Source organism: Sphingobium sp. CCH11-B1 (genome assembly GCF_001556865.1).
Classification (GTDB): domain Bacteria; phylum Pseudomonadota; class Alphaproteobacteria; order Sphingomonadales; family Sphingomonadaceae; genus Sphingobium.
In genome coordinates this window covers 1-57671 of the sequence record NZ_LSJY01000028.1, presented here as the reverse complement: position 1 = coordinate 57671, position 57671 = coordinate 1, and the positions used below count along the sequence as shown (strand labels likewise).

Here is a 57671-nt window from a genome sequence, read left to right as displayed (position 1 = left end):
GGCGTGGTGGCGGAACTGAACGCGGCCGAAGGCGGGCAGGTCAGCGAAGGCGCGCTGCTGGCGAAGATCGAGAAGGTGGACTAGCCTGTCCTATCGAGCGGCGGCGGAAATATTATCACCGTGCCGGCCGCAGAGAGATAGGAACGAAAATGTCGCTTCCCCGACATGAAATGTCAAATTCTGCGGGAAATATGCGAAGTTAAGAGGACAGGACAGTGGCAGGCAGATATTTCGACCAGTGGCGGATCGGCGACACGATCGCCCACGACATCCGCCGCACCGTGACGGAGACGGACAATCTCCTCTTCTCGACCATGACCCACAATCCCCAGCCGCTGCACATCGACGCGGAAGCGGCGCGGGCGAGCGAGTTCGGGCAAATCCTCGTCAACGGCACTTTCACCTTCGCGTTGATGGTCGGCCTGTCGGTCGGTGACACCACCCTGGGCACGCTCGTCGCCAATCTCGGCTATGACAAACTGGTCATGCCGGCGCCCGTCTTCATCGGTGACACGCTCCGCTGCGAAACCGAAGTCACCGATCTCAAGCCCAGCAAGTCGCGGCCCACCGCCGGCATCGTCACCTTCATGCATCGGCTGCTCAACCAGCGTGACCAGATCGTCTGCCAATGCCTGCGCACCGCGCTGCTCAAGCGGTCCGACGCATGAGCCTGCGCTCGCTGCTTTTTGTCCCCGCCGACCGGCCCGACCGTTTCGCGAAGGCGGCGGCCAGCGGCGCGGACGCGCTGATCCTCGACCTGGAAGACAGCGTTGCGCCCGACCGCAAGGCAGAGGGTCGCGCGGCGATCGCCGACTGGCTGGCGCAGGAGCGCGCTGTCCCCGCCTTCGTCCGTGTCAATCCGCTCGACAGCGGCCTTGTCGAGGCCGATCTCGCCGCTATCCTGTCCGCCAGGCCCGACGGCCTCGTCCTTCCCAAGGCGCAAGGCGCGGCGAGCGTCCGCGCGCTCCTTGCCCTGTGCGGCGGCGACCCGCCACCCATCCTGCCCATCGCCACCGAAACCCCTGCCGCGATCTTCCAGCTTGGCAGCTATGGCGAAGTCGCCGCCCATCTCGCCGGCCTCACCTGGGGAGCGGAGGATTTGCCCGCCGCCATCGGCGCGACGGCATCGCGGGAACAGGACGGCCGCTACACCCCGCCCTATGAGATGGTGCGCAGCCTGACCCTCTTCGCGGCCCATGCGGCAAGTGCGCCTGCGATCGAAACCGTCTTCCCCGGCATCGACGACGCGCAAGCGCTCACGGCCTATGTCGCCCGCGCCCGCCGAGACGCCTTTACCGCGATGATGGCCATCCACCCGGCGCAGGTGGCGATCATCAATGCAGGCTTCACGCCCACCGACATCGAAGTCGCCCATGCCCGTGCCGTGATTGATGCCTTCGCCGCCCACCCCGAAGCCGGCGCGCTGAAGCTCGATGGCCGCATGATCGACCGCCCCCATCTGCTGCAGGCCCAGCGCGTCGTCGCGCAGGCGGCACGAAGCAGGTGATCTTGGCGCCATCCCTGTGCTACCGGCATGGGCGATGAGCAACGCCGCCAGACCGCAAGCCGATGACGGTTCCAGCCGCCGCCGTGAGATATTGGAGATCGCCGCCCGCCTGTTCGCGCGCAAGGGCTATGGCGGCACGTCGATGCGCGACATCGGTGAACAGGCGGGCGTGCTTGGCGGCTCGCTCTATCACCATATCAAGTCGAAGGACGCCTTGTTCGTGGAATTGCACGACGCGGCGCTCGACGCGGCGCAGGTGCGGATCGAAACGGCCGTCGCCGCGCACGCTGAGCCATGGGCACGCCTGGAAGCGGCCTGCGCCACCCTGCTCGACATTCAGCTTGCGCCGGATTCGCTGACCATGCCGATGATGAACGATTTCCGCGCGGTGTCGGACCCTGTGCGCGTGCAACTGATCGCCCGCCGCGACCGATTCGAGGATATGTTCCGCGCCCTGGTCGATGCATTGCCTCTGCCATCGCACATCGACCGGTCGATCTATCGCACGCTGCTCCTGTCCCAGCTTAATTCGGCGGTGGACTGGTATCGGCCCGGCCGGCTGTCCGTCCCGCAGATCGCCGCGCAGATCGTCTCTATCTTCCGCCACGGCTGAGGCTATCCCAGCACCTCCGCCGCCCGGGCGCGGAGCATGGCGGATACCGCGGCGATCCGCGCGAGCTTGATCAGGTCGCTGTGCGTCACCAGCCAGAAGCTCCGGCGGATTTCGACCTGTTCCGGCAGGATGCGCACCAGCTCATCGCCTCCGCCGGCAATGAAGTCGGGCAGCACGCCGATGCCGGCGCCCTCCGCCACCATCCGGCGCTGGATACCGATGCTGCTCGACCGGAGCGAGGCTTCCAGTCCGGCATGCACTTCGTCGAGATAGTCGAGTTCCGGGGAGAAGAGGAATTCGGGCACATAGCCGACCAGCGCGTGACGGCGGAGATTTTCCGCATCCGCGGGCGCGCCGCGCGCCTCCACATAGGCGTGGCTGGCATAAAGATGCAGCCGATAATCGGCGAGCTTCTGGACGTGCAGGTCGCCGCGCTGCGGACGCGCCAGCATGACGGCCATGTCCGCCTCGCGCTTGGAAGGGTTGAGGAAGCCGGAGGCCGTGATGAGATCCAGCCTTATGCCGGGATGGTCGGCATGGAAGCGGCCCAGGGCCGGCGCAAGAATCCAGGTTCCAAAGCCTTCCGCGACGGACAGCCGCACATGGCCGTTCAGGCTGTGCCTTTCTCCGCGCACTTCCGCCATCGCCGCCATCGCCGCCCCTTCGGCCTGTTCGGCATGTTCCATCAGCGCCAGGCCATGCTGGGTCAGGATGCGCTCGCCGCCGACCTGCTCGAACAACTGCGCGTCCAGCGCGTCGCTCAGCCGATTGAGCCGGCGCGCGATGGTGGTTGCGTCGATCCCCAGCGACCGCGCCGCGGGGGCCACTCTTCGTGTTCGCGCCACGGTGAGGAATATGCGCAGATCGTCCCAGTCGAACATCGCCATGGCCCTGCAGAATTGCATAGCGTTCATGCACAAATGAGCAGTTGAATGCAATTACGCGGTGGCTAAAGGTGGATGAAAGTATCGGAGAGGCCTCAATCTATGCGCGACATTTCTCACAAGCTCGCTTTCCCGTACGACGGATCGGCCTCCCGCCATGCCGATGTGTTCGATCCCAACAGCGGGGCGGTGCAGGCACGCGTGGCGCTGGGCGACGCCGCTCTTCTCGACCGCGCGGTGGACGCCGCGAAGAAGGCGCAGCCCGCCTGGGCCGCCGTCAATCCGCAGCGCCGCGCCCGCGTGATGTTCGCCTTCAAGGCGCTGGTCGAGAAGAATATGGACGAGCTGGCGCATTTGCTCAGCTCCGAACATGGCAAGGTGATCGCTGACGCGAAGGGCGACATCCAGCGGGGCCTTGAGGTCATCGAATTCTGCTGCGGCATCCCCCATGTGCTGAAGGGCGAATATACGCAGGGCGCCGGGCCGGGCATCGACGTCTATTCCTTCCGCCAGCCGATCGGCATTGGCGCGGGCATCACCCCCTTCAACTTCCCCGGCATGATCCCGCTGTGGATGTCGGGCGTGGCGATCGCGACCGGCAACGCCTTCATCATGAAGCCGTCGGAACGCGACCCCTCCGTCCCCGTCCGCCTGTGCGAACTGTTCCTGGAAGCCGGCCTGCCCGAAGGTATCCTGCAGGTGGTGCAGGGCGACAAGGAAATGGTCGACGCCATCCTCGACCATCCGGACATCGGCGCGATCAGCTTCGTCGGCTCCTCCGATATCGCCCATTATGTCTACAAGCGCGGCGTCGATAACGGCAAGCGCGTGCAGGCGATGGGCGGCGCGAAGAATCACGGCATCGTCATGCCCGATGCCGATCTCGACCAGGTGGTCAACGACCTGTCGGGCGCGGCCTTCGGCTCGGCGGGCGAGCGCTGCATGGCGTTGCCGGTCGTGACGCCGGTCGGTGAAAAGACCGCCGTCGCCCTGCGCGAAAAGCTCATCCCGGCGATCCAGGCCCTGCGCGTCGGCGTCTCCACCGATCCCGACGCCCATTATGGCCCGGTCGTCACCGCCGCGCATAAGGCCAAGATCGAAAACTATATCCAGATGGGCGTCGACGAGGGCGCGGAACTGGTGGTCGACGGCCGCGGCTTCACGCTCCAGGGGCATGAGGAAGGCTTCTTCGTGGGCCCGACGCTGTTCGACCATGTGAAGCCGAGCATGCGCACCTATCAGGAAGAGATATTCGGCCCCGTGCTCCAGATGGTGCGCGCGGACAGCTTTGAAGAAGCGCTCGCGCTGCCAAGCCAGCACCAATATGGCAATGGCGTCGCCATCTTCACCCGCAACGGTCACGCCGCCCGCGAATTCGCCGCCCGCGTCAATGTCGGCATGGTCGGCATCAACGTGCCGATCCCGGTGCCGGTCGCCTACCACACATTTGGCGGCTGGAAGCGTTCGGCTTTCGGCGACACCAACCAGCATGGCATGGAGGGCGTGAAGTTCTGGACGAAGGTCAAGACAATCACCCAGCGCTGGCCGGACGGCGGAGTGGGTGACGCGGCCAACGCCTTCGTCATTCCGACCATGGGCTAAGCGGCCAAATAGGCCTATTCGTGGTCGCCATGCCGGGCAGGGTCCGGCATGGCGACAACTCGTAAATGGACAAGCCATGACCCAGTTCGACCTGACCGAAGACCAGCGCGCCATTCAGGAGATGGCGCAGCGCTTCACCGCCGACGCCATCACGCCCTTCGCCGCCGAATGGGACGAAAAGCATATCTTCCCCCGCGACACGATCCGCGCGGCGGCCGAACTGGGTTTTGGCGGCATCTATGTGTCGGAGGCGTCCGGCGGCATTGGCCTGGGCCGGCTGGAAGCCGCGCTCATCATGGAAGCAATGGCCTATGGCTGCCCTTCCACCAGCGCCTTCATCTCCATTCACAACATGGCCGCCTGGATGATCGACCGTTTCGGTGATCAGGCGCTCAAGGACAAATATCTCCCTTCCATGATCTCGATGGAGCGGATCGGCAGCTATTGCCTGACCGAAGCCGGATCGGGCTCCGACGCGGCAGCGCTCAAGACGCGGGCGGTTCGCGATGGCGACCAGTATGTCGTCACCGGCTCCAAGCAATTCATCTCGGGCGGCGGCGAGAATGAAATCTATGTCGTGATGGTCCGCACCGGGGAAGACGGGCCCAAGGGCATCAGCTGCCTCGTCATTGAAAAGGACATGCCCGGCGTCAGCTTCGGCGCGCAGGAACGCAAGCTCGGCTGGCACAGCCAGCCTACCGCGCAGGTGAATTTCGATGCCGTGCGCGTCCCGGTCTCCAACCGGGTTGGCGGGGAAGGCGAAGGCTTCCGCATCGCCATGATGGGCCTTGATGGCGGCCGGCTCAATATTGGTGCCTGCTCGCTCGGCGGCGCCCAGCGCTGCATCGACGAAACGGTCGCATATACCAAGGACCGCAAACAGTTCGGTCAGGCCATCGCCGATTTCCAGAACACCCAGTTCATGCTCGCCGACATGCAGACCGAATTGGAGGCGGCGCGGATCCTGCTCTATGCCGCCGCGGTCAAGGTCACGGAAAACGCGCCCGACAAGACCCGCTTCGCCGCCATGGCCAAGCGTCTGGCCACCGACACCGGATCGTCGGTGGTGGACCGCGCGCTGCAACTGCATGGCGGCTACGGCTATCTGATGGATTATCCCATCGAACGTTTCTGGCGCGATCTGCGCGTCCATTCGATCCTGGAAGGAACCAATCAGGTCATGCGCATGATCATCGCACGGGACATGTTGCGCCAATGAGCGGGGATGTCCTTACATTCGTGGAGAACGGCGTCGGCCGCATCCGCCTCAACCGTCCCAAGGCGCTCCACGCGCTGACCTTGCCGATGTGCGAGGCGATCGTAGCTGCGCTGCTGGCCTGGGCCGATGACGACGCCGTCGTCGCGGTCATGATCGACCATGCGGAAGGAAGAGGTTTCTGCGCCGGCGGCGACATTGCCATGATTGCCGCCAGCGCGAAAACCGACTGCGTCGAGGCCGAAGCCTTCTTCCACGCCGAATATCGGATGAACCATCTTCTGTTCGTCTATGCAAAGCCGATCGTCGCGTTCATCGACGGCATCGTCATGGGGGGCGGCGTGGGCCTTTCCATGCCGGCGCGCTTCCGGGTTGCGACGGATCGGACGATCTTCGCCATGCCCGAAACCGGTATCGGCCTTTTCCCCGATGTCGGCGGTGGCTGGTTCCTGCCAAGGCTGCCCGGCCGGGTGGGTGCATGGCTGGCCGCCACCGGCGCGCGCATCGACGGCGCGGACTGCGTGGCGGCGGGCATCGCGACCCAATATCTTCCGTCCGAACGGCTGGATGCGGTAAAGGCCCGCATCCTTGCCGATCCGCTGGGCATCGGTGACATATTGGATGAAAATGCGGTGCCGCCCCCGGCCTCCAAATTGGCCGATCACCGCGACGACATCGACCGGCTGTTCGCCTCCGACCGGGCGGAGGAGATCGTCGCCGCCCTCGACGCGGATGCCGGCCCATGGGCGCGGCAGCAACTCGAAACGCTCGCCGCCAAATCCCCCCAGACCGTCAAGGTGTCCCTGCGGCAACTGGCTCTCGGTGCCGGCTTGACCAGCTTTGCCGACGATATGGCGATGGAATATGATCTGGCTCGCGCCGTCATCCGCCGTCCCGATTTCGTGGAAGGTGTCCGTGCCGTCATCATGGACAAGGATAATAGCCCGAAATGGCAGCCCGCGACGCTGGAGGCGGTGAGCGACGCGATGCTTGACGCCCTCTTCGCGCCGCGGCCGGATCGCTGGACGCCGCTGCCGGAATTGTCGGGCGCTGGCTGATCCTGTCCTATCGGGCGGGCGTTGACGATAATGGGCGCGCTGCTTTTCGATAAGATCAGCGGTGAGCAACAAAATGTCAAAATCTACGGGAAATATGCGAAGCTAAGCGGAAGAGGACCCCTGACATGTCATCCACCATCGGTTTCATCGGTCTCGGCAATATGGGAGGCGGGATGGCCGCCAACCTGCTCAAAAACGGGTATGCCGTCCGGGCCTTCGATCTGTCGGCCGATGCGCTGCGCCAGGCGGCGTCGGCGGGGGCGACCGCCTGCACCAGCGCTGCGGACGCGGTAGTCGGCGCCGATGCCGTCGTGACGATGTTGCCGGCCGGGACGCATGTCGAATCCGTCTATCGCGACGCCGTCTTCGGTGCGGCGGCGGCCGGCACGCTCTTCCTCGATTGCTCCACCATCGATGTCGCTACCGCCCGGCGCGTGATCGAGGCGGCCGAAGAGAAGGGCTTTGCCATGGTCGATGCGCCCGTCTCCGGCGGCATCGCGGCCGCCGCCGGCGGTACGCTCACCTTCATGGCCGGTGGGTCCGAGCAGGCGTTCGCGCGCGCCAGGCCGATCCTGTCCGCCATGGGCAAGGCGGTGATCCATGCCGGCGCGGCCGGCAACGGGCAGGCGGCGAAGATCTGCAACAACATGCTGCTCGGCGCGACCATGGTCGCCACCTGCGAAGCCTTTGCCATGGCGGATAAGCTTGGCCTCGATCCGCAGACCTTCTACGATATTTCCAGCGTCTCCTCGGGCCAGAGCTGGTCCATGACCAGTTACTGCCCGGTTCCGGGCGTCGGTCCGCAAAGCCCGTCCGACAATGACTATCAGGGCGGGTTCGCCGTCGCGTTGATGCTCAAGGACTTGAAACTCGCGACCCAGGCCGCCGCGCAGGCCGGCGCCAGCGTGCCCATGGGCAATGCCGCCGAGGCGCTCTACCAACTGCTTGCCAACCGGGGCGAAGGCGGACGCGACTTTTCCCTGATGATAAAGCTGCTTCAGGGGGCCTGATCCTCCCTTGCAAGGAACTTCCGCCCGCGCCGGACGCTGAACCGGGCGGAGGTTCCCATGGCTGCTCGCGCATATTGGCAAGGCCAGATCCGGCTGGCGCTCGTGTCCATCCCGGTCGAAATCTACCCCGCGACGCGGTCGGGGGCGGCGATTTCCTTTCATCAGATCCATGAACCCAGCGGTCAGCGCATCCGGTACGAAAAAGTCGCGCCTGGCGTCGGCCCGGTCGATCGCGACGACATCCTCAAGGGCTTTGAAATCTCCAAGGGCAATTATGTCCTGCTGGAGGATGAGGAGATCGAGGCCGTCAAGATCGAGAGCCGCAAGACGCTCGATCTCGTCCAGTTCGTCGAAGCGGACGCGATCGATGTCCTTTATTATGAGAAGCCCTACTTCGTGCTCCCGGCAGACGATCTGGCGGAGGAAGCCTATGCCGTGTTGCGCGACGCGTTGCGCGCCACGCGCAAGGTGGGCCTTGGCCAATTGTCGGTGCGCGGGCGAGAGCAACTGGTATCCTTAAAGCCCTGTGGGCGCGGCCTCATCCTCGAAGTATTGCGCTACGCCGATGAAGTCACGCGCGCGCAGAAATATTTCAGCACCATCCCCGACCAGAAGGCCGACCCCGACCTGCTCGACCTTGCCACCGCCATCATCGACAAGAAGACGGCGCCCTTTCATCCCGAGGAATTTCACGACCGCTATGTCGATGCGCTCCAGCGGCTTATCGAAAAGAAGAAGAAGGCGAAGGGCAAGCGCATCATCGAGGATGTCGAGGAACCCGCCGCCCGGGGCAGCAACGTCATCGACCTCATGGCGGCGCTGAAAAAGTCTGTGGGGGAGGGGAGCAAGTCCGCGCCGGCCAGGAAGCCCGCGCGCAAGGCAGCTGCAAAATCCCCAGCCAAGTCCTCCGCCAAGCCTCGCGCCGCGGCCAAGCGCAAGAGCGCCTGACCATGGCGCCCAACCCTGTATCGCTGGCGGGGGATCGGTGGCGCGTTCCCGGGGAGCGACCCTGATGCCCGCCAAAAGCCCGCTCGACGCCTATAACGCCAAGCGCGACTTCACCCGCACCCGCGAGCCGAAGGGGGAGGTCGCCGGAACGGGCGGCAACAGCTTCGTGGTCCAGAAACATGATGCGACGCGCCTGCACTGGGACTTCAGGCTCGAAGTGGACGGGGTGCTCAAAAGCTGGGCGGTGACCAAGGGACCAAGCATCGACCCTGGCGACAAGAGGCTGGCGGTCCAGACCGAAGACCATCCGCTCAGCTACGGCGATTTTGAAGGGATCATCCCGCAAGGCGAGTATGGCGGCGGCACGGTGATGCTGTGGGACCGGGGCACCTGGGCGCCGATCGAGGGCAAAAGCGCGGCGGACCTCAAGGATGGCCATCTTCACTTCACGCTCGACGGCGAGCGGATGAAGGGGGAGTGGCTGCTCGTCCGCATGAAGCGCCGTCCCGGCGAGAAACGCGACAACTGGCTGCTCCGCAAGATTGACGATGCACAGGCGGGAGAAGGGGACATATTGGTCGAACGCGCGCTTACCAGCGTGCTGACCGGCCGGTCCATGGCGGAGATCGCCGCCGACAAGACCGGGGCGCAATCGTTGAAGGGCGCCAAAGGCAAGGCCTTTGGCCAGAAGATGCAGGCCGCCCGCGACCATAATGCGAAGGTCGTCCGGAAGGCCCGCCGGTCCGCCGGAAAGCTGCCCGCTGTCTCCTTGCCCCAATTGGCGACGCTGGTGGATGCAGTGCCCGCCGGCAATGAGTGGCTGCACGAGATCAAGTTCGATGGTTATCGCGCGCTGATCGCGGTCGCTGGCGAGAAGGTGCGCGTGTCCACGCGCAACGGGCTCGACTGGACGGACAAGTTCGGCCCGCTCGTTCGTGCGATTGCCGCGCTCGACCTGCCGCCCGCGCTGATCGACGGGGAGATCGTGGCATTCGGCGCGGATGGCAACCCCAGCTTTTCGGCGTTGCAGGAGGTGCTGAAGCGAGGCCACGGCGCGCAAAGGGACGACACGCCCTTTCAGTTCTTCGCCTTCGATCTGCTGGCCCTGGACGGCACGGACATGAAGCCGCTCCCCCAGATCGAGCGCAAGGAGCGGCTGGAAGCTCTGCTCGGACGGGCGGAGCCGCCGATCCGCATCTCGGATCATATCATCGGCGCTGGGGAGAAGCTCTATCAGTCCCTCTGTGCGGCGGGGCAGGAGGGCATCATCGCCAAGCGCATCGATGCGCCCTATCGTGCCGGCCGGACAAAGAACTGGGTGAAGGTGAAATGCATCCGGCGGCAGGAATTCGTCGTGATCGGCCGCGTCGGCAGCACGGCGCGCGGACGCCCCTTCCGCTCCCTCCTCCTTGCCCAGTATGAAGGCAAGACCCTCATCTACAAGGGGAAGGTCGGGACGGGTTTCGACGCTGACATGATGGTGCAACTGGACCAGGCGATGCGACCACTCGCCACGACGAAGGCGCCCGCCGATGTCCCGCGCGCTGAAGCCCGCGGAGCGACCTGGCTCGAACCCGTGCTCGTCGCCGAAATTGCCTTCGCCGAATTTACCGCGGAGGGCCGCGTCCGCCATGCCAGCTTCCAGGGGCTGCGCCGCGACAAGAAAGCCGCCGAGGTCAAGCCCGAGCGGCCCGTCCCCACGCCTGAGCCGCGCAAGGTCGTGAAGATCAGCAATCGCGACCGCGTTATTTTCCCTGAAAGCGGCCAGACGAAGGGCGAACTTGCCGACTATTATGCTGCGGTCGCGCCACTGATGCTGCCCTTCGCCGCCCACCGGCCCGTCAGCCTGGTCCGCTGTCCGCAGGGGCGCGCCAAGAAATGCTTCTTTCAGAAGCATGACAGCGGCGCCTTCGGCAAGGCGGTGCATCAGGTGCCCATTCGGGAGAAGGATGGCGGCGCGGAGGATTATATTTATATCGACGATGTGGAAGGGCTGCTCGCCTGTGTTCAGATGGGCACGATAGAATTTCATGGCTGGGGCAGCCGTGCAGGCGCGGTAGAGAAGCCCGATCGCATGATTTTCGACCTTGATCCTGACGAGGGCATGGATTTCGGCCGGGTGAAGGACGCGGCGCAGGACATCCGCGCGCGCTTGTCCGATCTGGGACTGATTTCCTTTGCCATGCTCTCGGGCGGAAAAGGCGTTCATGTCGTGGTGCCTTTGACCCCTGGCCATGACTGGAACGTCCAAAAGGATTTCGCGTCCCGCTTCGCGCAAGCGCTCAGCACTGCGGAGCCGGACCGGTTCGTCGCGACCATGAGCAAAGCCAAGCGCAAGGACCGCATTTTCATCGACTGGCTGCGCAACCAGCGCGGCAGCACCGCAGTACTGCCCTACTCAGCCCGTGCCCGGCCGGGTGCGCCTGTCGCCATTCCCATTGACTGGGACGAACTGGACGGGATTGCGGATGCGCATCCCTACGCCATCAACGATGCAGCCACGCTGCTGGATCGGGCCGCGTCGCTCAAGGGGTGGGGATTTGCCGCGCAAACTCTGCCCGACCTCTAACAGCCTGGAAAAGGACTTTGCTTGAAGCGCCCGATGCCGATTCCATTGCCGTGACAAGGGGGAGTCAACCTGCCTGATGAGCGGCACATCCTTGACGCTGGTTTATTTGTACGACTTATACTATTTTATGATCTGCGTTGTAGATTAGAAAATATCCTATATGTTTCCTTCGTTACCATTTAAGCAGCCAGCATGTCAGAACTCAGGATTATAGCTCAGTCTCTCCCTGCCACGGAGGTTCCCGGCCGAACCGCGCCGACGTTGGTCGAGCGCGCGTACGAGCATCTCCTGTCCATGCTGATGACGGTGAAGATCGCGCCGGGGGAGCGGATTCCAATCGATACGGTCGCGCGTCAACTGGGCATCTCCCAAACCCCGATACGCGAGGCTTTGAGCCAGCTTGAAGCGGAAAAGCTGGTCTATAAGACGACCAATGTCGGCTATCGCGCCAGTCCGCAGATGACGCCGGAAGAGGTGCACGACCTCTACACCCTCCGCCTGTTGATCGAACCCTATGCCGCGGCGCGGGCAGCCGAGCATATGGACGAGGAAACCCTTTCGATTCTCCAAAACATCCAGGCAGACATGGATGCCGTGGTGGAGCGAAACGAGCAGGCTTACGCTCGCTTCGCCGAAGCGGATGCGCAATTACACAGACTAATAGCCAAGGGAAGCGGCAACCGGCTGATCGAGGAAACGATCGAACGGCTCCATGCTCATCTCCAGATTTTCCGATCCCTGTATCAGCATAGCGCCCAGCCCAACGCGCCCGAGATCGCGGCGCGCGAGCATCAGCTCATCATCGCCGCCTTGCTGGCGCACGATCCTGTGGCGGCCGAACATTCGGTTCGCGACCATCTCAGCTGTTCGCAACGGCGGATGGATCACGCGACTGGTACCCGCCGCGACTGAAGCGGCTGAACTGTCGCAAATCAAGATGAAGGCCCTTGACGCGCCTGCTGGCACCACTTACCACAATCTCGCCGGATCATATATGATATGAAACAGGTCTGGAGAGGACGGGTATGCGCGTTTCAGGGAAGACCGGATTTTCTTTAGGCTGCTTTGCGGCGGCGATGCTGGCAGGCCTGTCGGGTTCAGCGCTGGCCGAAACTTTCGTGTTGCGCGACTTCACGCTGATCGACGGCACCGGTCGCGCGCCCATGGCCAACCAGGCGCTTGTCATGACGGACGGCAAGATCAGTTGGGTCGGCCCGGTCGGCAAGCTGAAGGCACCAGCAGGGGCCAAGGTTGAAAAACTGGCGGGCAAGTATTTGATGCCCGGCCTGATCGACAGTCATGTCCATCTTGGTCTGGTCAACGGCATCACCCAGGATCTCAAATATCAAACCACGGCCAATATCGAGGACCAGCTCAAGACCTATGCCGCTTATGGTGTGACGACCGTCCAGGCGCTGGGCACCGAGCAGGATCTGATCTTCCCCATCCAGCAGCAGCGCAAGGGGCGGACATCCAATCCCCGCGTCTATACCGTGGGGCAGGGCGTCGTGTTCAAGGGCAGCTATGGAGGCGTGCCTGGGCTGGACCAGTCGGTGGCGACACCGGATGAAGCGCGCACGATGGTGGACGCTCAGGCATCCAAGGGCGCGGACCTCATCAAATTATGGGTCGATGACGAATTCGGCATGCTGGACGAGCGGATGCCGCCGTCGATCAGCACCGCCGTCATCGATCAGGCGCGCAAGGACGGCAAGAAGACGGTCGCGCACATCTTCTATTATGACAATGCTGCTGAATTGACGCGCGAAGGCGTGAATGGCTTTGCCCATTCGGTGCGCGATCGCGGAGTGGACGACGCCTTGATTGGCCAGATGAAGGCGAAGGGCGTGTGGCAGATGGCCGCGACGCTAAGCCGTGAGGCATCCTTCATCTATAAGACACTGCCCTTCCTCGACGATCCCTTCTTTTCGCGTGGCGTGACCCCGGCGGTGCTGGCCGAGCTCAAGAGCCCGGAGCGCGCGGCTAAGTTAGGCGCGGCGCCCAACTTCCCCAAATATGCGGCCGCGCTGAAACAGGCGTCGGACAATTTCGGGCGCGAGGTGAAGGCCGGCATCCGCTATGGCATGGGTACGGACAGTGGCCCGACCGCACGCTTCCCCGGCTATTTCGCGCATTGGGAACTGGAATTGATGGTGAAGGCCGGCATTACGCCGATGCAGGCGCTGACCGCGGCGACAAGCGCAAATGCCGAATTCATGGGCGCCAAGGACATTGGTACGGTCGCACCGGGGAAATGGGCCGACCTGCTGGTGCTGGACCGCGACCCGACCAGGGACATCCGCAACACACGGGCCATCAGTTCGGTCTATATCAGCGGGACAAAGGTTCCCACGATCTGGCAGACCTGCAAGGGCCGGGCGGCGTCCGCGTGTGAGGGGCGTCCGTGACCGGAGAGGCAACGGCACTGCCCGATCAGCAAGCCGCGTCAGTGACAGCGGCTATGCGCCCAACCCGGGCGCGCCACGTCGTTCTCTGGCTGACGGTGCTGGCCTATCTCATCACCTATATGGACCGCGTCGTCATCGCGACGGCCGCGCCGGTGATTGAGGAGGAATATGGCTTCTCGCCCGTGACCATGGGCTGGATATTCGCGTCCTTCTCCATCGCCTATGCCCTGTTCCAGATCCCCGGTGGCTGGCTGGGCGATCGCTTTGGCCCCCGCCGGGCGCTCACGGGGGTGGTGCTGTGGTGGTCGACCTTCACGGCGGCGACAGCGATGACGTGGTCGGCTGGATCGATGATGGTGTGCCGCTTCCTGTTCGGCATGGGCGAGGCCGGCGCTTTTCCCATCGCCACGCGTTCTCTGTCCCGCTGGATGCTGCCGTCGGAGCGTGGCTGGGCGCAAGGCGTCACCCATGCGGGCGCGCGCCTCGGGGGGGCGGTGACTCCGGTGTTCGTGGCACTTCTGATCGTGCAGTTCGGCTGGCGCATGCCCTTCATGGTGTTCGCGCTCGTCGGTGTCGCCTGGGCGGCGCTGTGGTTCTATTATTATCGCGACACGCCGCGCGAACACGCGTCGGTCAACCAAGCCGAACTGGAGATGATCGAAGGCGCTCTTGGCGCAGGGCGCGCCCGGACGAGCGTGCCGTGGCGCCATTTGCTAGGGAATTCCCAGCTTTGGGTGCTGTCGGCGATGTATTTTTGCTATGCCTATTGCATCAACATCTTCCTGACCTGGTTTCCCAAATATCTGCACGATGCCCGCGGGTTCGACATCGCGCTGATGGGACTGTTCGCCAGCATGCCGTTGATGGCCGGCGTGATCGGCGACCTGCTGGGTGGCTGGGCATCCGATCTTCTGGTGAAGCGCGGCGCGGGGTTGAAGATGGCGCGGCGCAGCGTCGCCATTGTCGGCTTCCTCACGGCCGCCGTCATGATCCCGCTGGCCGCCGCTATGGACGGGCATGTGGCCAGCATCATCTGTTTCTGCTTCGCGCTGTTCGGGCTTGAGCTGACCGTCGGCGTATCATGGGCGGTCACGCTCGACATCGGCGGCGAATATGCCGGCTCCGTTTCGGCCGTGATGAACACGCTGGGCAACAGCGGCGCGGCGGTCGCTGCGGCGGTCACCGGCTATATCGTCACGATGAGCGGCTGGTTCGCGGCGTTCGCGGTCCTATCCGTCCTGTGCCTGATCGCAGCGGGGCTGTTCCTGCGCATCGACGCCTCGCGCACGTTGCGGGACGGGCAGGAGCAGCGGACATGACGGAAAAGCCCGAAACCGATCGGCGCACCCTGCTGAAACTGGCAGGCTTTGGCGTCGGCATGGCCGCCGCGCCGTTCGCCGCCGCGGCTCAGGAAACGCATGCCGGGCACCAGATGGCCATGCCAGCGGCGAATGCGGCGCAGCCTGCCGATGGCGCGGTGTCGCCCGGCTATATCTTCCTCAATCCCGACGAGGCAGCCTTTGTCGAAGCCTTTGTCGATACGCTGATCCCGCAGGATGACTTGAGCGCGAAGGGGACGGACCTGGGCGTCGCCATCTTCATCGACCGCCAACTGGACAGCGGCTGGGGCAATGGCGATCGCATGTATCTGCAGGGGCCGTTCCAGGAGGGGACGCCCGAGCAGGGCTATCAGCTGAAATTGACCCCCAACCAGCTCGTGCGGGTCGGCATCGCCGATGTGAACGATCATCTGCGCGCCAGCAAGGGCGGGGCCAGCTTCGATACGCTTGAAGAGGCCGACCGCATCGCATTTGTGACGATGCTTGAGGCCGGCAAGATCGAGCTGCCGAGCGTGCCGACCCGCACCTTTTTCAACACGCTCTTCCAGCTGGCGATGGACGGCTTCTTCGCGGACCCGATCTATGGCGGCAACCGCGGAAAAGCGTCGTGGAAGATGCTGGGCTATCCGGGCGTGGGTGAAATGTACGCGGACAAGATCGCCGAATGGCGCAACCGTCCGTATCGCGTCGACGTACCCCTTTCGATCCAGGATCTTAGTTGATGGCGACGAAGCTCCCTCCTGTTGACGTCGTGATCGTCGGGTCGGGCTGGACCGGTGGCATCGTTGCCAAGGAACTGGCGCCCACCGGGCTCAAGGTGGTGATGTTCGAACGCGGCCGGCCGCAGGACACCGTCCCCGATTTCGCGGGCCCCCAGGCGCATGACGCGCTCAAATATAGTCGCCGGCTCCACATGGTGCAGGACCTGTCACAGGAAACCATCACCTTCAGGAACAGCATGGATCAGGTGGCCTTGCCGATCCGGCAACACGGTTTCTACTGGCCCGGCACCAATGTCGGCGGATCGGGCGCGCACTGGTCAGGGCTTACCTGGCGCTGGTCGGAATGGGAGCACAAGATGCGCTCCGGCACGATCGGCAAATATGGAAAGAACATTATTCCGCAGGACATGAACCTTCAGGACTGGCCCGTCTCCTATGACGAGCTTGAACCCTATTATGACCGGTTCGAGAAAGTGTGCGGCATATCGGGCAAGGCCGGTAACATAAAGGGGCGCCAGGTCGCCGGAGGCAATCCGTTCGAAGCGCCCCGCCAGAATGAATATCCCACGCCGCCTATGACGGCGTCGCATGTCATGACGCTGTTCGACAAGGCGACGGCCAATCTTGGCTATCATCCATTCCCGATCCCAACGGCCAATTGTTCGCAGGACTATGTCAATCCCGATGGGATCGCGCTTGGCCAGTGCCATTATTGCGGCCATTGCACGGCCTATGGCTGCGAAGCCAATGCCAAGGCCAGCCCGCATTTCCTGATGCTGCCGCTGGCGCGCAAGAACCCCAATTTCCAGCTTCGCACCAATGCCACGGTGGTGAAGATCAATCTGGATTCCGACGGCAAGCGCGCGACCGGCGTCACCTATGTCGATGCACGCGGCCGTGAGATCGAACAGCCCGCCGATCTTGTCATTCTGGGCGCTTTCGTCACCGGGAACGTCCACCTGATGCTCCATTCGGGCATCGGCCAGCCTTATGATCCCAAGACCAATACGGGCGTCATCGGCCGCAATTACGCCTTTCAGGGCGGTGGCGGCGCGCGGCTGTTGCTGGACAGCAATACGTTCACCAACCCCTTCATGGGATCGGGCGCACTTGGCAGCTGGATCGACGATTTCAACGGCGACAATTATGACTTCGCCAAGGCGGGCTATATCGGCGGCGGTGGCATCAGCATCGGCAGCAACAGCGGCGACCCGTTGACCTATCATCCCACGATGCCCGGCCAGCCCCGGTGGGGCAAGGGATGGAAGAAAGCGATGGTCGATGCCTATCATCATGTCGCCGGTGTCAGCCATCAGGGCGCGGTGATGAGCTATCGGCAGAATTATTTCGATCTCGACCCCACTTACCGGGACGCGTTCGGCCGGCCGATGCTGCGCCTGACCTTCGACTGGCAGCCCAATGAGCAGAAGCTGATGGCGGCCCACAGCGCTGTCTGCCAACGGATCGCCGAGGAGATCACTGGCCGCAAGGAAGGCGGAGCCGGGATGCCGCGCAGCTTCGGCCATTTCAACAGCGGTTTCTACCAGACCACGCACAATACCGGCGGTGTGGTGTTTGGTGACGATCCCAAGACCAGCGCTCTCAACAAATATTGCCAGTCCTGGGACGTGCCGAACCTGTTCGTGCTCGGCTCCTGCGTGTTCCCCCAGAATGCCGGGCGCAATCCCACGGGCCCGGTCGGAGCCCTCGCATTCTGGGCGGCGGACGCCATCACCAAGAAATATCTCAAGCGCCCCGGCGCCCTGGTTTGAACATCGTGCGCGCGACGCGCACCATAGGAGGTTTAGGTAAGTGAAGACTTGGATATTCGCCGCAGGGATTGGAGCGGTGGCTCTGGCCGGCACTGCGCTGGCTGCCGCGCCCAAGGGCAATCCCGCCAAGGGCCAGCAGATTTTCGCCCGGTGTGCCGCCTGTCACAAGGTGGGGCCTAATCCGGCGCGCTCGATCGGTCCGGCGCTGAACGGCGTGGTCGGTCGCGCCGCCGGTGCCGAGGCGGGCTACCGCTATTCGCCGGCGATGAAGGCGTCGGGCATCAAGTGGGACGAGGCCAGCATCGACAAGCTGCTGCAGGGGCCGGCCAAGCTCGTGCCCGGCACGAAAATGATTTTCCCCGGCATGGCATCGCCGCAGGATCGCGCCGATGTGATCGCCTATCTGAAGCAATATGGCGCGGACGGTAACAAGAAGTGAGCGACACCCCCTATGCTTTCGGCGCGCTTCGCCTGCCGCGATCGGTCCTGTTCGGGCGGGGTCAGCGTCATGCGCTGGGCGCGGTCGCCAGCAAACTGGGCAAGCGCGCGCTGATCTGCACGGATGAGCGGCAGGGCGCACAGCCCGAATTCCACGCCATGGTCGCGGACCTGAAAACCCATGGCATGGACGTCCATGTTTTCGACCGGACCATCCCTGACCTTCCGATCGGGCCGATCAAGGCCTGTGTCGAGGAAGTGCGAAGCTTCGTGCCCGATGTCGTCATCGGCATTGGCGGCGGCAGTTCCATGGACATGGCAAAGGTCGTCGCTGTCCTGCTGACTCATGGCGGCGATCTGCGCTCCTATTATGGCGAGTTTGCGGTCCCAGGACCGGTCACGCCCTTGATCGCGATGCCGACCACGGCAGGCACCGGGTCGGAAGTGACGCCCGTCGCCGTGGTGTCCGATGACGAACGCGGCGCGAAGATCGGCATCGCCAGCCCGCATCTCATACCGCTGGTCGCGATCTGCGATCCCGAATTGACCGTCACCTGTCCCCCGACCCTGACCGCCTGTTCGGGCGCCGACGCGCTGACGCATGCGGTGGAGGCCTATACGACGCTGGCGCGCCCCGCCGACCCCATGTTGACGCAGGACCATGTCTTTGTCGGCAAGAACCTCCTTTCGGACCATTTCGCTCGCCTGGCGATCGCCAATATCTTCCTCTATCTGGAACGGGCCTATCGCGACGGCAGCGACATCGAAGCGCGCGAGGGGCTGATGCTTGCGTCCCTTGCGGCTGGCTGCGCTTTCGGCACCGCGGGCACCGCGGCAGCGCATGCGATCCAATATCCGGTCGGTAACCTCACCCACACCGCCCACGGCGATGGCGTTGCCACGCTGCTGCCCTTCGTGATGCAGTATAACCAGCCCTTTTGCCGCGCCGCTTTCGCTGAACTCGCTCGGACGATCCAGTTGCCGGACAGCCCCGAAGCCGACCTGTCCCAGGCGTTCATCGACGCTGTTGCCGATCTCCTCGGCCGGGTTGCCATTCCCCGCTCGCTCGCGGCGCTGGGCCTCAAGGAGGACCAGCAGGACTTCGTCGCTGAAAATGCGCTGAACGCCGCCCGGCTGGTCAAGAACAACCCCCGCCCCCTCGATCTGATCGCGATGCAGGCCATCACCCGGGCCGCATTTTCCGGGGAGCGCGCCGCGCTCCGCGCCGTCTGATCCTCTGCCACAAGGTCCGCCATGACGAACAGCTTCACCTGCACAACCACTGAAGGCCATGCCGGCCCATTCGCCATTCCAACCGATCTTCTGATTGGCGGGCAATGGGTGGCGGCCGTCAGCGGCAAGCGCATCGACATCCTCGATCCCGCCACCGAAACGGTGCTGACGTCGGTAGCCGATGCAAGTCCGGCCGAGGGCATTGCCGCCGTGGATGCCGCATCCGCTGCGGCGCGAGCGTGGGCGGCAACGCCGCCGCGCAAGCGCGCCGATATCCTGCTCGCCTGCTTCCACGCCATGATGGCGGAGCAGGAATGGCTGGCCCAGCTCATCACGCTCGAAAACGGCAAGGCACTGGCCGATGCGCGCGGCGAGGTCGCCTATGCGGCCGAATTCTTCCGCTGGTATGCGGAGGAAGCGGTGCGCATCAATGGCGAACTGTCCGTGTCGCCGGGCGGCGCCAATCGCATCATGGTGCAATATCAGCCGATCGGTATCGCGCTGCTGATCACGCCGTGGAACTTCCCGGCTGCCATGGCGACCCGCAAGATCGCGCCCGCGCTCGCGGCAGGTTGCACCTGCATCCTGAAGCCTGCCGAGGAAACGCCGCTGACCGCGCTGGCCGTGGCCGAGATCATGCGTCGGGCGGGCGTGCCGGCCGGCGTCGTGAACGTCATCAACACAAGCGATCCGGGGCCGGTTTGCGGCGACATCCTGCACGACCCCAGGGTCCGCAAATTGTCCTTCACCGGATCGACCGAGGTGGGTCGCATCCTTTTGCGCCAGGCGGCCGACCAGGTCATAAGCTCGTCCATGGAGCTTGGCGGTAACGCGCCGTTCCTGGTGCTGGACGACGCGGACCTGGACGAGGCGATCGAAGGCGCTCTTGTCGCCAAGATGCGCAACGCGGGCGAGGCTTGCACGGCGGCGAACCGCTTCTATGTCCAGCGCGGCATCCACGACGCCTTTGTCGCCAAGCTGGTGGACCATATGAGCGCGATGAAGATGGGGCCGGGCCTGGAAGGCGCGACCCAATGCGGCGCGATGATCAACCGGGCGGCTATTGACAAGATCGAACATCTGGTCGCCGATGCGGTCAGTCGCGGGGCGGAAATAAAGCTGGGCGGGCGGGCACCGGCCGGTGCCGGTTTCTTCTATCCGCCCTCGGTTCTGGCCAATGTCCAGCCGGGGTCCGAGATATTGAGCACCGAAGTTTTCGGGCCGGTCGCGGCGGTGATCCCCTTCGACGACCCGCAAGAGGCTGTCTCGCTCGCCAACGCGACCGAATATGGTCTGGCTGCCTATGTGTATACCAACGACCTCAAGCGAGGGCTGCAAATGGCCGAGCAGATCGAGGCGGGAATGGTCGCCATCAATCGCGGCCTCGTTTCTGACGCGGCGGCGCCGTTCGGCGGCGTCAAGCAGAGCGGGCTGGGCCGCGAAGGGTCGCACCACGGGCTGCTGGAATATTGCGAGGCCAAATATATCGCCGTCAGCTGGTGATCCGCACCGGGGAATGAAGCGCAGCAAAGCTGGGGAGGGCCGGGAGCGCGATGACAAAAGTGAGCCGACGTGGGCTTTTAAGCGGAACCGTCGCCGCTGCCGCCGCCATCGGAACCCATCCGATCCGGCGTGCAGCGGCCCAGGAGTTGCCGGCTGGCCCGGACACGGAATGGCGCCATTATGCCGCCGACCAGGCGAATACCCGTTATTCTCCGCTCGACCAGATCAATGGCGAGAATTTCGGGGATTTGCAGGTCGCCTGGAGCTTCAAGACCGATATTCTGGGAGCGCGCAAGGAATATCAGTTCGAGCCGACGCCCCTGCTGGTCAAGGGGCGGCTGTTCCTGACGGCGGGATCGCGGCGGGACTGCGTGGCGGTCGATGCGGCAACGGGCGAATTGCTCTGGATGTACCGCAAGGATGAAGGGCAGCGCGCGCTCAATTCGCCGCGCCAGCTTTCAGGCCATGGCTGTTCCTACTGGACGGACGGCAAGCAGGAACGCATCCTGTTTGTGACAATCGGTTATCAGCTGGTGTCGCTCGACGCGGCCACAGGCTTGCCCGATCCCGCGTTCGGGGTGAATGGCGTGGTCGACCTCAAGCGGGATTTCGATCAGGACATCGATCCTGAAACGGCCGATGTCGGCTTGCATGCCACGCCGCTGGTCGCGCGTGACACGGTGGTCGTTGGCGCGGCGCATACCGCGGGTGACGTGCCCGCCGTGCGCAAGAATGTGAAGGGCTATGTGCGTGGCTTCGACATCCGCACCGGCAAGCGCAAATGGATTTTCCACACGATCCCCAAGAAAGGGGAATTCGGCTATGACAGCTGGCTGAACGGGGATGCCGACGAAGCCGGCAATGGCGGCGTATGGGCCGAAATGTCGGCGGATGAAGAACTCGGCCTTGTCTACCTGCCGGTCGAACTGGCGACCGGTGACGAGATGGGCATGTTCCGCAGGGGCGACGCCTTGTTCGGAGAGTCGCTCGTTGCGCTCGATATCGAGACAGGCGAGCGACGCTGGCATTACCAGCTCGTCCATCATGGCCTGTGGGATAGGGACATTCCCTGCGCGCCGATCCTCTGCGATATTCCCGTCGATGGCCGGACGGTAAAGGCGCTTGCCCAGCCGACCAAGCAATGCTTCCTCTATGTGCTGGACCGGACCAACGGCAAGCCCATCTGGCCCATCGTCGAACGACCGGTGGAGAAGGGCGACGTGCCGGGCGAATGGTATGCGAAGACGCAGCCATTCCCCACCAAGCCGCCGGCCTACGACGTGCAGGGCGTGACCGTCGACGACCTGATCGACTTCACGCCAGCGTTGCGCGCCAAGGCGGTGGAGCTGGTCAAGCAGTATAAGATCGGTCCGCTTTACACGCCGCCAGTCATCAGCAAGCCCGGCCGATGGGGCACGATCTCAGCGCCGGGTATCCAAGGTGGCACGAACTGGCCCGGCGGATGCTACGACCCGGAAAGCCACACCGTTTTCGTCTATTCCAAGACCCAGCCGTCGGTCATGGGCATCATCCCGAACAAAGACCCCAGCGTGTCGGAATTCCCGCACGTCCATGGCATTGCCGGAAGGGACGTCACGCCGCAGGCCGCGATGGGTGCCGAGCGGACCGATCAGTTCCGGCGGCCGCCGGCGCCGAAGCCCGGTTCCGGCCCGCCGCCCGGTTTCCTGATGGTCGACGGCCTGCCCTTGCTCAAGCCTCCCTATGGTCGCATCACGGCGATCGACCTTACAAAGGGGGACCTGAAATGGCAGATCGCCCATGGCGAAACCCCCGACAACGTCCGCAACCATCCAGCCCTCAAGGGCTTGAAGATTCCCCGGACCGGCCGGTCGGGCAATCTTGGGCCGCTTTGCACCAAGACATTGGTGATCTGCGGGGAGGCCGGTTTCTACACCAATGAATATGGCATCCGGGGGGCGATGCTGCGCGCCTATGACAAGGCGACCGGGGAGGAGAAAGGGGCCGTCTATATGCCCGCGCCCCAGAGCGGATCGCCGATGACCTATATGTTGAACGGACGGCAATATATCGTCGTGGCGATCGGCGGTGGCAACTATAGCGCGGAGCTTGTGGCATTCAGGCTGCCGGGAGTGGCATGATGAAAATGAAGAACCGCTACTGGGCCGTCGGTGCGGCGATGCTGCTGCTGGGAGGCGCCGTGATAGCACCCGCGCAGGCACCGGATCGTAATGTCTGGACCGGGGTCTATACGGCTGAGCAGGCGCAACGTGGCCAGATTGCCTATGCCGAAAACTGCGCTGCCTGCCACGGCGACACGCTCGCCGGCATTGACGTCGCGCCGGCGCTGGTTGGCCCGACCTTCCTCAACAACTGGAACAACACATCGGCCGGCGACCTGTTCAGCCGTATCCAGTCCACCATGCCGCTGAATGCGCCAGGCAGCCTTGGCGGCCGGAAGGTGGCCGATATCGAAGCCTATATGTTCGAAGCCAACGGTTTCCCCGCCGGGGAACTCGCGCTTCCTCCCAATGCCGCGCTGATGCCCAACGTGCGGATCGTGGCGCAAAAGCCGGAGAAATAGCTTCGGCTATTCTCCGGTCCAGTCTGGAACCGTCTTCGTACGCGCCAGGAAGTCAGCGACGCCGCGTCGAAAGTCGGCGCTGCCATAGACCTGCGCGATCAGATCCTCGACGTCAGGCAGATTGCCGAAGGTCATCCGGCGTATCATGTCCTTGGTCGCGCGCGTCGTGAGGGGCGCGTTCTCCGCCGCCCGAACAGCCAGGGCATCCGCTTCTGCGTCCAGCGCCTCACGCTCCACGATCCGCAGCAGGAAGCCGCTGGCGAGCAGTTCTTCCGCCGTCAGCATCTCGCCAAGCAGCACCATGCGCTTGGCGCGCTGCACGCCGACCGCGCTTCCGATGCGTGCGACGCTGGCGGCGGAAAGGCAGTTGCCGATGGTTCGCCCGATGGGCGAGCCGAATCGGGCGTCGCGCGTCGCAATGCGAAAATCGCATGCGGAAGAGATGTTTATGCCTCCCCCGACGGCCCAACCCTCAACGACGGCGATGGTGGTGCAGGGGATGGCGTCGACCGCGCCCATGCATTCGTCGATGTCGCGTTCATAGTCGACGCCTTGCTGGCCAGTCTGGTAATCGGCGAATTTGGAAATGTCGGTCCCGGATATGAAAGCCTTGCCGCCCACGCCGCGGAAGACTGCCACGCGGATGGAAGGGTCGGATGCAATGTCGCGGGCCGCGTCGCGCAGATCGTGCCACATCGCGCTGGTGAGCGCATTGTGGGCCGCGGGATTGTCGAACCGGATATGGGCCTGGTTCCCCCGCTTTTCGTAGATCAGGCGTGCATCGCTCATCGCGCCGCTTCCCTGTCTCCGGCCAGCAGGCCCTTCTCTACCAATTCCCGCCGGATTGCGTCGCTATGTTCGTTCAGAAGGGGAGGAGGCAGGCGGACTTCCTGAGGGGTGCCGCGCATCTTCACCGGGAAACCAAGCGCCTTGAACTCGCCTTCCACCGGATGCGGCACCTGCATGACCATGTCGCGCGCGACCGCCTGTTCGCTGACGACCGCTTCGCCATAATCGAGGATCGGGGCAGCGGGAACGCCTGCGTCAAGCAGGGCGTCAATCCATTCCTGCTTGGTGCGGGTAAGGAAGGTGGGAGCGAGATCCTCGATCAGCGCGATCCGGTTGACCACCCGCGCGGCGTTGGTCGAGTAACGCGGGTCATCCTGCAACTCCATGCGACCAAGAACGCGCAGGAACGTCAACCAAAGTCCCTGGTTCGCAGCTCCGATGACGAACCATCCGTCCGAAGCCTGCACGGCCTGATAAGGGGCGGACATGCGGTTGGCCGATCCGATCGGTGTGGGCGACTTGCCGGTTCCCCATAATTCGGTGGTTTCCCATATCGATAGGCCAAGCGCCGCTTCCAGCAGAGAGGCGTCGATATACTGGCCTTGGCCGCTCTTTTCCCGACCGATCACTGCGGAAAGGATCGCATAGGCGGAAAACAGGCCTGCTCCCAGGTCCGCGACCGCGATGCTGTTCTTGGCCGGTTCCATGCCGGGGAAGCCGTTGGAACTGAGGATGCCGGACATGGCCTGCGCGATAAGGTCGAAGCCGGGCCGCTGCGCCCAGGGACCTGTCTGCCCGAAGCCGGAGATGCTGGCATATACCAGCCGAGGATTGATCTTCGACAGCGTGTCGTAATCGATACCAAGACGCGCCGCGACGCCCGGCCGGGCGTTCTCGACCAGAACGTCCGCGCTCTTTACCAAGGCGTAAAGCACCTCCCGATCGGCATCGTCTTTCAGGTTTAGCGCTATGCTCCGCTTGTTCCGGTTGAGCGCAAGGAAACCGGGGCTATCGTCGCCCTTCAACCGGAAGCCCATGGAATGCCGGGTCGAATCGCCGGTTTTGGGCGGCTCGATCTTGATAACATCGGCGCCCATGTCGCCCAGCAGCATGCAACAGAACGGGCCTGCCATGACCTGCGAAATGTCGAGTACCCTGATACCGGCCAGAGGCAGCGTCGCCATAGTCCTTCTCCCTGAAGCGCCAACAGCCACGGCGCAAATTTTCAATCTCAGATCATATTGTATATGATTTGAGCGTCTGCTAGCATCCTGCTTACGAAAGAACAACCGGGCTTGTCGACATAAGGTCGGACCCCGCCTTCAGGAGAGGCATGTCGTTGAACTTCCCATCTGTTTTCCGTCAGTCCACGGCGCTGATATCCCTTTCTTCCCTGATCGCGACAGCCATCGCCGGTGCCGCCGCCGCCGCGCCCTCCAATGATGCGGACTGGGCCAGCTATGGTCGCGATCCCGGTGGCGCCCGTCACTCTCCGCTCAGGCAGATCACGACCGCCAATGTCGGCAATCTGCGTCAGGCATGGGTATATCATATGCGGCCGCAGGGCGTGACCGCCGATACAGGGCCAATGCCAGACGGGATGCGGGCGAAGTTCGCCACCGGTTTCTCCGCGTCCGAAGCGACGCCGCTGGTGGTGGACGGCGTGATGTATCTGTCCACGCCCTATAACCGCGTGGTCGCGCTCGATGCTGCAACCGGAAAGGAACGGTGGGTCTATACGCTCGCCAACAAGGATCAGCCCTCGACCCGGGGCGTTGCTTATTGGCCGGGCGAAAAGGGGAAGGGCGCCCGCATTTTCTTCGGCACCAGGTCTGGCAAGCTTATCGCGCTGGATGCGGCGACCGGCCAGTTGATTGGCGACTTCGGCGAGGCCGGCATGGTCAACATGAAGACGCCTGAGGTCATGAACGGCTTCAAGGGCGCGCCTCTGGGCATGAGCAGTCCGCCCGCCATCTACAAGAATCTGGTGATTACAGGCTCGCGCGTGCAGGAGATGCCCGTGAAGGGCGCTGCCGGCGACGTACGTGCCTGGGATGCGCGGACGGGCAAGTTGGTGTGGACTTTCCACAGCATCCCGCATGACGGGGAAGCCGGCGCGGAAACCTGGGCGCCCGGCAGCGCGAAGAACAGGTCCGGCACGAATGTTTGGACCTTCGTCCAGGTCGACGAGAAAAGAGGGATCGCCTATCTTCCGATCGGAGCGCCCACCTTCGATCGTTGGGGCGCCGATCGCAAGGGCGCCAACCTTTATTCCAATTCCGTGGTGGCGGTGGATGCCGCGACCGGCAAATATCTCTGGCATTTCCAGACCGTCCATCATGACATCTGGGATCTCGACCTGCCGACATTGACGCTGGTGGACATCAAGCGAGGCGGCCGCGTGACGCCGGCGCTGGTCGCGATGAACAAGACCGCGATCATGTTCATCCTCGATCGCGTGACCGGCAAGCCGTTGTTCGACGTTCGCGAGTTGCCGGTGCCGACGGAGACCGACGTGCCGGGCGAGCAGCCCTGGCCGACCCAGCCGATGCCGGTCGCGCCGCCGCCTCTCACGCGCCTCGCCTACAATGCGGACGACATTCTGGACGTCACGCCGGAGCTCAAGGCCCGATGCGAGGCGCTGGTCAAGAAGCTGAACATCACCCCCAGCAAGCCATTCCAGCCGCTGCGCGCCGATAGCGCGATCAACTTCTTTCCCGGAAGTCTGGGCGGCGTCGACTGGGGCGGGGGTGCGTTCGATCCCAGCCTCGGCCTTTATGTCATCAACCTGAATGAACTCGCCAGCCCGCAGCAGCTGGAACAGCAGCCGGACGGCTCCTGGGGGATGAAGGGTGGCTATGCCTATTTCGCCGACATGGAGACGGGCTTCCCGTGCCACAAGCCGCCATGGGGCGAACTGGTGGCCGTAGATGTGGTCAAGGGCACGGTCGCATGGCGGCGGCCGCTGGGCGATACGGGTCATCCGGCGCTCAAGGACGCCGGCATCACCAGCGCGGGCGGCCCGTTCACGACCGCAGGCGGCCTCACTTTCATCGGGGCCACCAAGGACCAGCGCTTCCGCGCGTTCGAGACGAAGACCGGCAAGTTGCTGTGGACCGGCGAGCTGCGCGGCTCGAGCTATGGCACGCCGATGACCTATGCCGCAGGGAAGCGGCAGATGGTGGCCATCGTCGCGACAGGGGGTTTCGCATTTTCACCGGCGACCAGCGACGAAGTGGTCGCTTATGCACTGCCCTGAGGATATCATATGCGTAAAGTTGGATTGGCGGTCATGGTGCTAGCCTTGTCCCTGATGGGGGCAGGTGCGCTGGCGCAGCAGGCACCCGCGGCCGGGGCGGCAACGCCGCCGCCGGGACCGGGGCTCGATCTCATCAACGAGCGTTGCGGCTTCTGCCATACCATTGGTCAGGTGTTCCAAAAGCGTCGCACCGAAGCGGATTGGGCAGCGACGGTTCAGGGCATGGCGGATCGCGGGGCCGAAGTGTCGCCCGAAGAGATAAAGACGATCACGGCCTATCTCGCTCACAACTACGCGCTGGCGCCTGCAGCCCCTGGGGCTGCGCCCGCACCTGCTGGCAAGTAGGACGAAAAGGGGCAGCGACGCCGCTGCCCCTCTTAGCGCCTCATTTTACATTGGTGTGGAGCGGCAACATGCCCTTCACCTTGCTGCGCAGGCGATAGATGCTTGTGCTGCCGGTGATGTAGACGGTGTGGCCGTCCCCCGCGAAGGCAAGGTTGGCGGCGGTTTCGGGCAGCTTGATCTGACCCAACAGCTTGCCTTGTGACGTGAAGATGCGGATGCCGCCGGGGCTGGTGAGCCAGATATTGCCGGCCGTATCCACTTTAAGGCCATCGACACCGCCCCGGCCGCTCAACTGGATCAGATTGCGCGGTGCCGAAAGGCTGCCTTCCGGCTTCACCGAATAGGCGCGGACATACATTTGGGGGCCGTAATTCCCGACATAGAGCGTCTTGAAGTCGGGTGAGAAGCCGATGCCGTTGGGCAAAGTCATGTCGGTAATGACCGGCGTCAACTTGCCCTTCGCGTATCGGAACACGGCATTATAGGGCAATTCCTTGGCGGGGTCCTTGTCCATGCCGTTGAACAGGCCGAAAGGCGGATCGGTGAACCAGAGCGCGCCGCTCTTGTCATAGACGAGATCGTTGGGACTGTTGAGCCGCTTGCCATCATAGTCAGACAGGAAGGGCCTGATGCTGTTATCCTTGCCGACCTTGACGATGCGCCTTGCCCCCATCTGAGCCATGAGGACGGTGCCATCGGGCGCTGGCACCATGGCGTTCGATCCGATGCTGGCACCAGCCGGCGGATTGGGAAGGCCGCCCGAATTGCTGATCAATTCTTCGACCTGTCCATCGGGCGTCACCGCGCGCATCTTGTCGCCGGACACGTCGGAGAACCAGAGACGCCCGTCGCGCCACATCGGCCCTTCCGTAAAACCGAAGCCGCTCGCGACTTTCTCGATCTGGGTGCCGGGTGCGATGATCGCGTCAAGGCTCGGGTCAATCCGCTCGATGGATGGCGCGGAAGGCGTCGGAGCCTGCGCCACAAGGGGCGCCGAACTGAAATGTCCCAAGGCGGCCGTCAGCAGGGCGGCACGTAATCGAGATCGCATGGATTTGGTTCCTCCGGTAAGATTGTGAATGATGAGCAAGGTCGGGCGACAGGGGCAGCAAGACTGTCGTCGTGCGACGTTCAGCGGCGTGGTTGCAGGCGTGCTTCCATTGCAGCGCGATATTTGGCCTTCGCGGCCAGATCGCGCGCGACGCCGATCACCATCAGCTCGAGCGGCCTGTCGCCCGTCTGCCGGATCGCCCGCGTCACGTTGAGGTCGACCGGGACCGCGTCACCTGTCGCAAGGGCGGCGGTTTGCGTTCCGACCGTCACCTCGCCGGCCCCTGCGATCACATAATAGACCTCGCTCATGTCGGGCTGCGTCCGGCTTGCCAGAGATGCGCCGGGCGGCAGTAGGACATGATCGACATAGGTCCAGGGCGTCGAGAAAATGGTTGGGCCAAGCGCGCGACGGTAGAGGACGGTTGCCGACGCATCAGGCAAGTTGCCCCCGGCCGGCTTCAGCAGACCAGGGTCCAGCCGCATCGAAATGAACTGGGGGACGGCATCGAGCGTAGCGTTGGTCCGGGCGTCCCCCAGGTCGAAATTGTCGTAGCTCTTCGTCATTCCGACGTTGATGTTCAGCCATTGCAACGGCTTGTCGGTGGGATTGTAGATGGCATGGGCGTGGCCCATCCTGTCTGGAACCCCTGCGGGCCCGGCAATGCGGGATGTTCGTCCGTCGATCGTGAATTCCGCCTCGCCATCCAGGATGACGAACATCTCCTCACAATCATTATGGAAATGCTGGCCTATCCCACTATGCGGGGCGATCTCGCCACGATGCAAAAAAATGAAGTTGCTGCTGAGGGCATCGGCACCCAGCAACGGACCGAACTTCATTGTCCCCGCGCCGCCATGCACGCTTGAAATGACGCGCATTGCTTCGGATTTCATATGCGCGACAGGGAGGGGCGTGGCGCTTTGGCCGTACGAAATAGCCGACCAGCCCAGCGCGGCCATCATAACCAGCGGTCGCAAAGCCATGTTGATCATCCCTATCCCCTCCAGTGCCTTGCACTTGCCTGCTTATGCGGACATACATGCGTCCCGTACCGAATCATATACTATATTGTCTGACGGACAAGTCAGACATGGGAGAGATGCTCATGGACGGAGCGGCAAGATCGCGGGTCAGGCTTGGCCTTATATTCCTTCTGTTCATCATCAGCGCGATCGCGTTTCTGGACCGGACCAATATTTCGGTGGCCGGCGTCGAAATGCGCAAGGAATATGCGATCGACCAGGTGGAACTGGGATGGGTCTTCAGCGCCTTCCTCATCGGTTATGCCCTGTTCCAGGTTCCCGCAGGCTGGCTTGCAGCCCGCTTTGGCCCTCGCATCGTCCTTACAGGGGCATTGGTCTGGTGGGGGTTATTTACCGCTGCTACCGCACTGATTCATCCGCAGGGAAGCGGCGCTCTCCTGCTGCTTGCACTGACCCGTTTTGCGCTGGGGATCGGCGAATCCGTGGTCTATCCCTGCGGCAATCAATTTCTGTCCCGCTGGATCCCCGCGCAAGAGCGCGGCAAGGCCAACGGGTGGATCTTTGCCGGCGTCGGCGCTGGGTCCGGGATCACCCCCCCGCTCATCACTGCGGTCATATTATGGGGCGGTTGGCGCGCATCCTTCTATGTCTGCGCGGTAGTGGGGCTCGCCGCCGCTGCCATCTGGTTCTGGCTTTCACGGGATCGCCCGCAGGAGCATCCGTCCGTCAACGCCGCCGAACTTGCCCATATTGAGGCCGGTCTCCCGCCTGCAAAGGCGCGGTCAGGCGATCCCATTCCATGGCGCACAATCCTGAGCAGCCGCAACGTATGGGGCCTGTTCGTCAGCTATTTCGCCTTTGGCTATGTCATCTGGATTTTCTTCAGCTGGTTCTTCATCTATCTGGCCGAAGCCAGACAGTTGGACGTCAAGTCCAGCGCGGTCTTCTCCATGCTGCCCTTCCTCTGCATGACCTTCGGCTGCCTTCTGGGCGGGGTGATCAACGACCGGGTTTCGGCGCGTTATGGCCTGTACTGGGGGCGTTCGGGCCTTGGGATCATATCCTTCATCCTTACAGGCCTGTTCTTGGCGAGCGGCTCCATGGTGGACAATGCGCCGCTGGCGGTGCTGATCCTGGCGGGCGGCGCTGGCGCCATCTATCTGTCGCAAAGCTCCTTCTGGTCGGTGACCGCCGACATTTCCGGCCAGCATAGCGGCGTGGTGTCGGGGTTCATGAACATGGGATGCCAGATCGGTGGCGCGCTCACCTCAACCCTGACGCCGATGATCGCCGCCCAATTTGGCTGGACCGCAGCGTTCATAGCGGGCGCCGCGATCGTCCTGACAGGGGTTCTGGCATGGGCTGTCGTCGATCCCAACCGGCTGCTTGAGCCGGTCGCGGATGACAATGGACCGGACGCCGTTACTGGCGTCGTGACAGTCTGACGGTAAAGGGTTTGCGGCCGTCGATATCGAAGAAGGTCGTGCCAAAGGGGGTGCGGTGCACATGGATGAGGTTGCCGACAATGGGTGGAGGCGCAACGGTGGTCGTGTCGTACGACGTGCCGTCGGCCAGTTCCAACCTGAAATAGCCATGGCGAAGCGGCACCACCGTCTTCAACCGGCTTTCAAATCGGTCCGGCTTTTCAGGGCCTGACGCTGATCGAGGTCAGCGTTTGACAGGGTGGGACTTGTCATGGGCGCTGTCGAAGACGGAACAGGGAACGGAGCGGGCGCTGCACCCGATTGCGCGGCGCGGCCCGATCGCACATCATAGCAAGCAAGCCTGGCGGACGGATCGTCGATGCTTGCGCATCCGTCTTCCTGCGCGAAAAGGATGACGGGCTGTCCTATTAGTAGGGCAGAGAACGCCCACTTCCAGTTAACCTTCACACACCGTCTCCTTCGCGGTCATTATTTGTTTGACTAAAGCTGAACTATCATATCCTATATGATAAATGGCAAGACGCAAAAGTCTGCTGAAGGGGAGGAATGATGACGATCTTCAAGGCTGCTTCCTGTCTGTGCGGGCCGGCTTTGCTCATGGCTGCTGCTGCCGCGCAGACCCCGTCAGCGCCTTCGGCCACCCCGCCCAGGCCGCTCGCGCGCCCTCCCATGGAAATCGGCTGGTCGCCAAAACGCACGCCTCCGCGGGCCTATGAGGCGCCCAACAAGCCGCATTGGAAACTCGCCGACATTCTGGCTGCGCATAGCGGGCAGGCGAACTGGCGCCAGCCAGTGGTCCGCAACCGCGATCTGGAGGCCGACTGGCGCCAGATGGCGGGGGGACAGCGGACGGAGTCCCTGATGTATGCCGACAATGCGACCGCCCTGATCGTCTGGGGCGGACAGCTGCGGGTGTCCATCAAGGGACAGGAGCCCTTCATCGCAGTCAAGGGTGGGGAGGTGCATATTCCATTCCGGCTGCCCTTCACGCTTGAAGCCGTCGGCAGCGAGCCGGCACTGTGGCTTGAAATCCATGGGGCTGGGGATGTTCCCCTTTATCCGGTCGCGACAAAGCCGGACAAGCCCAGGGACGTCAAAGGTTTCACGTACGTCAAGGCGTCCCTGATGGGCGGGGACGGTCGCTATGGCCCGAACGACCGGCCCTATCTCGATTATTATAAGGATGTTGTCGAAGGCGGGCAGCGCGCAGGGTCATTCATTGCGGGCGATCATCTCTTCGTAAACAATATCCGTGGTCCTGGCATCAAGACGCCACCGGCTACTGACCTTGGCCACTTCCATTTCGGCTATGATGAGTTCTGGTTCGTGATGGAAGGCAATATCGACTACCAGATAGAAGGCGTTCCCTTCTTTACGGCCTCGCCCGGCGACATCGTCACCGCGGCGCAAGGGCGGTGGCACCGTGCCAGCTTCGGCGGTCAGGTTGGCAAAATGGCTACTCGCGTCGCCATCAATCCTTATCCCCGCGGCTTGCACAACTTCCAGCCGCACTAGCGGTGCCGTCGATCTCGACGTCCGGATCGGTTGCGCAGGGCGAGAACGCCTATTCCTATTCATCACACGGCGGGCATTCTGGGCGGAGCATGGGGCTATAACGGCTTCGTGTCCAACCCGCTGGGCCGCACGTTCACGGTCGGCCTGCGCATGCGGATGTAATCCCCGCCGAAGGATATCATCGCAAGGCCCCCTGGACTTCCATCCAGGGGGCCTTCTGCGCTACGATATGTGACGAAGGATCAGGGTTGCAGCTCCCTGGCGACCATCGGCGCCAATCTGGCGGCGATAAGGTCGATGCCCTTGTCGTTGGGATGGATGCCGTCGGGGAGCAGCATGGTTCTGCGTCCGATTACGCCATCCAGCAGAAAGGGGTAGAGCGCAACGCCATATTGGCGAGCAAGGTCGGGATAGATGGCGTTGAAGGCCGTCGCATAGTCGCCGCCCATGTTGGGTGAAGCGAGCATACCTGTCAGCATGACCCTGATCCTGCGCTTCTTCGCTTCTTGGAGGATGGCGTCGAGATTGCCGCGCGTGGCCGACGGATCGAGGCCGCGCAGCATGTCGTTGCCGCCCAGGCCGACCAGCATCAAGTCCGGCTTGCGCGGCAGCCCGTCGAGCGTGAATGCGAGCCGCGCCAACCCGGCGGCGGACGTATCCCCGGACACGCCGGCGTTGACGACCCGCGCCTGCAGCCCACCGGCTGCAAGGCTCTTTTCGAGCACGGGGGCAAGCCCCTTGCCGGGGTCGAGATTATATCCGGCATAAAGACTGTCTCCGAAGGCGACGATCAGCTTCTGGTCCGCCCTTGGGGGCACCGGGGACGGGTTCGGGGCTGCCGCGGCCATATTGGCCGGGGCAGGAGGGGGAGGCGGATTGTCGGAACAGCTGGCCGTTAGATGGACAATCAGCGTCAGTAATCCATATTGGAGATATCGGCCTGCCACGGAGTGTTCCTTCTTCATGCTATCCACCGTTGATCCGGCCACTATCGCGATCCATGCGTCCAATGTCACCTTGCGGCTCGGATCGAGCGGCGCTGAACTGGAAATTCTGAAAGGCGTCGATCTTGTCATCCAAAAAGGAGAGACGGTTGCGATCCTGGGCGCGTCTGGATCGGGCAAAAGCTCCCTGATGGCGGTGCTGTCCGGTCTTGAACGCGCCAGCGGCGGCACGGTGGATGTGGGTGGCGTGGATTTCAGCCTTATGAGCGAGGACGATCTGTCCCGCGCACGGCGCGGCCGCATCGGCATCGTGCTGCAGGCCTTTCATCTTCTCCCCACGATGACGGCGACCGAGAATGTGGCGGTGCCGCTGGAATTGGCCGGCAACGCCCGCCCGTTCGATGTTGCGGTGGAAGAGCTTCGCGCGGTGGGCCTCGGCCATCGGCTGAACCATTATCCGACCCAACTGTCCGGCGGCGAACAGCAGCGTGTAGCGATCGCTCGTGCGCTTGCACCGCGGCCGGACCTGCTTTTTGCCGATGAACCGACCGGCAATCTCGATGCGATTACGGGAGCGGCCATCGTGGACTTGTTGTTCGACCGGCAACGCGCCACGGGAGCCACGCTTGTCATCATCACGCATGATCCGCGTCTGGCCCAGCGGTGCGGGCGGATCGTGGAAATGCAGGACGGGCGGATCGTCGCGGACCGCGCGGCATGAAGGCTCTGAGCTGGCGCGCAGCCTGGTCCATCGCACGCCGCGATCTTCATCCGGGATTTCGCGGGCTGCGTCTGCTCTTCATCTGCCTTTTCCTCGGTGTCGCGGCCCTTGCCGCCATCGGCAGCCTTACGAGCGCGATCACGCAGGAACTGAGTGATCGTGGCCGGGTCATACTTGGCGGCGATATCGAAATCGGCATGACGCAGCGTGAGGCCGGCTTCGGTGACAAGGAAGCTTTCCGTCAGCTGGGGACCGTCAGTGAAACGATTCGAACGCGGGCGATGGCGCAGCCTGTGGCGCAGGCGGGGCGCCCACGCGCCGTTCCGGTACTGACGGAACTGAAAGCGGTCGACAATCTTTACCCTCTCTATGGAACGTTGCGGCTAAGGGGATCGGCTTACCGTCCCCTCAGCCAAAGCCAGATACTCGTGAGTGAAGCGCTGGCCGAACGATTGAGCCTGCGTCCGGGCGATGGTCTTCATTATGGATCGGCAGATTTTACGATATCCGACATCATCGCCGATGAACCGGATCGGCTGGGCGAAGGGTTCACGCTGGGACCGGTCGCCATCCTCTCGCTTGAAGGCCTGAGACGAACGCAACTCATCCAGCCCGGCAGCCTCTACACATCGAAATATCGCATCCGACTGCTGCCCCGCTACGATCCCGCCACCGTGCGACGCGACTGGGAGCGCGCGCGCGCGACGGAAGGATGGGTGTTCAAGGATCGGGAGCGGGCCGCGCCAGGCGCCAATCGGTTCATCGACCAGATGGGCCAGTTCCTGTCCTTGATCGGTCTTGCCGCCCTGGTGATAGCCGGCATCGGTGTCAGTAATGGCGTCGCCTCCTATCTCGCCGGCAAGCGCAACAGCATCGCGACGCTGAAGGCTGTCGGTGCGACATCGTCGGACATAGGGCGCATATACCGGCTACAGATCGCCGCCGTCGCGCTCATAGGCATCGGTGCGGGATTGATCGTCGGCGCGATCCTGCCGCTGCTCATCATCTCCGTTGCGGGCGATGCGCTTCCGGTTCGGCCGGGTCTCGGCCTTCACCCGGTGCCCCTGGCCACAAGCGCCGCCTATGGTCTGCTCGTCGCGCTCATCTTCACTTTCCCGCCTCTGGCGCGGGCGCGCAGCGAACCGGCCGCAGCCATCTTCCGGGGTGTGGAGCGGCGTACCGGTCTTGACCGGCGTAGCTTGGCTGGCATGACGGGCGCGGCGTTGATGCTCATCCTGCTCGTGCTCGTCACTGCCGAACAACCGATCTTTTCTGCCGGAGTGATCGCTGGCGTCGTTTTGACCCTGTTGCTTCTCGTCGCGGTCGGCGCAGCCATTCGCGGAATCGCGCGGAGCCTTCCAAGGGCGCGGCGGCCGCTCTTGCGCATGGCGGTCGCCAATCTGCATCGACCGGGGGCATCGACCATATCTCTCGTGGTGGCGTTGGGACTCGCCTTGACCCTGTTCGTTACTCTTGCCGCGATCCAGACCAGCCTGGACGCAGAGTTGCGCAGCGTCGTGCCGGAAAAGGCACCCGCGCAGATCGTGCTGGACGTCCCCGCACGCAGCCAGGCAGCGTTCCGACGCATCGTGGCGGGACAAGCGGCGGATGCCCGGCTCAACATCGTTCCCGTCCTGCGCGGGACGATCACGGCCTATGCCGATCAACGGGTGGCGGAGCTGAAAGCCATTCCGGAGGGGGCATGGTTCCTTCGCGGGGAACGCGGCGTGACCTACAGCGACACATTGCCCGAAGGCAGCGATCTGGTGGAAGGGCGATGGTGGCCGGCCGACTACCGGGGGCCGCCGCTTGTCTCCCTGGATATCGAAGCGGCGAAGTTGCTGGGCATTGGTATCGGCGACACGCTCACCGTGTCCGTGCTGGGCCGGGAGATCAAGGCGCGCATCGCATCCCTGCGCAAGGTGAACTGGGATACGATGGGCTTCAACTATATCCTGGTTTTCACGCCTGATACGCTTCGCTCCGCGCCGCATACGGTCGCAGCGACGATCACGATGGACCCGCGCCACGCCAACGCCGTGGCAAGGGCCGTTCTCGCGGCCTTCCCGGGCGCTTCGGTGATTGCCGTTTCGGATGTCATCGATCAGGTCGGGGCGATTCTCTCGCAAATGGCACGGGCCATCCTCGTCGCGGCATCGGTCGCCATATTGGCTGGCATTGCCGTGCTGGTAGGGGCCATCGCCGCGTCCCGGCAATCGCGGGTCTATGACAGCATTATCTTGAAGACGCTGGGCGCGACGCGGGCCCAATTGCTGGGAGGGCAAGCAGTCGAATATGCGTTGCTCGCCGCGATCCTGGCCATGTTGGCGCTGGCTCTGGGCAGCGCGGCGGCCTGGTTCGTCATCGTGCAGTTGTTCGAATTTTCCTGGGCACCTGATTGGGCGATCGTGTTGGCGACACTGGCGGCTGGCGCGATGCTGACGCTCGCCATCGGCATGATCGGCTCCGTCCCGCTCCTCTCCGTTCGGCCGGCCCGTGCCCTTCGGCAAGCTTGACCGGGCCAGATCGTCTGTCTGCGGACTGGGGAACCGGGAAGAAGTGGTCTCAAACAGGGCTTTATCGCCGCGATGCAATCTTGCTAGAGGCGGCCTGGGAAACGCACCGTCCGCTTATCTTGCTGGAGACAAATCATGAAGACCCGCGCCGCCGTGGCTTTCGAGGCCAAGAAGCCGCTCGAGATCGTGGAGCTGGACCTGGAAGGTCCAAAGCCGGGCGAGGTGCTGGTCGAGATTATGGCGACCGGCATCTGCCATACCGACGCCTACACGCTGGACGGGTTCGACAGCGAAGGCATCTTCCCTTCGGTGCTGGGTCATGAAGGGGCGGGCATCGTGCGCGAAGTCGGGCAGGGCGTGACCAGCGTCGTGCCGGGGGACCATGTCATTCCGCTCTACACGCCCGAATGCCGTCAGTGTAAAAGCTGCCTGTCGGGCAAGACCAACCTCTGCACGGCCATCCGCGCGACGCAGGGCAAGGGCCTGATGCCCGATGGCACGACCCGCTTTTCCTACAAGGGACAGCCGATCTACCATTATATGGGTTGCTCGACCTTCTCCAACTTCACCGTGCTGCCCGAAATCGCAGTGGCAAAAATTCGCGAGGACGCGCCCTTTCAGGCAAGCTGCTATGTCGGTTGCGGCGTCACCACCGGCGTCGGGGCCGTCGTCAACACCGCCAAGGTGCAGGTCGGCGAGAAAGTTGTCGTGTTCGGGCTGGGCGGCATCGGCCTCAATGTCATTCAGGGTGCCCGGATGGTCGGCGCGGACGTCATCGTGGGCGTCGACATCAATCCCGAACGCGAGGAATGGGGGCGCCGCTTTGGCATGACGCATTTCATCAACGGGAAGGGCAAGAGCCGCGAGGACGTGATTGCCGAGGTGCTGAAACTGACGGACGGCGGCGCCGACTACAGTTTCGATGCCACCGGCAATACGGATGTCATGCGGACTGCACTGGAATGCTGCCATCGGGGATGGGGCGAAAGCATCATCATCGGGGTGGCCGAAGCCGGCAAGGAGGTCAGCACCCGCCCGTTCCAGCTGGTGACCGGACGAGTGTGGAAGGGTACCGCTTTCGGCGGGGCGAAAGGCCGGACGGACGTGCCGAAGATCGTCGACTGGTATATGAACGGGAAGATAGAAATCGATCCCATGATCACCCATGTCCTCAGCCTTGAAGAGATAAACAAGGGGTTCGACCTGATGCACCAGGGCGAATCGATCCGCAGCGTCGTCCTTTACTGATGATGGACATCGTCGAGAGCCATGTCGCCTTTGGTGGGCGGCAGGATATTTGCCGACATGCGTCCTCCTCCACTGGTACGGACATGACCTTTTCGGTCTATGTCCCGCCCCATGAAGACGGCGTCAGGTTGCCGGTGGTCTGGTATCTGTCCGGCCTGACCTGCAGCCACGCGAACGTGACCGAAAAGGGGGAATATCGTCGCGCCTGTGCCGAGTTGGGGCTGATATTCGTGGCGCCCGACACCAGCCCGCGCGGCGATGATGTGCCCGACGATCCGCAGGGAAGCTACGATCTGGGTCTTGGCGCGGGCTTTTACGTCGACGCGACCCGGTCGCCTTATGCGACGCATTACCGGATGTGGTCCTACGTCACGGAGGAACTGCCGGCGTTGATCGAGCAGGAATATCCGGCCGATATGCAGCGACAGTCGATCATGGGTCATTCGATGGGCGGTCACGGTGCCTTGACCATGGCACTGGGCATGACGGGACGTTTTCGCGCGGTGTCCGCCTTCTCGCCGATCGTCGCCCCATCGCAGGTTCCATGGGGCCAAAAGGCGTTTGGGGCCTATATCGGGGAGGATAGGGGGCGCTGGCGGCATCATGACGCGGTCGCATTGGTGGAGGACGGCGCGCGGATGTCTGACATCCTGATCGATCAGGGGGACGCGGATCCGTTTCTTGAAGAACAGTTGAAGCCGGAGCTTTTCGCGGCAGCCTGCAAGCGCGCGGAGCAGCGCCTGACACTGCGATTGCAGCCCGGCTATGATCATAGCTATTATTTCGTGTCCACCTTCATGGCGGACCATTTGAACTGGCACGCTGATCGGCTGGGCGCCGACCCCTTCGGCACCGGGGCTGGACATGCTGGCTAGCCGCACTATATACCGTCCGGTATGAAAAGCGCCGCGGAATCTGCAACGAGGGGACGTCCTCGGGAATTCGATCCCGAAGAGGCCTTGTCGGCTGCGCTTACGGTATTCTGGGAAAAGGGATATGAGGGCGCCTCCCTTGCCGAACTGACGGAAGCGATGGGGATAACCAAACCCAGCCTCTATGCCTGTTTCGGCAATAAGGAAGCCTTGTTTCACAAGGCTTTGGACCTCTACGAGCGCGACAAGCTCTGCTACATGCGTTCGGCCTTGCAGGAACCGACGGCGCGTGGCGTGGCGGAGCGGCTGCTGCGCGGAACGCTGGACATGCAGACGGGAAGCAATGACCCGCGTGCCTGTCTTGGGGTCATGAGCATGGTGGCCTGCACGACGCAGGCGGAGTCCATCAAGGCGGATGTGATTGCCCGGCGGGCGTCGTCGGACAGGGCGCTCATCGAGCGGCTGGAGCGGGCACAGGAAGAGGGGGATTTGCCGGACGGCGTCGAGCCTGCGGCTCTTGCTGCTTATCTGATGGCCGTGATCCAGGGCATGGGTGTGCAGGCGAGCGGTGGAGCAAGCCGCCAGCAGCTGGAGCAGCTGGTCCATACGACGTTGACGATGTGGCCGACGAAGTAAAATGTCCTCCTGACAGGCATTTTCAGAAAAATACCGGTCGGTATAAAAAGTCGTTGACGAGGAACTGCTCGCCATTATATACCAGTCAGTATGAATTCCGGTGAGGCTTTGCCTCGAAGGAGCAAATTATGCTGATGTCTGTATGAGTTGACCATTCGACAATGGGAGCGTTCCGCTGAATGGCGGTTGCGACCATCATCTTTCCTGCTGACCGGGTTTGCCCCGGTTCAACGGTTTTGCGCGATCTTGGAATGATCCGGCGTGACGGGCGAATGGCCTGTTCACGCCTCCCGTTGCCTTGAGCGTTCAACAAGGGGTTTTGAATATGGCGTATGTAGATTTCGCCCAGCCGCTGCCAGCGGCGGGGGCTGGACTTGCTTTGCCTGCGATGCGCGAGCGCATCAAGACTGCTGCGCTTGGGTTTACCACCGCAGAATGGCAGATCGTGCACCTTGCGCGAACCGATGGAATGGCGTCTTTGCGCGCTCCGGGCCGGTGGTCCCGGCTAAAGACGATCCTCTTTGGACCCCAGCCGCATTTCCAGTTGGCGGACGGCAAGCTGGAGGCTTTGCGGCGTCTGGCTGTCGAGGCCTGGCATCAGGGTTTTGCCGTCCGTCCCTCATCGATCGACGCTTTTCTGGCGGCTGGCTTCAGCGAAGGGCAGCTCGAAACCCTGCTGTCTGCAGTTACGGCAGCGCGTCGCGCATTGAAGGGGCCCCGCGCATGAATATGGTGACCAGGATCGAGCAAGACGGTCAGGCGAAAGGCGTCAACCTTTCCGGGTCGAGAAGCGGCATGAAGCGACGTGCAGCTTGGGCTGCGATCGGCGTGCTGCTGCTGGGCGGGGTTGCGTGGAAATTCGCGGCGCAGCCGGAAGCGCAGGCGTCCGCCGCGCCCATCGCCACGGTCGGCGTATCGGCGCCCCTTTTAAGAGCGGTGACGCAATGGGATGATTATGTCGGGCGGTTCGCGCCCAGCCAGACGGTCGACATCCGCCCGCGCGTATCGGGTGCCGTCACCGCCATCCACTTTCGCGACGGGGACTATGTCCGCCAGGGCCAGCTGCTCTTCACGATCGACCAGCGGCCCTTTCTGGCTGCGCTAGCCGAAGCTCGCGCGAACAGCGCCTCGGCGCGCAGCGCATTGCTGCTCGCCCAGAATGATTATGCGCGCGTCCAGCGGCTGACCGGCGACGAAGCGATATCGGCCAGCGAAATCGATGCGCTCCGCTCGCGCCTTCAGGCGGCGCAGGCTGCTTTGGCAGCGGCGCAGGCCCGTGAACGGCAGCGGGCTCTCGATGTGGAGTTCACCAGGATCCGCGCTCCGATCGCCGGCCGTGTGTCGGATCGGCGAGTGGATATCGGCAATCTCGTTTCGGGGGCTGAGGGGACCGGCGCAACTCTTCTGACGACCGTCAACAAACTCGACCCCATCTACTTCAACTTCGATGCCTCGGAAGCGCTTTACCTCAAGTCGCGGCGCGACGGGCAGGGGGGCGATAAGGTCGAAATCCGTCTGCAGGATGAGGCGGACTATCGCTGGAAAGGCAGGCTCGACTTTACCGACAATGGGCTCGATCCCCATTCGGGCACGATCCGTGTCAGGGCTGTCCTCCCCAATTCCGACAATTTCCTGACACCCGGCCTGTTCGGCAACATGCGTCTGTCGGATGGCGGCAAGGTCAATGCGCTGCTCGTGCCGGACGAGGCCATCCAGTCCGACCAGGCACGCAAGACTGTGCTGACCATCGGCAAGGACGATGTCGTGACCGCCAAGCCGGTGGAACTTGGTCCTATCGTGGACGGCCTGCGGATCATCCGTTCTGGCCTCACCCCGCAGGATCGTGTGATCGTTTCAAACCTGCAGGCTGCCATGCCGGGCGCGAAGGTTTCGGTGCGGCCTGTTCCGATCAGGCCTGCGGCGGCGCCAGTGTCGGCAACGGACGCATTCTCGCCCGCGGCGGCGCAGGCTACCTTCGCTCGCTGATCTTCATTCGACCCGCAACTGCAATGTGACTGTCTGCGATCCGGTTTTCCGGATCGTACGGCCGGTTTTTGCTCGCAAAGGACGATCCGATGCGTTTCTCCCGTTTCTTCATCGACCGGCCCATCTTTGCGGCCGTGATCGCGGTCGTGATCACCGTTGTGGGTGCTCTGGCCTTCATCGGGCTGCCCGTCAGCCAATATCCCGACATCGTGCCGCCGACCGTGACCGTCGCGGCGCAATATCCCGGAGCGTCGGCGGAAACCGTTGCCTCGACGGTCGCCGCGCCGATCGAGCAGGAGATCAACGGCGTCGATGACATGCTCTACCAGAGCAGCCAGTCGACGGGCGACGGCAAGGTCCTCATCACGGTGACCTTCAAGATCGGCACCGACCTCGATGCCGCGCAGGTTCTGGTCCAGAACAGGGTCGCGGTGGCCGTTCCCCGCCTGCCCGAAGAAGTTCAGCGTCTCGGCGTCGTCACGCGCAAGACGACGCCCGAATTCCTCATGGTCGTCAATCTACAGTCGCCCGATGGCACGTTCGACCGCAACTATCTGTCCAACTATGCGCTGACGCAGGTGCGCGACCGTCTCGCCCGGCTGGATGGCGTGGGCGACGTGCAGCTGTTCGGGTCGCGTGACTATGCCATGCGCATCTGGATCGACCCGGATCGCGCGGCTGCGCTCGATCTGACCGCGGGCGAGATTGTCCAGGCGCTGCGTGCCCAGAATGTTCAGGTGTCTGCTGGTTCCATCGGCCAGCCCCCATATGATCGCGGGGAAGCCTTCCAACTTGGCGTCGAGATGCAAGGGCGCCTGACCGAGCCTCGCCAATTTGCCAACATCGTGATCCGCACCGACGCCGATGGCCGACAGGTCCGCGTGAGCGACGTGGCGCGGGTGGAGCTGGGCGCGCAGGATTACGGCATCAACACCTATCTGTCGAACAAGCCCACGGTGGTCATCGCCGTTATGCAGCGCCCCGGCTCCAACGCGCTCGACGCGGCGGAAAAGGTGAAGGCGGAAATGGACACGCTGTCCAATCGCTTCCCCAAAGGGCTTGAGTATAGCGTCATCTACAACCCGACCGAGTTCATCAGCCAGTCGATCGACGCCGTTTATCAGACGTTGATCGAGGCGGTTCTGCTGGTGGTCCTGGTCATCCTGGTGTTTCTCCAGAACTGGCGCGCGGCGATCATCCCGATCATCGCCATCCCCGTTTCGCTGATCGGCACTGCCACCATGCTGGCCGCCCTCGGCTATTCGCTCAACAACCTGTCGCTCTTTGGCCTGGTCCTGGCGATCGGCATCGTCGTCGACGACGCCATCGTCGTGGTGGAGAATGTCGAACGCAACATAGAAAATGGCATGAGTCCTCTGGAGGCGGCGCGCACCTCTATGGACGAGGTATCGACCGCGCTGGTGGCGATCGTCCTGGTGCTGTGCGCCGTCTTCGTGCCGACGCTGTTCATCACCGGCATTTCCGGCGCCTTTTATCAGCAGTTTGCGGTGACCATATCGACCGCAACGATCATCTCGCTCATCCTGTCGCTGACGCTCTCGCCGGCTGCGGCGGCCTTGCTCCTGAAATCCAAACATGGTCACCGCGATCGTAGCGGCGACCCGGTCTGGCGGCAGAAGCTTGGCATAGCTGTCGACATGTTCAATCGCGGCTTCGACCGCCTGAGCATGAACTATGGCCGCCTTACGCGTTTCCTCGTGGCGCGGCCCAAGAAGATGCTGCTGACCTATGCCGGGTTGATCGCCGCGACTGCCGCACTCTTCTGGGCGACGCCTGGCGGTTTCATTCCAGCCCAGGACCAGGGATATTTCCTGGCCGTCGTGCAGCTGCCGCCGGGTGCGTCGCTTGAGCGGACCGACAAGGTAACGCGCGAGGTCGCCGCCAGGATTCTGCCGATCAAGGGGCTGCGCGGAGCAGTGATGTTCGCCGGCTTCCACGGGCCGTCCCAGACGCAAGCGCCCAACAGCGCCGCGATCTACTTCCCGTTCAAGAGCTTTGCCGAGCGCAAGGAGGAGGGCGCCACCTATGCCGGCATCATGGCCGAGGCCAACAAGGCCGTCGCAGGCTACGACAAGGCCCGCATCCTGCTCATCCCCCCGCCCTTGATCCAGGGTATCGGATCTGCCGGCGGCTATCGGATCATGCTCGAGGATCGCGAGGACCGCGGCTACGCCGAGCTTAACAAGGTGGCGGGCGAACTGATCGGCAAGGCGAACCAGACGCCGGGACTGGCAATGGTCTACACGCTGTTCGACGTGGGCACGCCACGCGTTTATGCCGATGTGGATCGCCGCAAAGCCGATCTCCTGGGCGTTCCGCCAGAGCGGATATTCGAAGCGATGCAGGTCTATCTGGGTTCGTCCTTCGTCAACGACTTCAACCTGCTGGGGCGCACCTATCGTGTCACCGCGCAGGCCGATGCCGATCATCGCGGGACGGTGGCTGACATCGCGAACCTGAAAACCCGCTCCAACAGCGGGCAGATGGTTCCGATCGGTTCCGTCTCCACCTTCAAGGACAAGACCGGCCCCTATCGCGTGGTACGCTACAACCTGCTGCCTGCGGTCGAGATCGACGGCGATACGGCCCCTGGCTATTCGTCCGGACAGTCGCTGACCACGATGGAGAAGCTCGCCGCCGCTGCGCCGGCCGGCTATGGCGCGGAGTGGACGGCGGTGGCGTATCAGCAGAAGATCGCCGGCAACACGGCCGGATTGGTCTTCGGCATGGCGGTGTTCTTCGTCTTCCTGGTGCTGGCGGCGCAGTATGAGAGCCTCACGTTGCCGCTGTCGATCATTCTGATCGTGCCCATGTGCCTCTTTGCCGCGATGCTGGGCGTCAACCTGCGGGGGATGGACAATAATATCCTGACCCAGATCGGCCTTGTCGTGCTGATCGCGCTTGCTGCCAAGAATGCCATTCTGGTCGTCGAATTCGCAAAGCAGGCGGAAGAAGAACAGGGCTTGTCGCCGATCGATGCGGCGGTTCAGGCGGCGCAGACCCGGCTCCGCCCGATCCTCATGACCAGCTTCGCCTTCATTCTTGGCGCAGTGCCGCTGGTGATCGCGAAGGGCGCAGGGGCGGAGTTGCGGCAGGCGCTGGGAACAGCGGTCTTCTTCGGGATGGCGGGCGTCACCGCCTTCGGCCTGCTCTTCACGCCCACATTCTATGTCGTGTGCCGCGCGCTGGGCGATCGCTTCGCCCGGCGCAAGGACAAGGCTGGCGACGCAACGCTCCAGCCTGCGGAATAAGGAACATGATCATGATCCGTCACTTAACCGCCCTTCTTCTTGGCGCCAGTGCACTGACCGCTTGCGCCGCCGGGCCGGATTATAAGGCGCCTGCACCTCCTCCTCTGGCGGCGGCTCCGTTCATGGGAGCAGCCAATCCCGCCTTGTCGGCAAATCCGGCACAAGAACGGTGGTGGGCGCTCTATCACGACCCGTTGCTCGACCAGTTGGTGGACGATGCGCTCGCCGCCAACACGGACATCCGGCAAGCCGTGGCGCGCATCGAAAGGGCGCGGGCGTCGCTGCGAGGCGCTAAATCCGACCGATTGCCGCAGACCAATCTGGATGTGTCCGAAAGCTATAGCCGCACATCCACGATCCGCTCGCTGCCGGGGGTCGATCGCGAGAACTGGATTTTCGACGCTGGCGTCGACCTTTCCTACGAAGTCGACCTGTTCGGTCGGGTCAGGCGCGGCGTGGAGGCAGCGCGTGGCGATCTTGGCGCGGCGCAGGCCGATGCGGACGGGGTCCGGGTGGCCGTTATCGCCGATACGGTGAGAGCCTATCTGGATGTGACGGCGACGGCGGAACGACTGGCGGTGGCCGAACGGACGGTGCATCTGCTTGACCAGTCACTCAGGATCACCAGTGCCCGGTTCGACGCGGGGCGCTCCGACAGGCTTGACGTCATTCGCGTCGCCGCCCTGCGCGATCAGCAGAAGGCCGCTATCCCCTCTTTCCAGGCGGACAGGGATGCCGCGCTTTTCCGATTGGCGACGCTCACGGGCCGTACCCCACAGCAATTGCCCGACGCCGTTCGCGCGGCTGTCCGCACGCCACAATTGTCGCAGCCTATCCCGGTGGGCGACGGGCAGGCGCTGCTCTCGCGCCGGCCTGATGTGCGCGCGGCCGAACGGCGACTGGCGGCCGATACGGCCAGGATCGGCGTCGCGACCGCCGACCTCTATCCGCGCATCAGCTTGGGCGGGTCGGTCGGCAGCACGGCTCTGGGCGGGGGCAATCTGTTCGGTGGCGGCCCGCTGAACTGGCTGTTGGGACCGCTGATCAGCTGGGCCTTCCCAAACCAGGAGGCGATCCGCGCCAGGATAGGCGCGACAAAGGCGGACAGCGCCGCTTCGCTCGCCGCATTTGACGGCACCATCTTGCAGGCGCTGGAAGAAACGGAGCGTGCCCTTTCAACCTATGCGCATGCCATCGATCGCATGCGGACGCTGGGCGCCGCGCGGGACGAGGCGGCAAGGGCAGCACGGATCAGCCTGGCGAGGCAGCGCGAAGGCCAGATCGATTTCCTGACGGTGCTCGACGCGCAACGCACGCTCGCGGGCGCTGAAGCCGAACTCGCCACCGCCAGCCGGGCTGTCTCCTTCGCGCAGGTGGATCTATTCCGGGCGCTGGGCGGAGGATGGCACGGCGCAACCTGATCGTTCAGCGATGGGCAAGCCTGTCCGCCCCATAGCCTCGAATAGGAGGTGATGATGGGTGGAGACATTCAGAGGCCGGGCAGGCGCGGGATGATCGTCGGGCTGCTGGCGCTTCCGCTCGCCGGCTGCGCCACGACGACGGGCGGTTATTCGGTCGAGGAGGGTGTTCGCCGCCTCCTTCTGCTATCTACCGAGCGCGCCTTTGCCCGATTGACCGAGCCGGGCGGCTTCTACGACGATCAATTAACCCGAATAATGCCACCGCAGGATGCCGGCGATCGGGGTGGCGCCATTTTATCCGCTCTGTTGCGCACGCGCGCCGTGCGGGAGCGGGTGGCCATTCTGCTGAATGATGTGGCGGTGGATCTGGCATCGACCGCCGCGCCGATCGTCACGGACTCCATCCGGCGCATGACATTTGCCGACGCACTGGGTGTGCTGCACGGAGGACCGACCGCCGCGACGGACCTGCTTGCCAGAGAAACGCGGGGATCGCTGATCGAAGCGATAATGCCGGGCATGGCGCGCGCCTTGCGTTCGGACATCTTTGAAATGCTCTCAGCTGCTTTGTCCGCCGGTTCCGGCAGGGATGTCGCGGCGCTGGCCGACGCGGTTTCGGGACAGATGGGCGACGCGATCTTCCGCGCCATCGGCCGGGAAGAAGCGGAAATCCGGCGCGATCCTCGGGCCACGGGCGACCCGGTTTTGATCGCCTTGTTGGGGCGAGGCCCTTGATTTATGCGGCCGGCCATGGTGTCCATGCCGACATGCAACAGAAGTTTCCCGGCATTGCCGCTATTCCGTGGGATCAGCCTGCCACGATGATCGATCTTGATGGCAAGCCGCCCTTGATCGGCACCATCCGCGACTGCGCCGTGCATTTCGGCCTGTACAAGCCCCATGCCAAGGCACAGGCGCGCATAGTGTTGACGCAGCCCGTCCACCGGGAAGGTCGCAAGACGCGCACATGGTTGCTCGACCCGGAAGAGATCGAAGCTCTTGCCGAGAGGCTGAAGCTCGAAACGCATTGATGATCGCCTCGCTCAGGAGGCGAACAACTCGCCTTGGCGAGGCGCACGGGTGGGGACGGCGCGGGCCGTCGTCATGGGCATCAATGCTTTGGCGCGCCCCATCAACGTATATACGGCCTGCCGCTGCGCCCCGCGATTGAGGTGATCGACGCGATAGCCCTGATAGTGGCGCTTCAAAAGCCCGGCTCTTACAAGTTCCGAAGCTGCCCGGCTCAAATTGGTCTTCCCCGATGCCCGCGCGCGGATCAGCACCTCTTCCTGGATCAATGGATCGTCCCGACCCGGGTCGTTGGTCAACTGACCGGCCTTGCGCATGTCGTCACGCACCCGCTCGACCAGGGCGATCCGACGGGGATCGCGATGGGCCATGGGTGTAAGCGCATCGCAAAGCCAGTCCCGCAGCGGTATGAGGTTGCCTTCATGCCTCACGACCGGCCCTGCGCTTCCGTCCGGGCGGGCCACGTCGGCGATCAACGTCAAAAGCATGAAGGCGTAACGGGGGCGCGAGCAACTTTGCGCAAGCATGTCTAGCAACTGGGCCATGTCGCCACTGGCCGATGAGCAATGGGAAGGCGCGTGAAACATATCGTGAATCAAGCATAATATCCGGCCCCTGTGAATCCCCCTTTTCGGCGCCATGACGCTTTGTCACGCGTGACACTTTGCCAACCGGCAAAGTGTCACAGGAGAAACTTGAAGCACCTGTCACGTGGATATGCCGGGTTCGTCCGCCATTGCAGGAAGTGTCAGCGACACAGACAAGCCGGGCGCTGCGTCCCCCAACGTCAACGTGCCGCCGTGGAGATGAGCGACGGCGGCGGCGAGCGACAGGCCAAGCCCCGCACCCGAAATATGCCTCGAAGAATCCAGTCGGGCAAAGCGGCGCAAAGCCTCCTGCCGGTGATCCTCGGCAATACCCGGTCCGTTGTCGGTCACCCTGATCTCTACCCAGCCATCCTGCCGCCGCGCGGACAGCAGGATGCGGTTGCCCCCATATTTAAGAGCGTTGTCAATCAGGTTGGACAATACTTGTCCGAAGATTTCCCGATGCGATCGCACCATCAATCCGGCGGGCGCGTTCACCTCGATGACCACGCCCTGGTCTTCGGCCAGCACGTCGTACATCTCCTGGAAGTCCTGGAGGAGCGAACCGACATCCACCGGAGTGAAACTGTCCCGTCCGATGCCGGCTTCCGCTCGGCTTATGAGCAAGGCCGCATCCAGCATGCGCAGCAACGTGTCGCCTTCCTCCAGCGCCTTCTCGAGGGCGGCGGTGGATTCCTCGTCCTTGCTGTGCCGCATCGCGTTGTCTAGCACGGCGCGCATACGGGTGAGGGGAGAGCGCAGATCGTGGGCAAGCCCATCGGTGACCAGCCGCATCTCGTTCATCAGGGACGTGATCCGGTCGAGCATGGCGTTGATTTCTTCGCTCAACGCATCGAACATGTCGCCGCTGCCCGTCGGCTTTATCCTGCGCTCCATATCGCCGCTGCCCACCGCGCCGGCCGCTTCGATGACCGATCGCAGCCGTCCCTTGATGATGGCGGCGGAGACGAAAGCGGCGCAGCCTGCCAACGGTATGGCAAGAAGAACGGCTCCGACAAGGGACGCCTCCAGATATCCGCCGAAGCGGAGATCATTTTCGACGACATGTCCTGTCAGAAGCTGCGTGCCGTCGGGAAAGCGGGTCGTCACGATGCCCATCGTCTGGGGTTCGCGATCCTGTTGTTTGCTGCGCCGCAGATCGACATGCCGCCAGCTTTCGGACAGTCCCACACCTGCCGGCCATCCACTCAGGTTCCCGGCAATCCGCTGCCCGCGGGGATCCAGCAACAATATCACCGAACTTTTGGCGGGGTCCGTGGCAATTCGGAACCGTACCGCCGCCGCCGCCGCTTTCAGGCCAGCGGCGGCATAGGTGGCGGCGATGTCGTCGCGCAGGGATACCGCCACTTCGCGGCTGGCCTGGTTGACGGACCGGCTGGTGAACTGATGCACGGCACCGAGCGCCAGCATGACGCAGGCGATCTGCATCAGGAAGACAAGGGCGGCAAATCGCCATATAACGCTATGACGCCAGCGCATGGACGATCAGTCCTGCCGCCCCAGCCGATAGCCCGCGCCGCGAACGGTGTGGATGAGCGGAGGCTCGCCTTCCTCATCGATCTTGCGCCGCAAGCGGCTGATATGCACGTCGATGACATTGGTGCCAGGATCGAAATGATAATCCCACACGCCTTCGAGCAGCATGGTGCGGGTGACGACCTCATCCTTATGCCGCAGCAGATATTCCAGTAAACGAAACTCCCGAGGCTGAAGGTCGATCGCGCGGGTGCCCCGTTTCACCGTCCGGGACAGAAGATCCATGTCGACATCGCCGCAGGACAGCCGGGTTTCCCGTGTGGGGTGGCTGCCTCGCCGCAAAATGATCTGCAGTCGCGCGAGCAATTCGGCGAAGGCGAAGGGCTTTGTCAGATAATCGTCTGATCCGGCCGTCAGGCCCTTTACGCGCTCGTCTGCGGTGGCGAGCGCCGACAACAGGATCACCGGCGTGAAAATCTGCGCGGCACGTAATGCGGCCAGCACGGCCAGGCCATCCATCCCAGGCAGCATGCGATCCAATATGATGGCGTCATGCACGGCTTCGGTGGCGAGGAACAAGCCATCGCGGCCATTGTCCGCCCGGTCCACGGTGAAACCTTCCTCGATCAATCCCTGGACGATATAGTCTGCCGTCGTCGCATCGTCTTCGACCAGCAGCAGCTTGTGGCTCATGATTCCGTCGCCCTTTTTCCTGTCGGGATGGCCGCGTTACGCATCCTTGACGCTGCGCTGCCGCGACCGCCACCGATAAGCCGCTGCAGGTCCAATGTCGCCCGCGCCAGGGAGAGGCCTTGCGGTCCCGCAATGAAACGCGGCTCCCAGACCGGAGCGAACTTGGCCTTATAGGCGCGCAGCCCGCCAAATCCATATAATGCGTTGCCGTGACGATAAAGAAGGGCTGCAGCTTTCACCCATAGCGGCGATAGCCGGCGCGCTTCCAGCCCCGCCAAAGGCGCCAGACCCAGCGTGAACCAGTCGAATCCTTGCTCCTGCCCCCAAAGGATCAGGTGAATGAAGATGAAATCCATGACTCCGGGCGGAGAGCTGGCGCGGTGCCGCATCAGATCGACGGACAACTCCTTGCGGTCCGTCGTGGCCCATATATTGGCGAAAGCGACGATCTCTCCGTTGCACCGAACAAGCGCGCAATCCAACTTGACCAGATAGTCGGGATCGAACCGCCCGATGCTGAAGCTCTTTTCCGTCGTGGCTTTTTCAGCAAGCCATTCATCGGATATGGCGCGAAGCTCGGGAAGAAGGTCGGCGACGCGATCCGCGGTCACGATTTCGAACACCGCGCCTTCGCGGGCGACCCGCCGCATGGCATGGCGCAAGGGCCTGGCCGCCGGGCCTTCAAGGGTGAAACGGGAGAGATCGACCCGGGCTTCCTCGCCATATTTGAGGATCGACAGACCAAGGTCGATGGCGAGTGGCAGCAGGGCGAAGCTTATCTGATAGAGCAGGAGCCGGCCCTGGGCGGCATCCGCCCGTTCCCGCATGCGCCAGAGCAGGTCTGGCCATTCGGCGGGATCGCCGACCGGATCTCCCATCACGATCCAGCTATGGCCCTGCACCTGATACATCAGGAAGGCGCGGCCGGATGGCGATATTTCGAACAGCTTGTCTCCCGTCAGTGCAAGGCAGGCGTCGGTCCTTGTTGCCAGCTGCATCGCGGCGTCGCTCGGCCTTATGTCAGATCGGTACCCAAGTCCCGCCCCGGCTGGCCTGAGCAGCGTCCAGATCGCAGCGGCAATGGTGATGACGCCGGCCGCCAGCGCAGCGCGCAGAAAACGGGATGCATCCTGATGGCGGCCAAACTGCCACCATAAATCATTCTGATATTCGACATGGCGATAAGCCATGAAGCCGATCCACACGGACAAGGCGACAGCGATGCCTAGCGCGCCGACCCAGGCTGGCGTCAACATCGCAGACGTGAGGCTCGTCTTCCGATAGAATGCGCCATGGCAGGCCTGCAGCACGGCCGCAATGAGCAGCAGCACGGTCGCCTCCTCATAATCCAGCCCCTTCAGTATCGAGAAGAAGGCGCCCGCGATCAGCAGCAATCTGGTCAGCCAGAATGCGCCATCCAGACGGCGATAGAGGCCGGACGCAAGCAACACGAGCATGGCGCCGATGATGCTCGCCGCAAGATGCGACGCTTCCACGAACGGCATCGGCACCAGCCGGGAAACGGCATGGAACCGGTCTGGCAGCGCCGGCAATGATCCTGACGCAAGGAGGATCGCGCCGCCCGCCGCGACGACGGCGGAAAGAAGGAAGGGCGCAAGCATGTGCCCGGTGGTCGTCGCGAATTCGCGGACCTTTCCCGCGGGCTTTTGCCAGATGACGCTTTCATGCCGCGCGATGAGGCAAAGGGCGACGAGGAGCGGCAGGAGATAATAAACCAGCCTGTATGCAATCAGCGCGGTAAGCAGCGCGGGCCGATCGACCTGAGGCAAGAGCGCGATGATCACCGCCTCGAACACGCCCAGTCCGCCGGGCACATGACTGAGCAGCGCGACGATGATCGCCAGCACATAGCTAAGGAAGAACAAGGGGTAGAGCGACCAGGGCAGATGCGGCATCAGGATGAAAAGGGCGGCCGAAGCCAGTATCAGATCGATTGCCGCCAGGCCAAGCTGAGCCAGCGCCTGCACCCTGTTGGGAAGGGTCAGCGTCCATCCGAAAAGCCCGATCTGTCTCGCGCGCGGGCCCAGAGCGGCGATCGACGCGGCTCCTGCCGCCAGCAGTATCCAGCCCACGGCCCGTTGAAGCGGAAGCGCCATGCCCATCGCGCCCATGCCGATGCTCGTCGGGCCGATCGCGAGCGAAGCGGCGGCAAGCATGACCACGCCACCCCAGAAAGCCAGGCTGGCCGACGCAATCACCCTGGCGACGTCGCCGCTCGTCAGGCCGGCCGCCCCGTAGATCCGCATGCGTGCCGACCCGCCGGTGAGCAGCGCAAGGCCCAGATTGTGGCTCAGCGTGTAGCTGCAGAAGGACGCAAGAGCCGCGATGGACCAGCGTTTGGGGCGACCCACGATGCGCAGGGCAAGATAATCGTAGAAGGTCAGCGCCAAATAGCTCAGGATCGTGAACAAAAGCGCCTTTGCGATCGTGATCGGCGGGAGCGCCCCAAGCGCTGCACGAACATCGCTCCACCGCACGTCGGCCACGAGATGATCGAGCGCGGCTATTCCGAGTGCCGCGATCAGCAGCATCGCAGGAATCGCGAACCAGGATCGGTGCCTTTGCAAGGCGTGGCTCATATTCATGGCGATCATGCCTTGCCGCTGTGCCGATCGATCGTACGATCGATGGCGTGGAGGAGGGCCCTGCTGACAAGCGCCGGGTCGTGATTGAGGGAGTGGGCGCCCGGCAGCATCAGCCGCACGGCATTGGCCTGCCGCAGGGCGGGGCAGAGGCTAGCTGCCTCTTCCTTGCCATAGATGCAGAGCACCGGAACCCAGCTCAATTTGCGCCCGGCCGTCACCGCATCCTCTTCCGGTTCCGTGAAAGAGAATATTTCGGATGGCGACGCCCGCCATTGCCGGGTCGCGCCCGGCACGATCAGTGCGACAAGCGCGATATGCCTGCGCAGCGCCAAGGGCACATAGGGGAGGGAAGGCGCGACCACGTCGGCGCCGAAGGACTGGCCGATGAGGACCAACTGCGCGCCCGGGGCGACCGCCATGGCGCGGCGCAGGCCTTGCGCGATCATGGCTCCCGTTTCCTCCGGCGTGCGACGCGTCCGGAAGAAGAAAAGGCTGTTTTCGCCGACGACCGTGACATCCTTCTGGGCAAGGTCTTCCGCGATTTTGGGGCCAAGGCCCGCGTGGAATCCCATGTCTCCGGACAGATACAGAGCAACGGCGTGGGGTCGCTTGGACACGGCGCCATGTTCGGCCAACCGAACGTCGAACAGCGGCCCGCCGATATAGCCTAGATGCCACATCGCCAGCAGGAAGCCGACCAGGACGAAGCAGATGGCGGCGTTGGCGCGGGTCATGCGTGTTCCATCCTTTTGCCTTCGGAAACAGGGAGAGCCTCGCTCGATTGCACCCGGCCGCTTCGCTCAAGTTTCCCCCACCCGACCCATGGACCCAGAATGGCCGTGCTGACCGCGCGGATGACCACTCCGTACATGATCTGCCGATAGACGAAGCGCTGCGCGACCAGCAGCAGAGCCGGATAGCGCCGCTCCCGCGGTTCCAGCCGATAGGCGACCGCCCCGCACATGATATCTATCATCGTAAAGGCGATCCAATAGGCGGCCATGCGCAGCACGTCGCTTTGGGTCTGCGCCCAGCCATGTTGGTGGATGCGCACCGCTGTGTCGGCAGCGCTGATCAGGAGCGCAAGGTCGATGATGGGCGAAACGAGGGCGAAGCCGATCTGGAACAGCCAGGCTTGCGGTAGTCCGACCCAGGCCAGGCCCGCCGGTTTGCGACTGCGCAAGAGGTCGCGATGCTTCCAGAGGCATTGCAATGTGCCATAGGCCCAGCGGAACCGCTGTTTCGCCAGGGCGCGGAAACTTTCCGGCGCTTCCGTCCATGCCACCGCTTCGGTATCATATGCGACGGTCCACCCCGCGCGTTGCACGGCAATGGTGAGGTCCTGATCCTCCGCCAGCGTATCCACCGGATAGCCGCCGACTGCGGTCAACGCGGACCTTCGCCATGCGCCTACCGCGCCCGGCACAACGGTGATCGCCCCAAAGCGGGCCAGGGCGCGCCGCTCCAGATTCTGCGCAGTCACATATTCGACCGCTTGCCAGCGGGTGACAAGGTTGACGCGGTTGCCGACCATTGCGTTGCCCGCTACGGCGCCCACGGACGGGTCCGCGAACCAGCGTGCCAGTCGGGCTATGGTAAGCGGCTCGAACTGCGTGTCAGCGTCGAGCGCGATCACGATGGGCGCGTTGGTCAGCTTGAGGGCGTGGTTGAGCGCGACCGCCTTCCCACCGTTAGCAAGGGTGAGCAGCCGCACGCGATCATCGCCGGCGAAGGCTTGCGCGACAATCGCGCTGGTCGCGTCGGTGGACCCGTCATCGACGACGATCACTTCAAGAAGGACATCCTGGCTGTCCAGCACGCGACGGACCGATGCCTCGATCACCTTCGCTTCGTTGAAGGCGGGGATGATCACCGAAACGCATGTGCCCGGCGTGATGTCGGGCGGTGTGACACGGTTGCGCCGCGACCGGCTGAGCAGCGCGAGAGCTGCCAGCGTCACGGCGCGCCCGATCCCGAGCAGGATGACGGCGAAGAACAGCCACTTGAGGCTGATGCTGATGGCGGCCAGAAACAGGAAGATGGCAACGTCGATGCGCACCGCCACAAGGTCCGCCCCGCTTATCCGTGGCATGACCTGATCGCGCGACAGGTTCGCCAGCGAAGACACCGGTACGAAATGATAGCCGCGGGCCTTCAGCGCCTGGATGATCCTCGGCAAGGCGGCGACGGTTTGCGCCCGGTCGCCGCCGCTGTCATGCAGCAGGACGATCTGCGCGGATCTCTCCGCGTTGCCCGCTTCCACTTGCGCGACTGTGCGACGCACGATCGCGTCCACGCCCGGCCGCGTCCAGTCGCCTGGATCGACGTGCAGGCCGACATTGATGTACCCTGCCATCTGGGCGAGCCGCGCAGGATTGATTTCTTCGGCGGTCGTGGGTTCCGCGTCGCCAAAATAGGGCGCACGGAACAGCCGCATGGCGCGCCCTGTATAGGCTTCGACCAGCCGCTGCGTGCTGTTCAGTTCCAGCGCCACGCCCTTATCCCAGACCTGCGCCAGATTGGGGTGGGTATAGCTGTGGTTGCCGATTTCGCTTCCCTGCGCGACGATCCGGCGCAGCAGGGCAGGGTGCAGCATCGCATTCTCGCCGATGACGAAGAAGGTCGCGGGAACGTTGGCTTTCTTCAATATGTCCAATATTGGGGGCGTCCATACCGGATCTGGACCGTCGTCGAAGGTGAGCGCGACGTCGTGCGGCTTGTATCCGGTGCGGCCGATCACATAGGGCGTGGGCAGGCTGCTGAAACGCTCGTTTACGATCAGCCCTCTTGCGGGGCCCGACCCCGTCGAAATTGTGCGATGCCCGGCGGTCGGCACGTCATTGATCCGCAGAATTTCGCCATTGCCCTCGATATCGACCGAGTTGTAGCTCGTCAGTCGAGATAGATCAGGCGGCATCTGGTCATTGCGCGCTTTCAATGCCGACCAGAAGCCGGGATCTTCCGACCCGAGGCGCCATAGCGCTATCCCGCCTGTTCCGGCCAGTTGCGCCGCGCGGATCTGGTTGCAACCGCTTGCCGCGTCCAGCATCCACACATGGTGAACCCGCCCGTCCTCCTGATAGTCGAACGTGGCATTGCCGGACACGGGATCGAAACGGATGTTCGCACCGGAATCATGCGCGGAGAGCCAGGCGTCCTCGATGGAGAGCGTATCGGCCGCTCCACCGCCTTCCGTCCAGTCATAGGCATAGTTTCCGATCGCGACGATCAGCTTCGACGCCGGAACGATTCGCATGGCGGCGCGCAGCCGTTGCACGAACCAGGGCTGTGCAGCGATCGGCCCTGCATGGTCTCCGATATAATGCTGGTCGTAATCCATCAGGATCAGCCTGTCCGCGACAGCGCCATACCGGCGCAGATCCCAGCGCGGGTCATCGACCGGCACGGTCAGGGCAAGCGACAGATGTCGGGCATGGAGGACCGGCGCGGCCTCTCTCAAAAAGGCGAGATAATCCGCCTGCGCCTGGGGCGGCAGCGACTCGAAATCAAACATCACGCCTGCCGCATGCAGGGATTTGAGGTGCGGCAGTAAAGCCGTCAGGAAGGCGGTTCTCGCTTGCCTGCTGTTGAGCAGGGTCGCCGTCCCATCCCCATCCCACGCGCCATCGGCGACATTCTGCACCACCGGCAGGATGTGGGGACGGTGCCCTGCTGTTCGGATGATGGACTGAAAAACAGGATCGGCTGTGACATGCAGATCATGCGCGCTACCCGTCACGGACAGCAGCGCGGGCGCGACCCAGTCGATTTTGCCGACATGCTGCCGCAACGACGCCCGGCTCGCATCGTCCCACGGGACATAGAAAGCCATGGTGACCGGATGGGCGGGCCAGGGAGACGCATGTTGCGGCAGCCATTTGGCGACGTCGGCGCGCAGCTTGGCGCTCAATCTGCCGATCTTCTGGCCCAGGCCCTCGCTATGGGGGTGCTCCATGCTGAGCGGCACGGCAGGTGGTACGGGCACATTGACGATCGTCGCCGCAAAGGCGATCGCCGCCAGAAGGATCGAGAGCAGCAGGACGAAGAGGAGGGGCAGGGTGATGCGCTTGCGTCGTCCGCTTGCGTCGTAAAAAACCGGTTTCTGCATCTGCCTTGCCCCTGCGAATATGGAAAGGCGGTGCATGACAGGAACGCACCGCCTCTCTTTCTTGCGACCAGGGAGATGGCCGCCTCGTCCCTGTTAGGAGCAGGCCCTTCACGGGAGGGTGAGCGGGATGTTACGGTTTCTTCATGTTCCTTCGCGGCGAACCGTCGCGTGTCTGTCCGCTTGCGTATAGGCGCGCAGCATGAGGCAGAGGACGGGACGCTTTTCGAATTAATGGAACATCGAGAGCGATTTTATCCCAATGTCTCCCATTTATCGTTGCCATTATATGGGGGAGACCATCAAGGAGGCGATCATGCTCGACATAGCGACACCCCATCTCACCCAAGCCGAATGGCGGGATGTCAAATCGGCGCTGGTTGCGGTGGCGGATTGCGGATGCGCCGAAACGCGCAACTCCACTTCCCTCTGGCCGCGGGTGGGGCGTTCGACCGCCATCACGAGTCGTCTCGACGAAACCGGCGCCGCGCCGGTGCCCGATCTTGCTTCCATCAGAGATTTCCTATGTGAGACAGGGCGGTCGCACCGCCTTGCCGAACGCCATGTTCCCGCGCTGTCGGCCCTGGGTTTCAACCGCGCCCAGATCGAAGCTCTGGCGCTGCTGGGTGCTTGATCATGTGGAAAGGCGCGTGTTTCCGCGCGTTGGCGGGATCAGCCCATCATGATTTCAGTCTCGGCCAGAAATTTTGAAAATGGGAGTTGACCGACTCGGTGGGTGGGCTTAGAGGGCTGATCACCGAC

49 protein-coding genes (1 of these 49 running past the window's edge) are annotated in these 57671 nt (G+C 63.4%); 36 read left to right on the top strand and 13 right to left on the bottom strand.

What is annotated here, in order from left to right; genetic code table 11:
- The 4 genes from AX724_RS03835 to AX724_RS03820 form a co-directional block, all read left to right on the top strand.
- A protein-coding gene (locus tag AX724_RS03835) for an acetyl/propionyl/methylcrotonyl-CoA carboxylase subunit alpha (RefSeq protein ID WP_066763731.1) crosses the window boundary here: on the top strand, positions 1-84 show its 3' portion. The gene continues 1866 nt to the left of window position 1, outside the view; 84 of the gene's 1950 nt are visible here — the last part of the coding sequence; the start codon falls outside the window, past its left edge; its stop codon occupies positions 82-84.
- Positions 85-215: 131 nt separating this feature from the next.
- Positions 216-668 (top strand): MaoC family dehydratase, encoded by a 453-nt coding sequence (locus AX724_RS03830; protein WP_066763730.1) that lies wholly within the window; start codon positions 216-218, stop codon positions 666-668.
- Positions 665-1507 (top strand): HpcH/HpaI aldolase/citrate lyase family protein, encoded by an 843-nt coding sequence (locus AX724_RS03825; protein WP_066763726.1) that lies wholly within the window; start codon positions 665-667, stop codon positions 1505-1507. Before AX724_RS03830 ends, AX724_RS03825 begins: the two co-directional genes overlap by 4 nt.
- A gap of 34 nt (positions 1508-1541) precedes the next feature.
- On the top strand, positions 1542-2120 hold the full coding sequence (locus tag AX724_RS03820) for a TetR/AcrR family transcriptional regulator (RefSeq protein ID WP_066763725.1): 579 nt from the start codon (positions 1542-1544) through the stop codon (positions 2118-2120).
- Positions 2121-2122: 2 nt separating this feature from the next.
- Here the strand turns inward: AX724_RS03820 and AX724_RS03815 are convergent, their stop codons facing one another.
- The gene (locus AX724_RS03815) at positions 2123-3001 is read right to left on the bottom strand and encodes a LysR family transcriptional regulator (RefSeq protein WP_066763771.1); all 879 of its coding nucleotides are present in this window, start codon (positions 2999-3001) and stop codon (positions 2123-2125) included.
- Positions 3002-3106: 105 nt separating this feature from the next.
- On the opposite strand from AX724_RS03815, the gene AX724_RS03810 reads away from it, so the two are divergent.
- The 16 genes from AX724_RS03810 to AX724_RS03735 all read left to right on the top strand — a co-directional run bounded on the left by AX724_RS03810 (position 3107) and on the right by AX724_RS03735 (position 23386).
- Positions 3107-4606 carry a CoA-acylating methylmalonate-semialdehyde dehydrogenase gene (locus tag AX724_RS03810; RefSeq protein WP_066763723.1) on the top strand — a complete coding sequence of 500 codons (1500 nt, stop codon included), beginning with the start codon at positions 3107-3109 and terminating at the stop codon, positions 4604-4606.
- Positions 4607-4682: 76 nt separating this feature from the next.
- Positions 4683-5825, top strand: a complete 1143-nt coding sequence (locus tag AX724_RS03805) for an acyl-CoA dehydrogenase family protein (RefSeq protein WP_066763721.1) — start codon at positions 4683-4685, stop codon at positions 5823-5825.
- A complete protein-coding gene (locus AX724_RS03800; protein WP_066763718.1) occupies positions 5822-6880 on the top strand; it encodes an enoyl-CoA hydratase/isomerase family protein in 1059 nt (352 codons plus the stop codon). The genes AX724_RS03805 and AX724_RS03800 overlap by 4 nt, the downstream gene beginning before the upstream one ends.
- A gap of 125 nt (positions 6881-7005) precedes the next feature.
- Complete coding sequence (mmsB, locus tag AX724_RS03795) at positions 7006-7890, top strand: 3-hydroxyisobutyrate dehydrogenase (RefSeq protein ID WP_066763716.1); 885 nt, start codon at positions 7006-7008, stop codon at positions 7888-7890.
- Between the two features lie 57 nt (positions 7891-7947).
- Entirely contained in the window at positions 7948-8838 is an 891-nt protein-coding gene (gene ku, locus AX724_RS03790) for a non-homologous end joining protein Ku (RefSeq protein ID WP_066763715.1), read from the top strand.
- 64 nt (positions 8839-8902) lie between these two features.
- Positions 8903-11407, top strand: a complete 2505-nt coding sequence (gene ligD / locus AX724_RS03785) for a DNA ligase D (RefSeq protein ID WP_066763714.1) — start codon at positions 8903-8905, stop codon at positions 11405-11407.
- 261 nt (positions 11408-11668) lie between these two features.
- Positions 11669-12319, top strand: a complete 651-nt coding sequence (locus AX724_RS03780) for a GntR family transcriptional regulator (RefSeq protein WP_156447988.1) — start codon at positions 11669-11671, stop codon at positions 12317-12319.
- 113 nt (positions 12320-12432) lie between these two features.
- Entirely contained in the window at positions 12433-13815 is a 1383-nt protein-coding gene (locus tag AX724_RS03775) for an amidohydrolase family protein (RefSeq protein ID WP_066763711.1), read from the top strand.
- The gene (locus AX724_RS03770; RefSeq protein WP_066763709.1) at positions 13812-15134 is read left to right on the top strand and encodes an MFS transporter; all 1323 of its coding nucleotides are present in this window, start codon (positions 13812-13814) and stop codon (positions 15132-15134) included. Before AX724_RS03775 ends, AX724_RS03770 begins: the two co-directional genes overlap by 4 nt.
- A complete protein-coding gene (locus AX724_RS03765; protein WP_066763707.1) occupies positions 15131-15877 on the top strand; it encodes a gluconate 2-dehydrogenase subunit 3 family protein in 747 nt (248 codons plus the stop codon). The genes AX724_RS03770 and AX724_RS03765 overlap by 4 nt, the downstream gene beginning before the upstream one ends.
- Positions 15877-17649 (top strand): GMC family oxidoreductase, encoded by a 1773-nt coding sequence (locus AX724_RS03760; RefSeq protein ID WP_066763705.1) that lies wholly within the window; start codon positions 15877-15879, stop codon positions 17647-17649. Before AX724_RS03765 ends, AX724_RS03760 begins: the two co-directional genes overlap by 1 nt.
- A 40-nt stretch (positions 17650-17689) precedes the next feature.
- Positions 17690-18088, top strand: coding sequence for a c-type cytochrome (locus AX724_RS03755; protein WP_066763704.1), 399 nt, complete (start codon positions 17690-17692; stop codon positions 18086-18088).
- Positions 18085-19320 carry an iron-containing alcohol dehydrogenase gene (locus AX724_RS03750; RefSeq protein WP_066763702.1) on the top strand — a complete coding sequence of 412 codons (1236 nt, stop codon included), beginning with the start codon at positions 18085-18087 and terminating at the stop codon, positions 19318-19320. The genes AX724_RS03755 and AX724_RS03750 overlap by 4 nt, the downstream gene beginning before the upstream one ends.
- Before the next feature lie 21 nt (positions 19321-19341).
- A complete protein-coding gene (locus tag AX724_RS03745) occupies positions 19342-20823 on the top strand; it encodes an NAD-dependent succinate-semialdehyde dehydrogenase (RefSeq protein ID WP_066763700.1) in 1482 nt (493 codons plus the stop codon).
- A gap of 50 nt (positions 20824-20873) precedes the next feature.
- The gene (locus AX724_RS03740; RefSeq protein WP_066763698.1) at positions 20874-22943 is read left to right on the top strand and encodes an outer membrane protein assembly factor BamB family protein; all 2070 of its coding nucleotides are present in this window, start codon (positions 20874-20876) and stop codon (positions 22941-22943) included.
- Positions 22943-23386 carry a c-type cytochrome gene (locus AX724_RS03735; protein ID WP_156447985.1) on the top strand — a complete coding sequence of 148 codons (444 nt, stop codon included), beginning with the start codon at positions 22943-22945 and terminating at the stop codon, positions 23384-23386. Before AX724_RS03740 ends, AX724_RS03735 begins: the two co-directional genes overlap by 1 nt.
- Before the next feature lie 6 nt (positions 23387-23392).
- On the opposite strand, the gene AX724_RS03730 is transcribed toward AX724_RS03735, so the two are convergent.
- Both AX724_RS03730 and AX724_RS03725 read right to left on the bottom strand, forming a co-directional pair.
- Complete coding sequence (locus AX724_RS03730) at positions 23393-24175, bottom strand: enoyl-CoA hydratase (protein WP_066763693.1); 783 nt, start codon at positions 24173-24175, stop codon at positions 23393-23395.
- A complete protein-coding gene (locus AX724_RS03725) occupies positions 24172-25359 on the bottom strand; it encodes a CaiB/BaiF CoA transferase family protein (RefSeq protein ID WP_066763691.1) in 1188 nt (395 codons plus the stop codon). Before AX724_RS03725 ends, AX724_RS03730 begins: the two co-directional genes overlap by 4 nt.
- Before the next feature lie 149 nt (positions 25360-25508).
- Here AX724_RS03725 and AX724_RS03720 point away from each other — a divergent pair, with 149 nt between their 5' ends.
- Positions 25509-27434 carry a pyrroloquinoline quinone-dependent dehydrogenase gene (locus AX724_RS03720; RefSeq protein ID WP_066763687.1) on the top strand — a complete coding sequence of 642 codons (1926 nt, stop codon included), beginning with the start codon at positions 25509-25511 and terminating at the stop codon, positions 27432-27434.
- 9 nt (positions 27435-27443) lie between these two features.
- A complete protein-coding gene (locus tag AX724_RS03715) occupies positions 27444-27779 on the top strand; it encodes a hypothetical protein (RefSeq protein WP_066763685.1) in 336 nt (111 codons plus the stop codon).
- Positions 27780-27819: 40 nt separating this feature from the next.
- On the opposite strand, the gene AX724_RS03710 is transcribed toward AX724_RS03715, so the two are convergent.
- Positions 27820-28830: an SMP-30/gluconolactonase/LRE family protein gene (locus tag AX724_RS03710; RefSeq protein WP_066763683.1), complete on the bottom strand. Its 1011-nt coding sequence runs from the start codon at positions 28828-28830 to the stop codon at positions 27820-27822.
- 80 nt (positions 28831-28910) lie between these two features.
- Entirely contained in the window at positions 28911-29816 is a 906-nt protein-coding gene (locus tag AX724_RS03705; protein ID WP_231736461.1) for a cupin domain-containing protein, read from the bottom strand.
- A 107-nt stretch (positions 29817-29923) separates the two neighbouring features.
- Between AX724_RS03705 and AX724_RS03700 the strand changes: the two genes are divergently transcribed.
- Positions 29924-31261 (top strand): MFS transporter, encoded by a 1338-nt coding sequence (locus AX724_RS03700; protein WP_231736460.1) that lies wholly within the window; start codon positions 29924-29926, stop codon positions 31259-31261.
- On the opposite strand, the gene AX724_RS23870 is transcribed toward AX724_RS03700, so the two are convergent.
- Positions 31239-31436, bottom strand: a complete 198-nt coding sequence (locus AX724_RS23870; protein ID WP_066763679.1) for a hypothetical protein — start codon at positions 31434-31436, stop codon at positions 31239-31241. The two genes, AX724_RS03700 and AX724_RS23870, sit on opposite strands and share 23 nt — an antisense overlap.
- Positions 31437-31810: 374 nt before the next feature.
- Between AX724_RS23870 and AX724_RS03690 the strand changes: the two genes are divergently transcribed.
- The gene (locus AX724_RS03690) at positions 31811-32776 is read left to right on the top strand and encodes a cupin domain-containing protein (protein WP_066763767.1); all 966 of its coding nucleotides are present in this window, start codon (positions 31811-31813) and stop codon (positions 32774-32776) included.
- 242 nt (positions 32777-33018) lie between these two features.
- Here AX724_RS03690 and AX724_RS03685 read toward each other — a convergent pair whose 3' ends face one another.
- A complete protein-coding gene (locus AX724_RS03685; RefSeq protein WP_066763677.1) occupies positions 33019-33741 on the bottom strand; it encodes an arylesterase in 723 nt (240 codons plus the stop codon).
- On the opposite strand from AX724_RS03685, the gene AX724_RS03680 reads away from it, so the two are divergent.
- From AX724_RS03680 to AX724_RS03630, 11 genes are all read left to right on the top strand, one after another.
- Positions 33740-34441, top strand: a complete 702-nt coding sequence (locus AX724_RS03680; RefSeq protein ID WP_066763675.1) for an ABC transporter ATP-binding protein — start codon at positions 33740-33742, stop codon at positions 34439-34441. The two genes, AX724_RS03685 and AX724_RS03680, sit on opposite strands and share 2 nt — an antisense overlap.
- Positions 34438-36957 carry an ABC transporter permease gene (locus tag AX724_RS03675; protein WP_066763673.1) on the top strand — a complete coding sequence of 840 codons (2520 nt, stop codon included), beginning with the start codon at positions 34438-34440 and terminating at the stop codon, positions 36955-36957. The genes AX724_RS03680 and AX724_RS03675 overlap by 4 nt, the downstream gene beginning before the upstream one ends.
- 135 nt (positions 36958-37092) lie before the next feature.
- Positions 37093-38205, top strand: coding sequence for an S-(hydroxymethyl)glutathione dehydrogenase/class III alcohol dehydrogenase (locus AX724_RS03670; RefSeq protein ID WP_066763671.1), 1113 nt, complete (start codon positions 37093-37095; stop codon positions 38203-38205).
- 2 nt (positions 38206-38207) lie between these two features.
- Positions 38208-39080 carry an S-formylglutathione hydrolase gene (fghA, locus tag AX724_RS03665; RefSeq protein ID WP_156447986.1) on the top strand — a complete coding sequence of 291 codons (873 nt, stop codon included), beginning with the start codon at positions 38208-38210 and terminating at the stop codon, positions 39078-39080.
- Positions 39081-39101: 21 nt separating this feature from the next.
- Positions 39102-39713, top strand: coding sequence for a TetR/AcrR family transcriptional regulator (locus tag AX724_RS03660; RefSeq protein WP_066763666.1), 612 nt, complete (start codon positions 39102-39104; stop codon positions 39711-39713).
- Between the two features lie 388 nt (positions 39714-40101).
- Positions 40102-40440, top strand: coding sequence for a hypothetical protein (locus AX724_RS03655; protein WP_231736459.1), 339 nt, complete (start codon positions 40102-40104; stop codon positions 40438-40440).
- Positions 40437-41699, top strand: coding sequence for an efflux RND transporter periplasmic adaptor subunit (locus AX724_RS03650; protein WP_066763662.1), 1263 nt, complete (start codon positions 40437-40439; stop codon positions 41697-41699). Before AX724_RS03655 ends, AX724_RS03650 begins: the two co-directional genes overlap by 4 nt.
- 89 nt (positions 41700-41788) lie before the next feature.
- The gene (locus AX724_RS03645) at positions 41789-44971 is read left to right on the top strand and encodes an efflux RND transporter permease subunit (protein ID WP_066763660.1); all 3183 of its coding nucleotides are present in this window, start codon (positions 41789-41791) and stop codon (positions 44969-44971) included.
- 11 nt (positions 44972-44982) lie between these two features.
- Complete coding sequence (locus AX724_RS03640) at positions 44983-46392, top strand: efflux transporter outer membrane subunit (RefSeq protein WP_066763766.1); 1410 nt, start codon at positions 44983-44985, stop codon at positions 46390-46392.
- A gap of 54 nt (positions 46393-46446) precedes the next feature.
- Entirely contained in the window at positions 46447-47127 is a 681-nt protein-coding gene (locus AX724_RS03635) for a DUF4197 domain-containing protein (RefSeq protein WP_197421460.1), read from the top strand.
- A gap of 32 nt (positions 47128-47159) precedes the next feature.
- Positions 47160-47423, top strand: a complete 264-nt coding sequence (locus AX724_RS03630) for a hypothetical protein (protein ID WP_066763765.1) — start codon at positions 47160-47162, stop codon at positions 47421-47423.
- Between the two features lie 12 nt (positions 47424-47435).
- Here the strand turns inward: AX724_RS03630 and AX724_RS03625 are convergent, their stop codons facing one another.
- The 6 genes from AX724_RS03625 to AX724_RS03600 form a co-directional block, all read right to left on the bottom strand.
- Entirely contained in the window at positions 47436-48008 is a 573-nt protein-coding gene (locus AX724_RS03625; RefSeq protein ID WP_066763652.1) for a hypothetical protein, read from the bottom strand.
- A 120-nt stretch (positions 48009-48128) separates the two neighbouring features.
- Positions 48129-49508: a sensor histidine kinase gene (locus tag AX724_RS03620; protein ID WP_231736458.1), complete on the bottom strand. Its 1380-nt coding sequence runs from the start codon at positions 49506-49508 to the stop codon at positions 48129-48131.
- Between the two features lie 6 nt (positions 49509-49514).
- Positions 49515-50198 (bottom strand): winged helix-turn-helix domain-containing protein, encoded by a 684-nt coding sequence (locus AX724_RS03615; protein ID WP_066763650.1) that lies wholly within the window; start codon positions 50196-50198, stop codon positions 49515-49517.
- A complete protein-coding gene (gene mprF / locus AX724_RS03610) occupies positions 50195-52804 on the bottom strand; it encodes a bifunctional lysylphosphatidylglycerol flippase/synthetase MprF (protein WP_066763762.1) in 2610 nt (869 codons plus the stop codon). Before mprF ends, AX724_RS03615 begins: the two co-directional genes overlap by 4 nt.
- Positions 52805-52809: 5 nt before the next feature.
- Complete coding sequence (locus tag AX724_RS03605) at positions 52810-53538, bottom strand: AcvB/VirJ family lysyl-phosphatidylglycerol hydrolase (protein ID WP_066763647.1); 729 nt, start codon at positions 53536-53538, stop codon at positions 52810-52812.
- Positions 53535-56912, bottom strand: coding sequence for a polysaccharide deacetylase family protein (locus AX724_RS03600; protein WP_066763761.1), 3378 nt, complete (start codon positions 56910-56912; stop codon positions 53535-53537). Before AX724_RS03600 ends, AX724_RS03605 begins: the two co-directional genes overlap by 4 nt.
- 313 nt (positions 56913-57225) lie before the next feature.
- On the opposite strand from AX724_RS03600, the gene AX724_RS03595 reads away from it, so the two are divergent.
- A complete protein-coding gene (locus AX724_RS03595; protein WP_066763759.1) occupies positions 57226-57543 on the top strand; it encodes a hypothetical protein in 318 nt (105 codons plus the stop codon).
- Positions 57544-57671: the final 128 nt, after the last annotated feature.

Excerpts from the sequence above, each read along its gene's own strand:
- AX724_RS03825 (WP_066763726.1), top strand. The coding sequence starts at position 665 with ATGAGCCTGCGCTCGCTGCTTTTTGTCCCCGCCGACCGGCCCGACCGT.
- AX724_RS03820 (WP_066763725.1), top strand. The coding sequence starts at position 1,542 with ATGAGCAACGCCGCCAGACCGCAAGCCGATGACGGTTCCAGCCGCCGC.
- AX724_RS03815 (WP_066763771.1), bottom strand. The coding sequence starts at position 3,001 with ATGTTCGACTGGGACGATCTGCGCATATTCCTCACCGTGGCGCGAACA.
- AX724_RS03810 (WP_066763723.1), top strand. The coding sequence starts at position 3,107 with ATGCGCGACATTTCTCACAAGCTCGCTTTCCCGTACGACGGATCGGCC.
- AX724_RS03805 (WP_066763721.1), top strand. The coding sequence starts at position 4,683 with ATGACCCAGTTCGACCTGACCGAAGACCAGCGCGCCATTCAGGAGATG.
- AX724_RS03800 (WP_066763718.1), top strand. The coding sequence starts at position 5,822 with ATGAGCGGGGATGTCCTTACATTCGTGGAGAACGGCGTCGGCCGCATC.
- mmsB (WP_066763716.1), top strand. The coding sequence starts at position 7,006 with ATGTCATCCACCATCGGTTTCATCGGTCTCGGCAATATGGGAGGCGGG.
- ku (WP_066763715.1), top strand. The coding sequence starts at position 7,948 with ATGGCTGCTCGCGCATATTGGCAAGGCCAGATCCGGCTGGCGCTCGTG.
- ligD (WP_066763714.1), top strand. The coding sequence starts at position 8,903 with ATGCCCGCCAAAAGCCCGCTCGACGCCTATAACGCCAAGCGCGACTTC.
- AX724_RS03775 (WP_066763711.1), top strand. The coding sequence starts at position 12,433 with ATGCGCGTTTCAGGGAAGACCGGATTTTCTTTAGGCTGCTTTGCGGCG.
- AX724_RS03765 (WP_066763707.1), top strand. The coding sequence starts at position 15,131 with ATGACGGAAAAGCCCGAAACCGATCGGCGCACCCTGCTGAAACTGGCA.
- AX724_RS03760 (WP_066763705.1), top strand. The coding sequence starts at position 15,877 with ATGGCGACGAAGCTCCCTCCTGTTGACGTCGTGATCGTCGGGTCGGGC.
- AX724_RS03745 (WP_066763700.1), top strand. The coding sequence starts at position 19,342 with ATGACGAACAGCTTCACCTGCACAACCACTGAAGGCCATGCCGGCCCA.
- AX724_RS03740 (WP_066763698.1), top strand. The coding sequence starts at position 20,874 with ATGACAAAAGTGAGCCGACGTGGGCTTTTAAGCGGAACCGTCGCCGCT.
- AX724_RS03735 (WP_156447985.1), top strand. The coding sequence starts at position 22,943 with ATGAAAATGAAGAACCGCTACTGGGCCGTCGGTGCGGCGATGCTGCTG.
- AX724_RS03730 (WP_066763693.1), bottom strand. The coding sequence starts at position 24,175 with ATGAGCGATGCACGCCTGATCTACGAAAAGCGGGGGAACCAGGCCCAT.
- AX724_RS03725 (WP_066763691.1), bottom strand. The coding sequence starts at position 25,359 with ATGGCGACGCTGCCTCTGGCCGGTATCAGGGTACTCGACATTTCGCAG.
- AX724_RS03720 (WP_066763687.1), top strand. The coding sequence starts at position 25,509 with ATGTCGTTGAACTTCCCATCTGTTTTCCGTCAGTCCACGGCGCTGATA.
- AX724_RS03715 (WP_066763685.1), top strand. The coding sequence starts at position 27,444 with ATGCGTAAAGTTGGATTGGCGGTCATGGTGCTAGCCTTGTCCCTGATG.
- AX724_RS03710 (WP_066763683.1), bottom strand. The coding sequence starts at position 28,830 with ATGCGATCTCGATTACGTGCCGCCCTGCTGACGGCCGCCTTGGGACAT.
- AX724_RS03705 (WP_231736461.1), bottom strand. The coding sequence starts at position 29,816 with ATGGCTTTGCGACCGCTGGTTATGATGGCCGCGCTGGGCTGGTCGGCT.
- AX724_RS03700 (WP_231736460.1), top strand. The coding sequence starts at position 29,924 with ATGGGAGAGATGCTCATGGACGGAGCGGCAAGATCGCGGGTCAGGCTT.
- AX724_RS03690 (WP_066763767.1), top strand. The coding sequence starts at position 31,811 with ATGACGATCTTCAAGGCTGCTTCCTGTCTGTGCGGGCCGGCTTTGCTC.
- AX724_RS03680 (WP_066763675.1), top strand. The coding sequence starts at position 33,740 with ATGCTATCCACCGTTGATCCGGCCACTATCGCGATCCATGCGTCCAAT.
- AX724_RS03685 (WP_066763677.1), bottom strand. The coding sequence starts at position 33,741 with ATGAAGAAGGAACACTCCGTGGCAGGCCGATATCTCCAATATGGATTA.
- AX724_RS03675 (WP_066763673.1), top strand. The coding sequence starts at position 34,438 with ATGAAGGCTCTGAGCTGGCGCGCAGCCTGGTCCATCGCACGCCGCGAT.
- AX724_RS03670 (WP_066763671.1), top strand. The coding sequence starts at position 37,093 with ATGAAGACCCGCGCCGCCGTGGCTTTCGAGGCCAAGAAGCCGCTCGAG.
- fghA (WP_156447986.1), top strand. The coding sequence starts at position 38,208 with ATGGACATCGTCGAGAGCCATGTCGCCTTTGGTGGGCGGCAGGATATT.
- AX724_RS03660 (WP_066763666.1), top strand. The coding sequence starts at position 39,102 with ATGAAAAGCGCCGCGGAATCTGCAACGAGGGGACGTCCTCGGGAATTC.
- AX724_RS03655 (WP_231736459.1), top strand. The coding sequence starts at position 40,102 with ATGCGCGAGCGCATCAAGACTGCTGCGCTTGGGTTTACCACCGCAGAA.
- AX724_RS03650 (WP_066763662.1), top strand. The coding sequence starts at position 40,437 with ATGAATATGGTGACCAGGATCGAGCAAGACGGTCAGGCGAAAGGCGTC.
- AX724_RS03645 (WP_066763660.1), top strand. The coding sequence starts at position 41,789 with ATGCGTTTCTCCCGTTTCTTCATCGACCGGCCCATCTTTGCGGCCGTG.
- AX724_RS03640 (WP_066763766.1), top strand. The coding sequence starts at position 44,983 with ATGATCCGTCACTTAACCGCCCTTCTTCTTGGCGCCAGTGCACTGACC.
- AX724_RS03635 (WP_197421460.1), top strand. The coding sequence starts at position 46,447 with ATGGGTGGAGACATTCAGAGGCCGGGCAGGCGCGGGATGATCGTCGGG.
- AX724_RS03630 (WP_066763765.1), top strand. The coding sequence starts at position 47,160 with ATGCAACAGAAGTTTCCCGGCATTGCCGCTATTCCGTGGGATCAGCCT.
- AX724_RS03625 (WP_066763652.1), bottom strand. The coding sequence starts at position 48,008 with ATGTTTCACGCGCCTTCCCATTGCTCATCGGCCAGTGGCGACATGGCC.
- AX724_RS03620 (WP_231736458.1), bottom strand. The coding sequence starts at position 49,508 with ATGCGCTGGCGTCATAGCGTTATATGGCGATTTGCCGCCCTTGTCTTC.
- AX724_RS03615 (WP_066763650.1), bottom strand. The coding sequence starts at position 50,198 with ATGAGCCACAAGCTGCTGCTGGTCGAAGACGATGCGACGACGGCAGAC.
- mprF (WP_066763762.1), bottom strand. The coding sequence starts at position 52,804 with ATGAATATGAGCCACGCCTTGCAAAGGCACCGATCCTGGTTCGCGATT.
- AX724_RS03605 (WP_066763647.1), bottom strand. The coding sequence starts at position 53,538 with ATGACCCGCGCCAACGCCGCCATCTGCTTCGTCCTGGTCGGCTTCCTG.
- AX724_RS03600 (WP_066763761.1), bottom strand. The coding sequence starts at position 56,912 with ATGCAGAAACCGGTTTTTTACGACGCAAGCGGACGACGCAAGCGCATC.
- AX724_RS03595 (WP_066763759.1), top strand. The coding sequence starts at position 57,226 with ATGCTCGACATAGCGACACCCCATCTCACCCAAGCCGAATGGCGGGAT.